The organism is Kingella bonacorsii (assembly GCF_016623605.1).
GTDB classification, from domain to species: Bacteria; Pseudomonadota; Gammaproteobacteria; order Burkholderiales; family Neisseriaceae; genus Kingella_B; species Kingella_B oralis.
Genome location: NZ_JAEHNZ010000002.1, coordinates 112,971 through 168,828 on the forward strand (window position 1 = coordinate 112,971; position 55,858 = coordinate 168,828).

At 53.2% G+C, this 55,858-nt stretch carries 56 protein-coding genes, 2 tRNA genes and 4 pseudogenes (2 of these 62 only partly in view); 26 read left to right on the plus strand and 36 right to left on the minus strand.

Going from position 1 to position 55,858, the window contains the following annotated elements; translation table 11 throughout:
- Positions 1–1,823, minus strand: partial view of a molecular chaperone DnaK gene (gene dnaK / locus JDW22_RS05345; protein WP_200522175.1) — the 5' portion only. It extends 100 nt beyond the left edge of the window; only the first 1,823 of its 1,923 coding nucleotides appear in the window; it begins with the start codon at positions 1,821–1,823; the stop codon falls past the left edge of the window.
- A 232-nt stretch (positions 1,824–2,055) separates the two neighbouring features.
- Here dnaK and tpiA point away from each other — a divergent pair, with 232 nt between their 5' ends.
- From tpiA to JDW22_RS05375, 6 genes and pseudogenes are all read left to right on the plus strand, one after another.
- Positions 2,056–2,832: a triose-phosphate isomerase gene (tpiA, locus tag JDW22_RS05350; protein ID WP_003793376.1), complete on the plus strand. Its 777-nt coding sequence runs from the start codon at positions 2,056–2,058 to the stop codon at positions 2,830–2,832.
- 5 nt (positions 2,833–2,837) lie between these two features.
- Positions 2,838–3,188: pseudogene (gene secG, locus JDW22_RS13655) on the plus strand (preprotein translocase subunit SecG); the annotation flags it as partial.
- 241 nt (positions 3,189–3,429) lie between these two features.
- Positions 3,430–3,515, plus strand: a tRNA-Leu gene (locus JDW22_RS05360).
- An 81-nt stretch (positions 3,516–3,596) separates the two neighbouring features.
- Positions 3,597–3,956 (plus strand): hypothetical protein, encoded by a 360-nt coding sequence (locus JDW22_RS05365; RefSeq protein ID WP_200522186.1) that lies wholly within the window; start codon positions 3,597–3,599, stop codon positions 3,954–3,956.
- Between the two features lie 5 nt (positions 3,957–3,961).
- Entirely contained in the window at positions 3,962–4,429 is a 468-nt protein-coding gene (locus JDW22_RS05370; protein ID WP_200522188.1) for a protein YgfX, read from the plus strand.
- 46 nt (positions 4,430–4,475) lie between these two features.
- On the plus strand, positions 4,476–4,907 hold the full coding sequence (locus JDW22_RS05375) for a DUF523 domain-containing protein (RefSeq protein WP_200522190.1): 432 nt from the start codon (positions 4,476–4,478) through the stop codon (positions 4,905–4,907).
- A gap of 151 nt (positions 4,908–5,058) precedes the next feature.
- Here the strand turns inward: JDW22_RS05375 and JDW22_RS05380 are convergent, their stop codons facing one another.
- Complete coding sequence (locus JDW22_RS05380) at positions 5,059–6,465, minus strand: DEAD/DEAH box helicase (protein ID WP_200522192.1); 1,407 nt, start codon at positions 6,463–6,465, stop codon at positions 5,059–5,061.
- A 312-nt stretch (positions 6,466–6,777) separates the two neighbouring features.
- On the opposite strand from JDW22_RS05380, the gene JDW22_RS05385 reads away from it, so the two are divergent.
- On the plus strand, positions 6,778–8,508 hold the full coding sequence (locus JDW22_RS05385) for a multidrug ABC transporter permease/ATP-binding protein (RefSeq protein WP_200522194.1): 1,731 nt from the start codon (positions 6,778–6,780) through the stop codon (positions 8,506–8,508).
- A 103-nt stretch (positions 8,509–8,611) separates the two neighbouring features.
- On the opposite strand, the gene JDW22_RS05390 is transcribed toward JDW22_RS05385, so the two are convergent.
- From JDW22_RS05390 to JDW22_RS05405, 4 genes are all read right to left on the minus strand, one after another.
- Positions 8,612–9,178 carry a DUF2867 domain-containing protein gene (locus JDW22_RS05390; protein ID WP_003793358.1) on the minus strand — a complete coding sequence of 189 codons (567 nt, stop codon included), beginning with the start codon at positions 9,176–9,178 and terminating at the stop codon, positions 8,612–8,614.
- A gap of 61 nt (positions 9,179–9,239) precedes the next feature.
- A complete protein-coding gene (locus JDW22_RS05395) occupies positions 9,240–9,965 on the minus strand; it encodes a lytic transglycosylase domain-containing protein (RefSeq protein WP_200522196.1) in 726 nt (241 codons plus the stop codon).
- 74 nt (positions 9,966–10,039) lie between these two features.
- Positions 10,040–10,918 (minus strand): SAM-dependent methyltransferase TehB, encoded by an 879-nt coding sequence (tehB, locus tag JDW22_RS05400; protein WP_200522198.1) that lies wholly within the window; start codon positions 10,916–10,918, stop codon positions 10,040–10,042.
- Positions 10,919–11,038: 120 nt separating this feature from the next.
- The gene (locus JDW22_RS05405) at positions 11,039–11,947 is read right to left on the minus strand and encodes a lysine exporter LysO family protein (protein ID WP_200522200.1); all 909 of its coding nucleotides are present in this window, start codon (positions 11,945–11,947) and stop codon (positions 11,039–11,041) included.
- Between the two features lie 97 nt (positions 11,948–12,044).
- Between JDW22_RS05405 and JDW22_RS05410 the strand changes: the two genes are divergently transcribed.
- Positions 12,045–12,120 (plus strand) — tRNA-Ile (locus tag JDW22_RS05410).
- A gap of 65 nt (positions 12,121–12,185) precedes the next feature.
- Here the strand turns inward: JDW22_RS05410 and JDW22_RS13880 are convergent.
- The 6 genes and pseudogenes from JDW22_RS13880 to JDW22_RS05435 form a co-directional block, all read right to left on the minus strand.
- Positions 12,186–13,166 (minus strand): annotated as a pseudogene (locus JDW22_RS13880) (tyrosine-type recombinase/integrase); the annotation flags it as partial.
- Positions 13,076–13,411: a helix-turn-helix domain-containing protein gene (locus JDW22_RS13515; protein ID WP_207748819.1), complete on the minus strand. Its 336-nt coding sequence runs from the start codon at positions 13,409–13,411 to the stop codon at positions 13,076–13,078. The pseudogene JDW22_RS13880 and the gene JDW22_RS13515, both read right to left, overlap by 91 nt.
- Positions 13,412–13,424: 13 nt before the next feature.
- Positions 13,425–13,919, minus strand: a complete 495-nt coding sequence (locus tag JDW22_RS05420) for a hypothetical protein (protein ID WP_200522202.1) — start codon at positions 13,917–13,919, stop codon at positions 13,425–13,427.
- Positions 13,916–14,701 (minus strand): nucleotide-binding protein, encoded by a 786-nt coding sequence (locus tag JDW22_RS05425; protein WP_200522204.1) that lies wholly within the window; start codon positions 14,699–14,701, stop codon positions 13,916–13,918. The genes JDW22_RS05420 and JDW22_RS05425 overlap by 4 nt, the downstream gene beginning before the upstream one ends.
- 193 nt (positions 14,702–14,894) lie before the next feature.
- Complete coding sequence (locus JDW22_RS05430) at positions 14,895–15,137, minus strand: hypothetical protein (protein WP_003793652.1); 243 nt, start codon at positions 15,135–15,137, stop codon at positions 14,895–14,897.
- Positions 15,138–15,162: 25 nt separating this feature from the next.
- On the minus strand, positions 15,163–15,747 hold the full coding sequence (locus JDW22_RS05435) for a TrbM/KikA/MpfK family conjugal transfer protein (RefSeq protein WP_200522205.1): 585 nt from the start codon (positions 15,745–15,747) through the stop codon (positions 15,163–15,165).
- 1,221 nt (positions 15,748–16,968) lie between these two features.
- On the opposite strand from JDW22_RS05435, the gene JDW22_RS05440 reads away from it, so the two are divergent.
- The 3 genes from JDW22_RS05440 to JDW22_RS05445 are packed head-to-tail and all read left to right on the plus strand — an operon-like array spanning position 16,969 to position 17,668.
- Entirely contained in the window at positions 16,969–17,118 is a 150-nt protein-coding gene (locus tag JDW22_RS05440) for a type II toxin-antitoxin system RelE family toxin (protein ID WP_200522206.1), read from the plus strand.
- 5 nt (positions 17,119–17,123) lie between these two features.
- Positions 17,124–17,252 carry a type II toxin-antitoxin system RelE family toxin gene (locus JDW22_RS14155; RefSeq protein ID WP_353889257.1) on the plus strand — a complete coding sequence of 43 codons (129 nt, stop codon included), beginning with the start codon at positions 17,124–17,126 and terminating at the stop codon, positions 17,250–17,252.
- Between the two features lie 47 nt (positions 17,253–17,299).
- Positions 17,300–17,668 carry a helix-turn-helix domain-containing protein gene (locus tag JDW22_RS05445; RefSeq protein ID WP_003799034.1) on the plus strand — a complete coding sequence of 123 codons (369 nt, stop codon included), beginning with the start codon at positions 17,300–17,302 and terminating at the stop codon, positions 17,666–17,668.
- A gap of 47 nt (positions 17,669–17,715) precedes the next feature.
- Here JDW22_RS05445 and JDW22_RS14090 read toward each other — a convergent pair whose 3' ends face one another.
- Positions 17,716–18,360 carry a helix-turn-helix domain-containing protein gene (locus JDW22_RS14090; protein ID WP_200522207.1) on the minus strand — a complete coding sequence of 215 codons (645 nt, stop codon included), beginning with the start codon at positions 18,358–18,360 and terminating at the stop codon, positions 17,716–17,718.
- A gap of 116 nt (positions 18,361–18,476) precedes the next feature.
- On the opposite strand from JDW22_RS14090, the gene JDW22_RS05455 reads away from it, so the two are divergent.
- From JDW22_RS05455 to JDW22_RS14215, 7 genes are all read left to right on the plus strand, one after another.
- The gene (locus JDW22_RS05455; protein ID WP_003799030.1) at positions 18,477–18,686 is read left to right on the plus strand and encodes a Cro/CI family transcriptional regulator; all 210 of its coding nucleotides are present in this window, start codon (positions 18,477–18,479) and stop codon (positions 18,684–18,686) included.
- Between the two features lie 121 nt (positions 18,687–18,807).
- Complete coding sequence (locus JDW22_RS05460; RefSeq protein ID WP_200522208.1) at positions 18,808–19,140, plus strand: hypothetical protein; 333 nt, start codon at positions 18,808–18,810, stop codon at positions 19,138–19,140.
- Entirely contained in the window at positions 19,137–19,397 is a 261-nt protein-coding gene (locus tag JDW22_RS05465; protein ID WP_200522209.1) for a hypothetical protein, read from the plus strand. The genes JDW22_RS05460 and JDW22_RS05465 overlap by 4 nt, the downstream gene beginning before the upstream one ends.
- Positions 19,394–19,975 carry a hypothetical protein gene (locus tag JDW22_RS05470; RefSeq protein WP_235964923.1) on the plus strand — a complete coding sequence of 194 codons (582 nt, stop codon included), beginning with the start codon at positions 19,394–19,396 and terminating at the stop codon, positions 19,973–19,975. The genes JDW22_RS05465 and JDW22_RS05470 overlap by 4 nt, the downstream gene beginning before the upstream one ends.
- Positions 19,968–20,159: a hypothetical protein gene (locus JDW22_RS13665; RefSeq protein ID WP_235964926.1), complete on the plus strand. Its 192-nt coding sequence runs from the start codon at positions 19,968–19,970 to the stop codon at positions 20,157–20,159. Before JDW22_RS05470 ends, JDW22_RS13665 begins: the two co-directional genes overlap by 8 nt.
- 146 nt (positions 20,160–20,305) lie before the next feature.
- The gene (locus JDW22_RS14210) at positions 20,306–21,013 is read left to right on the plus strand and encodes an IS256 family transposase, variant Zn-binding type (RefSeq protein ID WP_456237527.1); all 708 of its coding nucleotides are present in this window, start codon (positions 20,306–20,308) and stop codon (positions 21,011–21,013) included.
- Positions 20,991–21,158 (plus strand): hypothetical protein, encoded by a 168-nt coding sequence (locus tag JDW22_RS14215; RefSeq protein ID WP_456237525.1) that lies wholly within the window; start codon positions 20,991–20,993, stop codon positions 21,156–21,158. The genes JDW22_RS14210 and JDW22_RS14215 overlap by 23 nt, the downstream gene beginning before the upstream one ends.
- Before the next feature lie 100 nt (positions 21,159–21,258).
- Here the strand turns inward: JDW22_RS14215 and JDW22_RS05485 are convergent, their stop codons facing one another.
- The 4 genes and pseudogenes from JDW22_RS05485 to JDW22_RS05500 form a co-directional block, all read right to left on the minus strand.
- Complete coding sequence (locus JDW22_RS05485) at positions 21,259–21,789, minus strand: OmpA family protein (RefSeq protein WP_200522210.1); 531 nt, start codon at positions 21,787–21,789, stop codon at positions 21,259–21,261.
- An 87-nt stretch (positions 21,790–21,876) separates the two neighbouring features.
- Positions 21,877–22,191 (minus strand): annotated as a pseudogene (locus tag JDW22_RS05490) (transposase); the annotation flags it as partial.
- Positions 22,192–22,325: 134 nt separating this feature from the next.
- On the minus strand, positions 22,326–22,862 hold the full coding sequence (locus tag JDW22_RS05495; protein ID WP_003799013.1) for an OmpA family protein: 537 nt from the start codon (positions 22,860–22,862) through the stop codon (positions 22,326–22,328).
- A 53-nt stretch (positions 22,863–22,915) separates the two neighbouring features.
- Positions 22,916–27,457: an autotransporter outer membrane beta-barrel domain-containing protein gene (locus JDW22_RS05500; RefSeq protein WP_200522212.1), complete on the minus strand. Its 4,542-nt coding sequence runs from the start codon at positions 27,455–27,457 to the stop codon at positions 22,916–22,918.
- Positions 27,458–27,794: 337 nt separating this feature from the next.
- Here JDW22_RS05500 and coaBC point away from each other — a divergent pair.
- A pseudogene (coaBC, locus tag JDW22_RS05505) lies at positions 27,795–28,982 on the plus strand (bifunctional phosphopantothenoylcysteine decarboxylase/phosphopantothenate--cysteine ligase CoaBC).
- A 171-nt stretch (positions 28,983–29,153) separates the two neighbouring features.
- A complete protein-coding gene (locus JDW22_RS05515; protein WP_456237527.1) occupies positions 29,154–29,861 on the plus strand; it encodes an IS256 family transposase, variant Zn-binding type in 708 nt (235 codons plus the stop codon).
- Positions 29,862–29,922: 61 nt separating this feature from the next.
- Here the strand turns inward: JDW22_RS05515 and JDW22_RS13680 are convergent, their stop codons facing one another.
- Entirely contained in the window at positions 29,923–30,246 is a 324-nt protein-coding gene (locus JDW22_RS13680; protein WP_235964945.1) for a lysozyme family protein, read from the minus strand.
- A gap of 286 nt (positions 30,247–30,532) precedes the next feature.
- On the opposite strand from JDW22_RS13680, the gene JDW22_RS05525 reads away from it, so the two are divergent.
- Positions 30,533–31,126: a phosphatase domain-containing protein gene (locus JDW22_RS05525; RefSeq protein ID WP_235964952.1), complete on the plus strand. Its 594-nt coding sequence runs from the start codon at positions 30,533–30,535 to the stop codon at positions 31,124–31,126.
- A gap of 97 nt (positions 31,127–31,223) precedes the next feature.
- Here JDW22_RS05525 and JDW22_RS05530 read toward each other — a convergent pair whose 3' ends face one another.
- From JDW22_RS05530 to JDW22_RS05580, 11 genes are all read right to left on the minus strand, one after another.
- Positions 31,224–31,415 (minus strand): hypothetical protein, encoded by a 192-nt coding sequence (locus JDW22_RS05530; RefSeq protein ID WP_200522214.1) that lies wholly within the window; start codon positions 31,413–31,415, stop codon positions 31,224–31,226.
- A 16-nt stretch (positions 31,416–31,431) separates the two neighbouring features.
- Entirely contained in the window at positions 31,432–32,361 is a 930-nt protein-coding gene (gene truB, locus JDW22_RS05535) for a tRNA pseudouridine(55) synthase TruB (protein WP_200522727.1), read from the minus strand.
- Positions 32,362–32,674: 313 nt separating this feature from the next.
- Positions 32,675–33,658, minus strand: coding sequence for an FAD:protein FMN transferase (locus JDW22_RS05540; protein ID WP_200522216.1), 984 nt, complete (start codon positions 33,656–33,658; stop codon positions 32,675–32,677).
- Positions 33,659–33,729: 71 nt separating this feature from the next.
- Positions 33,730–34,302, minus strand: a complete 573-nt coding sequence (locus tag JDW22_RS05545; protein WP_200522218.1) for a nitrous oxide reductase accessory protein NosL — start codon at positions 34,300–34,302, stop codon at positions 33,730–33,732.
- A gap of 48 nt (positions 34,303–34,350) precedes the next feature.
- Positions 34,351–34,611, minus strand: coding sequence for a hypothetical protein (locus JDW22_RS05550; RefSeq protein WP_200522220.1), 261 nt, complete (start codon positions 34,609–34,611; stop codon positions 34,351–34,353).
- Between the two features lie 28 nt (positions 34,612–34,639).
- A complete protein-coding gene (locus JDW22_RS05555) occupies positions 34,640–35,470 on the minus strand; it encodes an ABC transporter permease (RefSeq protein WP_200522222.1) in 831 nt (276 codons plus the stop codon).
- Positions 35,471–35,545: 75 nt separating this feature from the next.
- Entirely contained in the window at positions 35,546–36,451 is a 906-nt protein-coding gene (locus JDW22_RS05560; RefSeq protein WP_200522224.1) for an ABC transporter ATP-binding protein, read from the minus strand.
- Between the two features lie 21 nt (positions 36,452–36,472).
- On the minus strand, positions 36,473–36,760 hold the full coding sequence (locus tag JDW22_RS05565; RefSeq protein ID WP_200522227.1) for a chorismate mutase: 288 nt from the start codon (positions 36,758–36,760) through the stop codon (positions 36,473–36,475).
- 130 nt (positions 36,761–36,890) lie between these two features.
- A complete protein-coding gene (locus JDW22_RS05570; RefSeq protein ID WP_200522229.1) occupies positions 36,891–38,186 on the minus strand; it encodes a nitrous oxide reductase family maturation protein NosD in 1,296 nt (431 codons plus the stop codon).
- Positions 38,187–38,567: 381 nt separating this feature from the next.
- Positions 38,568–40,715, minus strand: coding sequence for a TAT-dependent nitrous-oxide reductase (nosZ, locus tag JDW22_RS05575; RefSeq protein ID WP_200522231.1), 2,148 nt, complete (start codon positions 40,713–40,715; stop codon positions 38,568–38,570).
- A gap of 110 nt (positions 40,716–40,825) precedes the next feature.
- On the minus strand, positions 40,826–43,159 hold the full coding sequence (locus tag JDW22_RS05580; RefSeq protein WP_407929580.1) for a 4Fe-4S binding protein: 2,334 nt from the start codon (positions 43,157–43,159) through the stop codon (positions 40,826–40,828).
- 338 nt (positions 43,160–43,497) lie between these two features.
- Here JDW22_RS05580 and JDW22_RS05585 point away from each other — a divergent pair, with 338 nt between their 5' ends.
- Positions 43,498–44,376, plus strand: coding sequence for a YoaK family protein (locus JDW22_RS05585; RefSeq protein ID WP_200522233.1), 879 nt, complete (start codon positions 43,498–43,500; stop codon positions 44,374–44,376).
- Between the two features lie 365 nt (positions 44,377–44,741).
- On the opposite strand, the gene ppsA is transcribed toward JDW22_RS05585, so the two are convergent.
- The 7 genes from ppsA to adhP all read right to left on the minus strand — a co-directional run bounded on the left by ppsA (position 44,742) and on the right by adhP (position 53,201).
- A complete protein-coding gene (ppsA, locus tag JDW22_RS05590) occupies positions 44,742–47,138 on the minus strand; it encodes a phosphoenolpyruvate synthase (protein ID WP_003798967.1) in 2,397 nt (798 codons plus the stop codon).
- Positions 47,139–47,557: 419 nt separating this feature from the next.
- A complete protein-coding gene (locus JDW22_RS05595; RefSeq protein ID WP_040559180.1) occupies positions 47,558–47,911 on the minus strand; it encodes a hypothetical protein in 354 nt (117 codons plus the stop codon).
- Between the two features lie 111 nt (positions 47,912–48,022).
- Positions 48,023–50,428 (minus strand): DNA topoisomerase (ATP-hydrolyzing) subunit B, encoded by a 2,406-nt coding sequence (gene gyrB / locus JDW22_RS05600; RefSeq protein WP_200522235.1) that lies wholly within the window; start codon positions 50,426–50,428, stop codon positions 48,023–48,025.
- Between the two features lie 48 nt (positions 50,429–50,476).
- Complete coding sequence (locus JDW22_RS05605; RefSeq protein ID WP_200522237.1) at positions 50,477–50,860, minus strand: MAPEG family protein; 384 nt, start codon at positions 50,858–50,860, stop codon at positions 50,477–50,479.
- Positions 50,861–50,994: 134 nt separating this feature from the next.
- Positions 50,995–51,507 (minus strand): pantetheine-phosphate adenylyltransferase, encoded by a 513-nt coding sequence (coaD, locus tag JDW22_RS05610; RefSeq protein ID WP_003798960.1) that lies wholly within the window; start codon positions 51,505–51,507, stop codon positions 50,995–50,997.
- Position 51,508: 1 nt separating this feature from the next.
- Positions 51,509–52,021 (minus strand): DUF1543 domain-containing protein, encoded by a 513-nt coding sequence (locus tag JDW22_RS05615; protein ID WP_200522729.1) that lies wholly within the window; start codon positions 52,019–52,021, stop codon positions 51,509–51,511.
- A 118-nt stretch (positions 52,022–52,139) separates the two neighbouring features.
- Positions 52,140–53,201 carry an alcohol dehydrogenase AdhP gene (gene adhP, locus JDW22_RS05620; RefSeq protein WP_289004088.1) on the minus strand — a complete coding sequence of 354 codons (1,062 nt, stop codon included), beginning with the start codon at positions 53,199–53,201 and terminating at the stop codon, positions 52,140–52,142.
- Between the two features lie 300 nt (positions 53,202–53,501).
- Here adhP and JDW22_RS05625 point away from each other — a divergent pair, with 300 nt between their 5' ends.
- The 4 genes from JDW22_RS05625 to ubiE form a co-directional block, all read left to right on the plus strand.
- Positions 53,502–53,909, plus strand: coding sequence for a gamma-butyrobetaine hydroxylase-like domain-containing protein (locus JDW22_RS05625; RefSeq protein WP_200522241.1), 408 nt, complete (start codon positions 53,502–53,504; stop codon positions 53,907–53,909).
- A gap of 105 nt (positions 53,910–54,014) precedes the next feature.
- Positions 54,015–54,677 carry a rhomboid family intramembrane serine protease gene (locus JDW22_RS05630; protein ID WP_200522243.1) on the plus strand — a complete coding sequence of 221 codons (663 nt, stop codon included), beginning with the start codon at positions 54,015–54,017 and terminating at the stop codon, positions 54,675–54,677.
- Between the two features lie 2 nt (positions 54,678–54,679).
- Positions 54,680–55,273, plus strand: a complete 594-nt coding sequence (locus JDW22_RS05635; RefSeq protein ID WP_200522245.1) for a hypothetical protein — start codon at positions 54,680–54,682, stop codon at positions 55,271–55,273.
- 94 nt (positions 55,274–55,367) lie between these two features.
- Positions 55,368–55,858: the 5' portion of a bifunctional demethylmenaquinone methyltransferase/2-methoxy-6-polyprenyl-1,4-benzoquinol methylase UbiE gene (gene ubiE, locus JDW22_RS05640; protein WP_200522247.1), read on the plus strand. Its footprint extends 247 nt past the window's final position; 491 of the gene's 738 nt are visible here — the first part of the coding sequence; it begins with the start codon at positions 55,368–55,370; the stop codon falls past the right edge of the window.

The following is a 55,858-nucleotide window of genomic DNA, read 5'->3' on the forward strand; positions in this document are numbered from 1 at the left end:
TGCGCTTGGGCATACACAATCTCGCCTAATTTTTGGCTCGCTTTGCCCAATTCTTCGGCTTTCGCGTCAATATCCGCTTTGTCGTCGCCTTTCACCGCTTCTTCGGCCGCTTTCACCGCCGCTTCAATTTTCTCTTTTTCCGCAGCGTCCAGCTTATCGCCGTGTTCTTCCAACGATTTTTTCACAGAATGGATTAACGCTTCTGCTTGGTTGCGGCTTTGCACCAACTCGTGCAGTTTTTTGTCTTCTTCCGCATTCGCTTCCGCATCTTTCACCATGCGTTCGATTTCTTCCTCGCTCAAACCGGAAGAACCTTGGATGGTGATGTTTGCCGCTTTGCCGGTGCCTTTGTCTTTGGCGGAAACGTGCAGGATGCCGTTCGCGTCAATGTCAAAAGTAACTTCGATTTGCGGCATGCCGCGTGGCGCAGGCGCGATGTCGCCCAAGTTAAACTGCCCCAGCGATTTGTTGGCGGAAGCGCGCTCGCGCTCGCCTTGCAACACATGAATGGTTACCGCAGGCTGGTTGTCTTCCGCTGTGGAGAACACTTGCGACGCTTTGGTGGGGATGGTGGTGTTTTTATTGATGAGCTTGGTCATCACACCGCCCATGGTTTCAATCCCCAGCGACAACGGCGTAACGTCCAGCAACAGCACATCGCTGCGCCCGCCGCTCAACACCTCGCCTTGAATCGCCGCGCCCACGGCAACCGCTTCATCAGGGTTCACGTCTTTGCGCGGCTCTTTGCCGAAGAAGTCTTTAACCGCTTCCTGCACTTTGGGCATACGGCTTTGACCGCCCACCAAAATCACATCGTCAATATCGCTTGCGCTCAAACCGGCATCTTTCAACGCGGTGCGGCAAGGCTCGATGGAACGCTGAATCAAATCTTCCACCAGGCTTTCAAATTTGGCGCGGGTAATTTTCATCGCCAAGTGTTTTGGACCGGCGGCATCCATGGTGATGTACGGCAGGTTGATTTCGGTTTGTTGCCCGCTGGACAATTCGATTTTGGCTTTTTCCGCCGCTTCTTTTAAGCGTTGCAATGCCATCACATCGTTTTTCAAATCAATGCCTTGCTCTTTTTTGAACTCGGCGATGATGTAGTCGATAATGCGTTGGTCAAAGTCTTCGCCACCCAAGAAAGTATCGCCGTTGGTGGCCAATACTTCAAACTGTTTGTCGCCGTCGATGTTGGCGATTTCAATGATGGAAATATCAAATGTGCCGCCGCCCAAGTCGTACACGGCGATTTTGCGGTCTTTGCTGTCGCCTTTGTCCATGCCAAACGCCAATGCGGCGGCAGTCGGCTCGTTGATGATGCGTTTCACGTCCAAACCCGCGATGCGGCCCGCATCTTTGGTGGCTTGGCGTTGGCTGTCGTTAAAATAAGCCGGCACGGTAATCACCGCTTCGGTTACTTTTTCGCCCAAATAGGCTTCGGCTGCCTCTTTCATTTTACGCAGCACTTCGGCGGAAACTTGCGGGGGCGACAGCTCTTTGCTTTGCGCTTCCACCCATGCGTCGCCATTTTTGGCTTTAACGATTTTGAACGGCATGGATTCGATGTCGCGCTGCACTTCTTTGTCTTCGTATTTATGACCAATCAGGCGTTTTACCGCGTAAATGGTGTTTTTGGCGTTGGTTACGGCTTGGCGTTTGGCGGGCGCGCCCACCAAGATTTCGCCGCCGTCCAAATAAGCGATGATGGATGGCGTGGTGCGCGCGCCTTCTGCATTTTCAATCACTTTGGTTGTGCCGCCTTCGGAAATAGCGACGCATGAGTTGGTTGTGCCTAAATCAATACCAATGACTTTTGCCATAATGTTTTGCTCCTTATGCAATAAAAAAATGGTGCGCGGCATTTCAGGCAGCCTGAAAAGATTGCCGCGCCTTGATGGCTTGCTAGATAGGGGGCATTTTTCAGTTTTCAAGAGTGGCGCGGCAAAATTTTCAGGCTGCCTGCTTCGCGCAACAAAGGCAGCCTGAAAACGGCAAATTGCGCTACAATTCCCGCAGCCAACACTTTCAGGCTGCCTCAACAAAGGAAAAATCATGGAACAAGAAATCAACATCTGGCAACAAAAATGGGTTATCGGCAACTGGAAAATGAACGGGCAGCTCCACAACAACAACAACCTCGTTCACAAACTGCGCCAACTGCCCGCCGCGTCTAACGTCTGCATCGGCATCACCCCGCCCACCGTTTACCTATTGCAAGTGCACAACGCCGTGCAAATCGTGCTAGACAACAAAATCCACGTTTGCGCCCAAGACGTGAGCCGCTTCCCCGACAAAGGCGCATACACAGGCGAAGTGTCCGCCGAAATGATGCGCGATGTAGGCGTGGACATTGTGCTCATCGGACACTCCGAACGCAGCCTCTATTTCAACGAAAAAAACGACGTGCAACGCCTGAAAATAGAAAACGTATTAAACGTGGGTCTGCTGCCGCTGCTTTGCGTGGGAGAAAGCCTGAAAGAGCGCGAAGACGGGCGCGAAAAAGAAGCCGTCGCCTACCAACTCTCCGTGTTCAAAGGGCTTAAAACCCAAAATTTCGCCGTTGCCTACGAACCCGTATGGGCGATTGGCACGGGAAAAGTCGCAACAAAAGAACAAATTGCCGATATGCACGCATTTATTTACAACGAAATCTTGTCATTGTGTGGCAACGATGCTAATATCCGCGTTCTTTATGGCGGCAGCGTAAACGATACCAATGCCGCCGAAATTTTTAGCGTTCCCCACGTTGACGGCGCACTTGTTGGTGGCGCATCGCTCAAATACGATGCCTTTACTGCCATCATCCAAGCCGCACAAAACACACAATAAACCCAATGGCAGCCTTTAAAACACTTATCCTTGTTATCAACATTTTCTCGTCTATCAGCGTTGTTTGCCTTGTTCTGATGCAACAAGGCAAAGGCGCAGATGCAGGCGCAGGTTTTGGTGGTTCAGGCAGTGCACAAGGCGTATTTGGTTCAGCAGGCAACGCAAACTTTCTCAGCCGCATGACGGCTTTGTTTGCAACCATCTTTTTCGTATCCAGCTTGGCTTTGAGCTATGTTCACAGCGGCAACCGCAATAAGGGCATTGATTTCAGCAACGTGCAACAAACTGCGTCTGTTGCCGCATCTGCTCCCGCTGGTTCTGTCTCGGTTGCATCACAGCCTGCATTGCCACAACAAACCGCTCCCGCTGCTGCATCAGCAAGCGCAACATCTGCCAGCCAGACCGTTCCGGAAAATGCAACGGTTGCGCCCGTAGTCGCCAGTGCAGAAAACGCCAGCGAGCCTGCCAAACAAGCCAGCGAACCCGCTGTTAAAAAAGAAAACAGCAAAAAAGCCGAACCGGCTAAAAACAAAAACAACGCCGGCAAAAACAAACATGCCAAACCCGCTGGCAAGCAAAACAAAAAGTAAACTTTACGCCGACATGGTGAAATTGGTAGACACGCTATCTTGAGGGGGTAGTGAGCCTAGCTCGTGCGAGTTCAAGTCTCGCTGTCGGCACCAAATCCAAAAGCAGCTATTTTTAGCTGCTTTTCCTTTATCTGTTTTCAGGCTGCCTCATGCCGCTCTTTTTAAGGATTATTTATGTATTTCGTGGACCGCAGCGCGGTGGTGCTCAAACCCACCGAACATTTCCTCGCATGGCTAAACAACACGCAAGAGGATATGCCCGATTTAACCCTTGCCCAGCTGCGGGCTAATTGCAGCGTGTTTTTGATTCCCGTGTTTGAAGAACCCGAAGAAGCGGTGGCGTATTTTGACGAGCGCTATTTGGGCATTTTCAAAGCCGAGCTGGCGGGCTGGACGTTAGACGAATCCACCTATCCGAAAAACTTGGATTTGGAAACGTTTTGGCAGTTTTTTGAGCTGGAAGTGCACGATTCGGTGCTGGATTTGGAAGAGGCGGAGCTGCAAATCACGCCCGTGTTTGACAACATGGCGTAGCGGCGATGCAGGCGTTTCGCGCGGATTTTGTTCCCTCCCGCATCCAGCGCGGCTTGGCTTTGGGCTATGCCGCGCTGTTGGTTGGGGCGGTGTGCGCTTACTTTTCCGGCAGCCTGAAATGGGGGTTGCTGGTGGCGGTTGTGGCGTGCTGCGCGTGGGCGTGGCGCAAACCGCGTTACGCTGTGCACCGCTTGGCGGTGGACAATCAGGGCTTTGCGGCGGTGTTTATCGGCGATGAAGCCTTTGCCGCGCAGCCGATTTCAGACTGCCTTGCCACGCGCTGGGTGTGTTTTATCCATTGGCAGACGATGGATGCGGCGTTTTGGCAATGCGTGTTTTACGATGCAACGGATGCGGCAACGTTTCGCCAGCTGCGGCTGTGGCTGGAATATGGTCAGCCCACGCGGGCGCAGATTAAGCGGCGCACGGGCGTGGAGCTGGGTGTGCGCAAACGGCGCAAGGGGATTTTTTGATGGCGCAAGCCAAGGCAGCCTGAAACGCCATTCAACGGAGCGAAATATGAAAGACGAACAGCCTTGCATACTGGTGAGCGCGTGCATTTTGGGCGAAAACTGCAAATTCAACGGCAAGAACAATTACAGCGCACGCGCGGCGGCGTATTTAGCGGGGAAGAAAGTGTTGCCGATTTGCCCTGAAGTACTGGCGGGCTTGCCCACGCCGCGCGAACCTGCGGAACTCATCAACGGCAGGGTAACGGAATGTTCGGGGCGCGATGTGCACGAGATTTATCAGCACGGGGTGGCGCAAGCCATTGCGGCGATTGGACAACGCAAGATTAGCCATGCGGTGTTGCAATCGCGCAGCCCAACTTGCGGTGTGAATTGTGTGTACGATGGCTCGTTTACGGGGAAGCTGGTGGCGGGCAGCGGGCTGTTTGCACAGCGGCTGCGCGAGTTGGGGATTGAGGTAGTGGATGTGGAGGATGTGTAGTATGGGCAATAGAAGGCAGCCTGAAAACGAGCGAAGCGAGTTTCAGGCTGCCTTTATTTGGGAACAAATAGCAATCAGCGTAAGGTGTGGTTATGCAATGTTTAACAACGGTACGTGGCAAGCCACACACCCTACTTGTGTTGTTTTGAAACTACGCTTCCACGCCAAAATTGCGTTGCAACAACGCGCAAGTGCGCCGTTCTCTGCCACGACGGCGGCTGCTGGTGCGCGGTGGGATTTTGCTGGCATCCACAGTGGGGATTTCTTGGTGGCGGCCGCTGCGTTCGTTGCGGGATGAGGTGCGGCGGTCGTTTTTGTCGCCGCGTTCTTGCGGCTCGCGGTCGCTGCGGCGCGATGAGGCGCGCGGGCTGTTTTCGTTTTTCAGGCTGCCTTCCGCCTGCGCTTGCTCCCAGCGCGGTTCAAAGCCTTCAATGCGCGAAATCGGCAATTCGTTGCCGGTTAGGGCTTTGATGGCTTCGTACATTTTTTGCTCGGTCTCGTCCATCAGCGAAATGGCGACGCCGTCCGCGCCCGCGCGTCCTGTGCGCCCGATGCGGTGCACATAATCTTCAGCTTGGGTGGGCAGTTCGTAGTTCACCACAAAGGGCAGCTCGGCGATGTCTAAGCCCCGCGCGGCAACGTCTGTTGCCACCAACACGCGCAACTCGCCCGATTTGAACTGGTTGAGCACGTCCAGCCGCGTTTGCTGCGATTTGTCGCCGTGGATGGCGTTGGCAGACAGCCCGCGGCGCACCAAATCGCGCGCCACTTGGTCGGCAGACTGTTTGGTTTTGCAGAACACGATGACTTGGTTCATGTTCAAATCCACAATCAGCCGCTCCAACAGCTCGCGTTTGCGGTGGCTGTCTATGGAGATGACGTGTTCTTCCACGTTGGCGTTAGTGGTGTTTTGCGCGGCGACTTCCACAATTTGCGGCGCGTTCATAAAGTCTTGCGCCAGCTTGCGGATGTCGGGGGCGAAGGTGGCGGAAAACAGCAGTGTTTGACGCGGCTTGGGCAGCATTTGCATGATGGTGCGGATGTCGTCGATAAAGCCCATGTCCAGCATGCGGTCGGCTTCGTCCAGCACCACGATTTCCACTTTGCCCAAATTGATGTTTTTTTGTTTAACGTGGTCAAGCAGCCGCCCCACGGTGGCGATGACGATTTCGCAGCCTGCGCGCAAATCGGCGGTTTGCTTGTTCATGTTTACGCCGCCAAACAGCACGGTGTGGCGCAGGGGCATATTTTTGATGTAGTTTTGCGTGTTTTGGTCGATTTGGTCGGCGAGCTCGCGCGTGGGCGTGAGCACCAGCATCCGCACGGGGTGCATAGCGGGCGATGCGCTGGCGTTGGCGTAGCGTTTCAGGCGTTCCAGACTGGGCAGCATAAAGGCGGCGGTTTTGCCTGTGCCTGTTTGCGCGGCGGCGAGTAGGTCGTGCCCTGCTAGGGCTTTGGGGATGGCGGCGGCTTGGATGGGGGTGGGGGTTTGGTAGTTTTGTTCGGCTAGGGCGGTGCAGATTTCGTGTCCTAAGCCCAGTTCGGTGAATGCGGTCATGGCGGTTCTTTCTTGAATGTGGATTTTCAGGCTGCCTGCCGGTTTGTTGGATTAAAAGGCAGCCTGAAAGCAAAGTGCGTTGCTTCCTGTAAACAGGAACCTTGCGCAATATTCGTCATTTTATATAAAAACAATCTGTTACTGGATTTCCCCCGGATTCCCACCTGCGCGGGAATGACAATGGCGGGATAGATTTGGGGGTTTGAAAAGATTTCAGCCTGAAAAATCAGGCGGCATTTTATCAAACATTCACTGCTTGCTGTTTGCGCGCTTTTCTATTGTGTTGCCCCATTGTTCGTTTTCAGGCTGCCTTTGCCCGCCCAATTAGGGCAGCCTGAAAACGCTTTTTCCACTAAAATCCGCTCTCCCCAATCTGAAACCGCGCCCGTCGCCATGGATTTGCTCAAACTCATCTACACCCAACACCGCCGCCCGTTTTTGCAGATGCTCGCGCTCACCACCCTGTCGGGCGCGCTGGGCATCGGCATTTTGTCGTATATCAACCGCTATCTGCTGCAAGGCAACGGCGGCGGGCTGCTGCCCTTTTTGCTGCTGGTCGCGTTTTACTTTATCGCCGCCAACTACGCCCAAATCCACCTTGCCAAAATCGGGCAAAACTTCGTGTGCCAGATGCAAACCCAGCTCGTCAAACGCATCATGGATTCGCACGAAGAACAAATCCAGCTGATTGGCAAGCCCAAAATCCTCGCCAGCCTCGGCAGCGACATCCGCAGCCTGTCGTTTGCGTTTACACGGCTGCCCGAGCTGGTGCAAGGCGCATTGTTTGTTCTCGCCTGCTGCGCCTATATGCTCGCGCTGTCGCCCAAACTGTTCGCCGTTACCCTGCTGATGATGCTGCTGATGATAGCGGGCACCCATTTTGTCGTACAACGCCACTTCGCCAGCTTCCGCCAAATGCGCCACAGCGAAGACGAAATCCAACGCCACTACGAAACCAGCCTCAACGGCCACAAAGAACTCACCCTCAACCGCTACCGCGCCGAACGCTTCTACCAGCAAGAATTTCTGCCCGCCGCCGCCGAACGCCGCGACACCCACATCCGCGCCGATGCTTACCACGCCCTCGCCCTCAACTGGGGCAACAGCATCATGCTCGCCACCGTCGGCATCATCTACTACCTTGCCAGCTACCACCACTGGGCAAGCAACACCGATGCCGCCGCCCTCACCATGACCCTACTGTTCATGCGCGCCCCGCTTGCCTCCGCCGTTAGCGCATTCCCCCTGCTCGCCCAAAGCAAAGTCGCCCTGCAAGCCCTTGCCGATTTAGGGCTCGCCGACTACGCCACTCCCTTCCACAGCGATTTCAGGCTGCCTGAAAACTGGCGCACCATCCGCCTGGAAAACATCACCTACGCCTACCCGCAGCAAGGCGGGCAAACCTTCGCCCTGCAACCCATCAACCTCACCATCCATCGCGGCGAAACCCTGTTCCTGATTGGCGGCAACGGCTCAGGCAAATCCACCCTCTCCATGCTGCTTGCCGGGCTGTACACCCCCGCATCAGGCAAAATCTTCGTGGACGACACCGAAATCACCGCTGAAAACCGCCCCGCCTACCGCCAACTGTTTGCCAGCGTGTTCACCGATTTCCACATTTTTGAACAACTGGTGGACGGCATCGGCGAAGATGCCGCCCAAGCCCAAATCAACCAATGGCTCGCCCATTTGCAGCTAGACGAAAAAGTCAAAATAGAACAAAATCGAATCCTCAACAGCAAACTCTCGCAAGGGCAGAAAAAACGGCTCGGGCTGCTCGCCGCCGCGCTGGAAAACCGCAGCATCATCATCCTAGACGAATGGGCTGCCGACCAAGACCCCCAATTTCGCCGCATTTTCTACGAACAACTGCTGCCGCTGTTAAAGCAAAGCGGCAGCACCATCTTCGCCATCAGCCACGACGACAAATACTTCCACCACGCCGAGCGGGTTATCTCCATGAAGCAAGGCGTGTTAAGCGAATTGGACAGCGAAACGGCAAGAGCGGTGGCGGATGAGCACAGCCGCGCGGGGCAAACGTAGCAATTGACCGCCCTACCCTGCGCTAGGCACGGCGCGATAAAAGGCAGCCTGAAAACGAGAAATCCCGTTCTCAGGCTGCCTCAATGTTTACGCGATGCAAGCATCACAACCCCGCCAACGGGTCGTCAAATTTCTTTTCGGCTTTGGGTTTGGGCGGATGCTGTTTTTGGTAGCCTTTAATGTTGGCGAGCATTTGCTTCATAACGATGCCGTAAAACACGTTCATAAAGAATATTTGGAAATGCCCTGTTTTGCTGTATGCCTGCCCCGACAGGGTAACATCCAGCTGGGTGGGCGGCGCGCCGGCGGCGGGGCAGGTGATGTCCAGCGACAGCATAACGGCGCGGTCGTCGTTTTCCGTCATCAGCACCAGTTGGCTGTTGTTTACGCCGACTACTTGGAAAAAATCCACAAAATCGTCGGCTTTGGGCGCGCGGTCGGGGTTTTTTTCCGCAAAACCTCTGATTGCTTCGGCTTTGAGCAGACGGGCGACGGCGTTGCGGGCGCGCAGTGCGAGGGCGAATATTTTGGGCGTTTCGGAGGTGAGCGCAACGTAGGCTTCCCATGCGGTGGTGCCGCTGAGCACTTTGCCGTGGGTGCTGTCGATGCAGTCGCATTCCACTTGCGGGGCGATGAGTTGGGCTTGGCTGGGGATATGGACTTGTGCCATGGGAACTCCTTTTCGGGGTGGTGGTCGGATGGGTTTTCAAGCTGCCTTTGGGGCAGCGCGCTTATACGGCGGTGCCTGAGGCGTTGGCGGCGGGTTGGCTGGGGGTTTGCGGCGGCGGTTCGCTGCCTTGCCATTGCCAGTTGCGCTGATATGCGCCGAGCACGGCGTTGGGGTATTTCAGGCTGCCTAAGCTGCCGTTGTAGCGGGCGAGCATGCGCACGAGGTTGCCGTTTTCTAGGTTGCCGTAGTGGCGCAGGATGGTGCAGCCGTAGCGCAGGTTGGTGCGCACGTCAAACAGGTTGTGGCTTTCGTTGCCGATGTAGCGTTGCCAAAAGGGCATCACTTGCATCAGCCCTTTTGCGCCCACGTTGCTGATGGCGTATTGGCGAAAGCGGCTTTCCACTTCGATTAGCCCGAGGATGATTTGCGGGTCTAGCGCAGCGCGGCTGGCTTCGTATTGAATCATCACCAGCAGGCGGCGGCGGTAAAGCTCGCTGTCGATAAAGCGGGCGAGGCGGGCGGACATTTCGTTGAGCCAGCGTTGCCCTTCGGCGGGGCGGTCAAACACGAGGCGCGGCGGGCTGGCGTTTTCAACGGATTGGCGCATGATGCTGGCGACGTCGTCGGACAGGGTTTCTTCGCGTTGCGCGCCTGCGTGCAAAAGGGCGGGGGTAGCGAGGGCGGCGGTGGTGAGCAAAAAGCGGCGGCGGGTTAGGGGATGATTTTCGGGGTTGGGGGTTGGGGTTGGTTTGCTGGTTTCAGGCTGCCTTTGGGGCGTGCGCGTCATACTGTTTACAACCATATTGAACAACAATCAGGCAGCCTGAAACGGGAAAAACCGCTTTTCAGGCTGCCTCAGCCTCACGGCTTTCTTGCCAACATATTCACAAATTTAAACTGTACGGGGTTGCCGTGGGCATCTTTGGCGTGCATCGCGCCGAGTTCTTCGCGGTAGTCAAGCAGTTCCCAGCCTGCGTAGTAGCCGCGCAATTCGTTTTCTTGGAAGGTGAACGAAAACGGCATCGGGCAGGGGTAATCGGGCGTGTCCATCGCGCAGACGATGAGGTTGTAGCCGCCGCTTTGGGTGTGCGCTTGCATATCGGCGATGATGGCGGGCACGCGGTCGTGTTCTAGGAACATAAAGGTTACGGTGGAGACGATAAAGCCGTAGTCCTCTTGCAGCGCGGCTTGGTTGAGGTCGTATAGCTCGGTGCGGACGGGGATGCGCTCTTCGGCGGCGATTTGGGCGATGTTCGCCAGCCCATTGGGGTTGGTGTCCACGGCGGTTACGTCAAAGCCTTGCAAGGCGAGATACAGCGCGTTGCGCCCCTGCCCTGCGCCCATGTCCAGCGTTTTGCAGGGGGCAACATGATGCTGCTCCACGGCGCGGATGACTTTGCTGTGGGTGGCGGTTAGGCCGTAGCGCAGGGAGATGTAATGCGCGGCGGTGGTGTGGTAATCCAGTTGCACGCGCACGTCGTCGCTGGCTTGGGCGAGTTGGTATTCGCTATCGGGCGCAAGCTGCACGCTGGGTTGCTCGGTGCACAGCTCATGTTCGGCGATGATGTCGTTTTGCGCGGATAGCTCGCGGATTTTCAGGCTGCCTGTGTGCAGCGTGTAGCGCGCCCATGTGTGTTCGGGCACGCGCTGCCCTGCAAACAGTTCGGCGGGCAGGGTGGATTTGTTCCATTCGGCGGAGGCGTAAGCGATAAGTGAGTCGGTTGTGTGTGTTGGAGACATGATGGGAGGCGATGTGAACGTTTGTTTAGAAGAGTGAATTATATAGGTTTTTTGCTTGGCTGAGAAAGGGGCGGGTGTGGTTTTCAGGCTGCCTTATCGCATTCAAGGCAGCCTGAAAGACTACCTCATCGCCGAAAACACCACCATCAAAATCGGCGCGGCAAGGTTCACGATAAACCCAAAACTAATCGCCACGGGCACCGCCGCCAAGCCGCCCGACTGCTGGATAACGGGCAGGGAGAAATCCAAGCTAGTTGCCCCGCCCACGCCCACCGCCGCGCTGGGAAACCGCCGCATAATCATCGGGATAAACAGCAGCGCAAACAATTCGCGCAGCAAATCGTTCAGCAGGGCAACGCTGCCCCACTGCGCCCCATACGCGCTGGTAATGACAATGCCCGAAAGCGAATACCAGCCATAGCCCGACGACATCGCCAAGCCCTGCGCCAACGATATTTCAGGCTGCATCCACGCAAAGAGGCAGCCTGAAACTGCGCAAGAAAGCATAAACACCAGCGCCGTTTGCCAACCGCGCCGATTGAGCAACACTTGGCGCAGCGCAATGCCCGCCCCGCGCAACTGCATTCCCACCACAAAAATCAACAGCATCAGCGCGCCCGTTGCTGCAAAATCAGGCGGCAGCAGCGCAGGCGGCAATAGCTTGCCGATAGCCACCCCCAGCACCACCATCGCCACCTGCTTGATACCGCCCGTCATGTCCACGTGATGCGTGCCATGCGCCGCCTGCGCGCGCTGTTGCCACGGAAACACGCCATCAAACGCGCACAGCATGGCAAGATTGCACACCATCAGCAGCGTAAACAGCAACGCCACGCGCAAGGCGATGTCGTTCAACAGCGACCACAGCCCGCCCACCTGCGCCAAGCCGATACCGATAAGCAGCAAAATCACATACACCAGCCACACCAGCATGCGGTCCAGCATTTTCAGATACGGCTTGGGCAGGCGGATGGCAAAGCCGACAAACATGGGCGTGAGTACCAGCACAAGCGTTTTGATGCTTTCCATATCCCTTCCTTGCGCAAAAGGGAGCAATTATACTGCTTTGCGCCGCCAGCTTGTCGGCAGCCTGAAAACCCCCTATAATCCGCGTTTTTTCTAACTCGGGTTGGTAGCTCAGGGGTTAGAGCAGGGGACTCATAATCCCTTGGTCGTGGGTTCGAACCCCACCCGACCCACCAGATTTTTCAAAGCCTAAACAATCGTTTAGGCTTTTTTCTTTGGCTGACGGATTATTTTCGTGTGCCCAATTTGTGTCTTTTGTGTCTTGGGTAAAAGCCAAATCATCCAGCAAAGCTGCGTGGCGATGCAGATGCTCAGGGGCAAGGTGGGCATACCGTTGCACCATTTCTATGCTTTCCCATCCGCCCATTTCTTGCAGAACATTGAGCGGAACGCCTTTTTGCACCAACCAGCTAGCCCATGTATGCCGCAGGTCGTGCCAACGAAAATCGCTGATGCCTGCGGCAGCTAGGGCGTTGCGCCAAATGCGCGAACTGATACTGTGTAACCGCCGTCCTTTGCTATGGGTGAACACATATTCTTTGTGTTTGCCCATTTGTTTTTGGATAACATTAAGGGCAGTTTGATTGAGCGCAATGCCTATCGCCCTGCCCGATTTGCTTTCACTGGCATCAACCCATGCTACGCCGCGTTGCAAGTCTAGCTGTTGCCAGCGCAGATTGATAACGTTGCTTTGCCGTAATCCTGTGGCAAGACTAAATGTTGCCATGTCTGCCATGTATTCGGGCAACGCAGCGATGAGCCTTTCGGCTTCGGCAGGCGTGAGCCAGCGGATGCGGCGTTTGGGTTCGCGGTATAGGGTAATTTTGGGGGCTTTGTCTATCCATAGCCATTCGTTTGCTGCTTTGTTCAGAATGGCGCGTACCAAAGCCAAATAGCGGTTTTTGGTGGCGTTGGCTTTGCCCTGCATGGTTTTTGCGATACTGTGCATCACCAAATCGCGCGTTAGGTTGTGCAGATAGATACCTTTAAACATGGAAAGTCCGCGCAACCGGCAAATATCGCTTTGGATGCTTTTCTTTTCCTGTTTTTCATGCAGCCAGCGCAAGGCGGCTTCTTCCCATAATCTCGGTGGTTTTTGGTCTAGCTTTTCTTGCTGCCATAAATCGTGTTTCAATTTATCGTGCAGCCTTTGTGCTTCCTGTTTGTTTTGCGTGCCAGTAGATTGTCTAATTCTGCTGCCGCTCGGTGCCCGAATGTCAATGTACCAGACACCGCTTTTTCGTTGATAGATGGGCATTGTTGTCTACTCCTGCTGCGAGCCAATGCCTGCACGGTTTCATTCTCGTTGCTGGCAATCAGTGCGTCAAGATGGATTTTGCGGATGCAATAGCTACGCCCGATTTTGGCGGCAACGAGTTTGCCGCTGCGTATCATTTCGCGCACCGTTTCGGGGTGGCATTTGAGATAGGCAGCGGCTTGGGCGACGTTGTAGGTTTCGCTATTCACTTACGCTTCCTTTCTATCGGCTCACTACGATTACAATCGTCAGCAAAACGCTTTGTACAACAAAACCCAGTAGCAAAAGCGTTTTCAGGCTGCCTGAAAACCGTGTCCAGTGTTGCTGGATATGCTGCTGGGTTTGTTGTTGCAAACGTTGGCTGATTTGGCTGTACAACTTGACTTCGTTTGCTTGCTGTGTCTTGGCGTTGCTGGCAAGAATCTCTTTAATAATTTCCGCTTTGAGCTCTTGCAACTCTTCGCTGGCTTCAATAATCGGCGTGGCGGTTTCGGTTAGGGCAGCCTGAAAATGGGCTATATCGTGTTGGAACTGTGCGATTTGCTGCTTTTGGATGTTTTCCATTACGGTCGCAAACATGGCTTGCATGATTAACATATCGCGGATGGATACATCATGCGGTTCAACTTTCAACCCTGCGCGGTGATAAACCGCCGTGCTGATTTCATCGGCATTCAAGAGTTTCAGCTTCGTGTTAGGTTTTGCATCTGCATTCATGCTGGCTTATCCGCTTCGGGCAAAGTGTGTTTCTTGTGCCACGCTTGGCTGGCAAGAAAAGGCACTCGGTCTAACTCCGCCCAAATGATGTTGCGAAACTCTGCTAAACGGGTGCGCGTCCAACGTCCAAAATCAGCACTTTTAGCAACTTCATGGAACGTAACATTGTGTTCTGTCATTTGTTTAATATCATCGCCATAGGTATCTGCATTCATTACTGGAATGCGAACAATGCCTGCAATTTTGTTGCGGTAGGCATTGCAAATTTCAAACTCTTCAAACGGTTTACCTTGTTCTTGAATCTCACCATGTAAATGTTCGTTGAGCCAAACGATAACTTGCGCATCAATGCTGCTTAACACCCGCGCCAACCCCTTAATACATTCGTTTTTCGCTTGCCCGCCATTAAGCGGAACGTGCATCACCATGCGCACGTTTTCATTGATTAACATCGCATCCACATTCGCTTCGGCGATATAGGTCATCAACGGGTCAAAAGTAGATGTGCCTGTATCAATCACAGCAATGCCCTTATCATCAATTAAAGTGTCTAACAAACCGTCAAATTTTTTGATGTTAATCACAGGGCGGTCATCCGCTTTAATATTGATGTATTTAGCCTTTAATGCTTGGTATCCTGCAAAAATTGGATTATCAGGGTCGGTGTCAAAGCAAAAAAGTTTGTCTTCCGCATGGTCTTGCAAATATTGCGCCAACAACATAGCTACAAAGGATTTACCTACGCCACCTTTGGATTGGGTAACAAAATGCACTTCTTTCATTTCAAAAAAACCTTTCTCAGTTCAAAGTTCATATTCACAACAAAAAAACTACTTTGAGCTCGAAAATGGTTTTTGCATTGCAAACAACAGCATTCAGGCAGCCTGAAAGCAAAAAAAGCCGCCAACGATATGCCCATCGTGGCGGCGTAAAGCGCTACGGAAGAAGAAACAAACCGCAGCAGGAGTTAAATCTTTATCTTTTCTTACTAGCGAATCGCACAAACTGCACCACAACAGCAAGAATCCCCACAACTCCACAACCCATCAGCAACTTTACCAAAGTTACTTTGGTATCTATGGATATATCAAAGCAAATAACGAGTGCAGAACCTATTACTGCAGCCAACAAAATAGCTGCTGCATTTGAATAAAATTCGCGCAAGGTTTGCTTATAGTGGTGTATATCGCATGATATTTTCTCTTCAGTAGTTTTCATGTATTCGCCTTTTCTTAGTGTTACTTTACTGCCCTACATCCACCCATTTGCCCCCTTGTTTCGGGTCGCCCACATATTTCACGGTGTCGCTTACGCGCGTCCATTCGTGGTTGTGATAGGCGGAGCAGTAGGATGGTTTGGCATTGAGCACCACCACTTTTTGCACATCTTGGCACTCTTGCACGGGTTTGCGATTGCCCCTGCTGCCCATAACGCTTTTATTGGCAACCGGTTTGCACTCGCGCACGGTAATGGTGCGACGCATCACACGATTTAACTCTTGGGCATCGCATCGCCCTGCACCATTTGCCAAGGCGCGATTTAACTCTTTAATGCCCTTCTCGCCAGATGTGGGGCAAAGGTTCAAAAAGTTCTCCCGCGCTTGAATTGTTTTGTGCGGTTTCTTGTGATGAATGCTGAAATAGCGTTGCAAAGACGGATTGCACTCGCTGGGGCGAGTGCCACTGGATAAGCACAAAATGGCTTCGCAGGCGAGTTTAGTGTCGCCTGTGAGCAAATCAGGCTGGGTTGCGGGGTTGGCGGGCGCAGCGGATGCTATGCCGGGTGCGAGCAGCGCGGCGGTTAATAGAATGGCGAGTTTGGATTTCATAAAAATCTCCTAGTTGAGAAAAAGGAAAGGCAGCCTGAAATCGATGTATTGATTTTCAGACCGCCTGAAAGGGGGTATCGCTGCCACAATGTTTTTCGGTTTTCCACGACCGCACACAATGTTTTGGCTTTCCACTGCCGTTGGGGTGGCTTTGATACCCGTTGAAAACATAAAAGTAGTTTGAAAAACCAAAATTCTCAAACTACCCAAGAAAGGCGAGCATCTAACCGTCCGTGTTAAGATTAAGTTTCCTAATCTCAAACCTTTTCACACAACAGAAAGATGCCCATGGAAAATGGATGAATATCCATCACCCAAGCCATAATAAGACCATGAATACGAGTTCTAAAATAAAATGAGCAACTAAAAAGAGAATAATGATTTCTGCGACCATATTTAGCCAAGTGCTATTAAGAGCCAGCAATACAGCCGACTTAATATTAAATCTCTTCAATCTCATCCATGTATCCCCTCAAACATTCCCACACCCAAACCAGCTTCAACCAGCCCAAACAGGTTTGGGTGTGAAAACCACTCAAAAACGATTTTCAGGCTGCCACTAAAACTCAAAAACCCAAAAGTAGCCTGAAACCGTTTGCTATGAAAAACAAATCCCCAGCCGAGCGCAAAACACGCCACGGCAAAGGGTGCGCAGGCTATGCCCGAAGGCAGGGAAACTGCGTTAGGGCGCGTCCGTAGATTTGCCCCACATCGCGGATACGCCGCGATTAAAAGATACGTCCAACTGCCGCCTGTTCACGGACGCACTCGCGCTACCCGTATGCACGGCATTCTGATTAAGGCGGATTGGATGCCGCCTGCAACCTTTGATACGCATTTCACCGATAAGCCACACAAGATTAGCCGCGTTTCATAGCGAAAAAATTTCTGCCGAGCCACAAAAAGAAGCCGCGCAAAAAGACGAAAGGAGCGCGCCAATCTTGATAAAGACCAAGCATCGGGTGGTTGATACGTTTGCCGAATTGTTAAAGAACTGGGGTACTGCTTTGATATGTGAAATTTTAAGATAACTTAAATAATAGCGCAAGTATTATTTTAAGATTTCTTAAATTTAATTTTACGGTGTTGTTTTTACGCGATTTCGGGCAAAGGGAAATAGGCAGATGGCAAATTTTCTTATATTGAAATAAGAAAATGCTTGACCGCATAAGATTATTATCTTATGATTTATGCTGTGATTAACAATGTAGAAAGGCAGTTATGGAGAACAATGTTGTTTGGCATCCAAGAGCAACGCGCCAATTTTTAAAAATAGATAGGCGCTACCGCGCGGCAATAGAAGCAAAAGTCGCCATGTTGAAAGATTTTCCCTTTCCTGATGGCTTTTATTTAGACGTAAAGCAGACGTAAAGCATTTGAGCGGCAAGCAGTATCGGATAAGACACGGCGATTACCGTATATTCTTTGAAGTAATAGATGGTGAGCCGAAAATCATCAATATTATGCAAGTGAAACGGCGCACCACAACAAACTACAAGCATTAACCAATCAGCAGGGCGCAAGCCCTGCCTTAACAAAGGAAGCCTAAAATATGAACGTACAATACATTCACGACAAACACGGCGAAACTCAATTTGTAATTTTGCCTATTGATGAATACCGCCGTTTAATTGACGATAATAGCGATGAAAAATGGGAAGACATCCCTAGTAAGGCGACTGAGTTTGACGATGTAACCATTCCCCATGATATTGTAAAAATCATGAGCGAAAAAGAAGTTAGCGCAATCGCAGCATGGCGCATCTATCGTGGTTTAACCCAAGCGCAAGCCGCAGAAAAAGCAGGTATCAGCCAAGCTGCGCTCTCTCAAATTGAGAAAGTGGGAACAAGACCACAAGCAAAAACACGCGAGCAATTCGCTGCTATTTATGATTGCTTACCCAATCAACTTGCACTTTAAGCGCAATTAAAAGGCAGCCTGAAAATGTTTTCAGGCTGCCTTTTTACTTACCGTTTACGCCGATAAATCCGATGCTCAATCATTGTGCCAATTATCTCAATTTCATGATTACTAGACGACAACGAAGCATAATCATCATTTAGAGAGATAAGCGAAAACGACTGTTCATTTCCCAAATCCAACTCATTAGCTTTGAATTTTCTGAACAACGTCGTTTCCCCACTTCTAGCTAAAACAAATTCCCCTGGTAAAGGGCGAACTTTGGGGTCTATTACAATTAAATCACCCACTAGAAAATCAGGGGTCATGGAGTCATCAATAATATTGAATGCAACCGCAAATTCGGAATGATTAATTTCAGACATAATGTACTCGGTTTCTGTATGGTTAATAATCCGAGTACTATCCCAATTTTTTAAATCATCGTAGCGAAAAACAGGTATTTTCGTAACATTTTCAATCTTATGCGGGGTTATATTTTCTCCTTCTCCACGCAGCAACCAGACAAAATCACATTTAAAAATTTGCGATAAATCATACAAATTTTCTGCGTTTGGTTTAGTGATGTCAGTTTCCCATTGTGAAATTGCTGCGTGCGAAACCCCCTGAACTTTTTTTGCTAAATCGGCTTGCGTTAAGTGCAGTTCTTTTCTTTTTTGCTTAATTCGTTGTCCTATTGTTGTTGCTTGCACTGTGTTAACCCCATTCTAAATTTGCAAGCGGCGATAGTAACCAATGTTGATTTAAGTTTCCTTTATGTGTAAAATTTAAGAATATTTAAATTTTATGAATTTCAAAAGTAGCTACCATGTTGAAATCTGATGTTAAAAAATACTACGGCTCATTTGTAAAAGCCGCACAAGCACTAGGCGTTAGCCCATCTGCGATTTCGCAATGGGGCGATGTTATTCCCGAAAAACAAGCCTACCGCTTGGAAAATCTCACACGGGGAAAATTATCTGTTGATTTGTCTTTATATAGTAAAGACAGCGATATTTCCGCCTCTGCTACGGAATAATCATGCCCACCCCCTACCCCAACCGCCACGCTCCACGCCACCGCCCCAGCCACCCTGCGGGCGCGTTTCGCTGCTTATTCGCAACGGGTACGAGTGTAGCACGCTTAAAGGGGGGGCGCTGATGGATATGCCCTTTAACCTGCTCACGCAAAACCTTGAACAGTCGTTCCGCATTGTGTATGACGACTATCAAGCGTTGCTCGGCAAAAAACACTACGCCCGCGATTTGCTCTCGTTGTTGCACCGGTGGACGGATTGGGCGAGCGGGCAGCCTGAAAGCGAACAAGTTGAGCGTGATGGTTGGATACGCCTTACCGCCAAGGATTTAGCGGCGAACTTAGGCTTTTCTCGCCGCAATTACGAACAAGCGCGCGCCGATTTGAAAGAAATGGGCATTGTAGAATGCCACCGCGAGCGCAAGGTGCATGGCAAACTGGCAAGGCATTCGCCATGAATCTCATCTCCTTGGGCTCATCTTGCCCGCATCATTTGCGCTGTTCTGTTGCGCATCTTGTTACAAAACCTATTTTGAGCGTTACGAAACTTGGCTTTTCTGTGATGAAACCGCATTACGAAATCCAAAAATTTGTTACGAAACTTGTTACGAAACCTCTGTTTTTCCGCCCTACCCTATTCAAAGCGTTACGAAACCGTTACGAAACCCCGCAAAATCCCATGTTTCGTAACAAAAAAGTGGAGGGCGTAACATGAACACGATGGATTTATTGCCCGCCATCATCGCATTAGGCAGTATGAGCGGATTGTTGTATTTGGGCATTCGCAATCTGCAAAAAGACCAATCGCGCCAAGAAGTGCATTACTGGCAGCGTGAGTGCATGGAATTGGAATACGAAAATCAGTTTTTGCATGAATTGAGTAATCGGCTCATCCCCCGATTGGTGAGTAGATTAGGTGCGCCGTTTCAAGATTATTTGATTGAGCGCGAGATACTGGGGCAATTACCCGCCGAGCCTAACGAGCCAAACGAAATGCGCCAACCGATGCAGGTTTTCTTTGGCGGCAGTGGCAAAGGGATAGACATTACCGCCAGCAATTTTGCGGCAGAGACTTGGGATGATGAAGCGGATGAATACGAAGCTCGCTACGAAGTGAACGATGATGCCGACACCGCATACAGCGAACCTCCACCCATTCGCCCATACGCGCGCCCACAACGCCACAGACGCACTACTCGCCCTTTCCCTAGCCCCAACCCCTGCCTTTGCCTACGATGCTCGTTGGCAATCGCCCATACGCTCCAATCGGCGTATTCCCCTAACCATGTTTAGGCAGCCTGAAAACGATGATGTGATTGAAGCAGAATACACCGAAGTTTTGCCGAGCTTGCCAAACCATAGCCAAAGGCAGCCTGAAACGCCCAAACCGCCCGTCGCACGCAAAGGTGGCAGACCCAAGAAATACGCCAGCGCGGCGGAACGGCAAGCAGCATACCGCGCGAGAATGGCAGCCTGAAATTTCGGCATAAGTAACAAATTTACTGCTAAAACCCGCTGCAAGCCTTATGCTGCAAGGCTTTAAGTGGAGTCAAAGGTTTTGAACACAAAAAATGCTTTTTCTGCGGCTCAAAACAGGTCAAAAAGAACGGACAGCATCAGGGCATCCAACAGTACAAATGTCAATGCTGCAATAAGTATTTCAACGGCGGCAGACGGATAAACCCGCAAGCACTATGGCAAGCCTACACCGCAGGCAAACAAACCGCTGCACAGCTTGCCACCGCCTACGGATGCAGCCGCCAAACCATCCTGCGCCATCTCAAAAAAGCCGCGCCCAAAGCGCAGTTTGCCGCGCCCCAATGCGCCAACGTCGTGATGGACACCACCTACTTCGGACACCGTTTCGGCATCATGGTTTTGTTCGACAGCATCAGCGGCAAAGCGCTTTCTGTTACCGAAGTCAAAAACGAAACCAACGCCCTTTACGCCGAAGCCATCGGCAGCCTGAAAGCCAAAGGCATTGAAATACAAAGCATCGTCTGCGACGGCCGTAAGGGTTTGCTGCAACTGTTCCCCGATATCCCCGTACAACTTTGCCATTTCCACCAAGTCAAAACCGTCGGCCGCTACCTGACGCGCAACCCGCAAACGGCAGCAGGCAAAGAGCTGTGGCACTTGGCACGGACGTTGAAAAACAGCCGCAGAGCCGACTTTGAAATCAGCCTGAAAGCATGGTTCGAACAGCACAAAGACTTCTTCAACGAACGCACAAAGAACCCCCGAAACGGGCAAATCCCACTACACCCACCCAAGACTACGCAGCGCATATTTCAGCCTGAAACGGAACATGGGCAACCTATTTGTGTTTGAAGAGCATCCCGATCTGAACATCCCAAACACCACCAATCTGCTTGATGGTGCATTTGCCGGGTTAAAGCGGCATTTGGCGTGTCATCACGGCATGAGTAAAGCCAACAAAATAAAGTTTATTAAGGATTCTTTTTCTGAAAAATAAATTTTCAGCAGTAAATTTGTTACTTATGCCGAAATTTCAGCTTCGCGGCAATTCCGCTCTGCTGAGTTTCAGGTAGCCTCAATTCCAACCGGCTTAACTACTATTGTGCCGCTGTGCCGGAAATATCCACGGTAACGCGGCGGTCGGGCTGCAAGCAGGCTTTCAGAGCCGCAGTAGCACGGGTACCGGTACACGCAGTGGTAACTGGCTGGCTTTCGCCGGCGCTGGCCACGCTGATGGGGGCTTGTACGCCTTTGCCCTGCAAATAGTTTTTCACTGTTTGGGCACGCTGTAGGCCGAGGTTGTAGTTGTATTGCTCGCTGCCGAGGCTGTCGGTGTGGCCGGTAAGGGCGATGCTGTCGATATGGACTTGACGGCTAACGAGATTTTCGGCCAAGCGGTCGAGGGTGGCTTTACCTTCAGGCAACATATCGGCGGCATCCGATTGGTTGAAGCGGAACAGGGCATCAGCCGAGAGGTTAATGCGCTCAACTTGCGGCGCTGCCACAACGGGTTGCGCAACAGGCGCTTCTTCGGCACACCAGCGGTGGTGCACGTCGCGGGCGGCGGCTTGGCTGCTCAAACCGGCGGCCAAGGCTGTGAGGAGGAGGGTTTTTGTAATCTGATTCATTGTATTCAATCCTTGTTGGGGCTACCTGAAAACTATTCGTTCAAATATTTTCAGGTAGCCTTTGCTGCATCAAACGCTTACTTCCAGGCATAAGGTGCTGTAATCGGGGATGCTCAGTTCGTCAAAACGGCAAAACAGGTTGAAATCGATGCGGGTGATGAGGCTGTGTTCGAGTTCGGGATCGGAGAGGCTGTGCCATTGTCCGAGCAGGACGGCTTTGAACATGGACAACAGGGGATAGGCGGGGCGGCCGCGGTGGTCTCTAAGGTAACGGGTTCTTTGACGATTCAGGTACTGTTCGATCGGTTGCCAATCAATCACCTGATCCAACTTCAATAGTGGGAAGCGGTCGATGTGTTTGGCAATCATGGCTTGTGCGGTTTGCTGGAAGAAGGTGCTCATGAGAAATCCCCTAAATGTCTTGGTGGGAATTTAGGGGATTTTGGGGAATTTTGCAAAGGTCTCAGGCTGCTTTTAAATTCCAATAAAAATCCCTTGGCTCAAGCAAAAGCAAACCAAGGGATTTGAGCGCGCGATTATTGCGCAACAGAGGTTGTGCCAGTGATTTCCACCACTACGCGGCGGTCAGGTTGCAGGCAGGCTTTCAAAGCCGCCGTTGCACGGGTGCCATGGCAGTCGGTGGTAACCGGTTGCGTTTCACCGGCGCTGCGGGTGCTGATAGGGTCTTGCACGCCTTTTTCCTGCAAGTAGGCTTTCACGGTTTCTGCACGTTTCAAGCCCAAGTTGTAGTTGTATTGCTCGCTGCCCAAGCGGTCGGTATGGCCCACCAGGGCAATGCTGTCGATGTGCGCTTGGCGGCTGACCAGACGGGCGGCCAGGTCGTCCAATGTTGCGCGGCCTTGCGGCAGCAGGTCTTTCACAGACGAGCGGTTGAATTGGAACAAGGCATCGGCGGCCAGATTGATACGCTCAACTTGAGGTGCTGGTGCAGGCGCCACCATAACGGGAGCCGCAGGTTCTTCAGGCGCACACCATTTGTGAATGTAATCTTTGGCCAATGCGGGAGTGCTTAAGCAAGCTGCCAGGGCAGCAAATAAAAATGTTTTTTTCATTGATGGTTTCCTTTGGGCAGGCTGCCTTAAATCAGGCAGCCTGCACGGTGGGGTTATTTCCAAGTGTATTTGAAGCCGACTGTGCCACGGTAACCGTCGCGTTTTGCACCGCCCAGGTTACGTTCGTAGCGCGCATCGCCGTACAGGTAGGCATTTTTGCCCAGCGGCAGTTGTGCGCCCAAGCCCAGTTCGCCCCACGTAGTGTTGCGTTTCTCGCTGACAGAGTCCGCACCGATGTGGATATTGCGCGGTTTGATGAAATCATTCCACACATTGGCAACGGCATAGAACGTGTTGGTGCGCAGGTTGCTGTTTGGTGCATTGTAGGCCAAACGTGCACCCAAGCGACCGCGCAGACCGTGTTGGCCGTTTTGTTCTACTTGGCGGATACCGTCGTTGAAGTTTTTCAGGCCCACATATTGGTACATCAATTGCGCTTGCGGCTCAATCATCCAGCCGCCCTCGTTTTCGGCGCGCTCACCCAAGGCAAACGGACGACCAACTTCGGCAGACAGGCCTGCACCCCAACCGTTTTGTTTCACGGAAACGGAATCACGGGCTTTATAGTTGTTGCGCAGCCAGCTTACTTGGCCGACCAAATCTAGATAGCTGCCGTTTTGTGCGTAGTAAGTGTTGCTCACGCCCAAAGATACGGCATCGGTTTTGCCTTCGCCGGTGAATTTATCGTCCACCACAACGCCGCCGACAGCACGGTAGCGGTCGAAGAAGTCGGTTGTCGCATGGGTATATGCCGCAAACACGCCAGTCAGGTTATGACCGCCTTTATCGTTACGGCGGATGGCAAAGTCATGACCGATTTGTACGCCGCCCATTTTGGTTTCAAAGTTGAAACGCTCTTTACCATCGCTGTTCAGACCGCGACCCAGCAGGCGCGCCCAAGTTTGACCTTTGGCCTGGTCGCCGCAGGTTGCACACTCATCCCAAGCCATGATTTGGTTTTCGCCACGGCGTTCGTGCAATGTAGCAGACAACGTGTTGTAACCGATTTCTTGGTTCACTTGCGGCATCAGCGTATATGCTGATACACCGGGTGCGAAAATATAGTGTCCTGGAGCTGGAGCAGGTGCCGGAGCTGGAGCAGGTGCTGGAGCAGGTGCAGGTGCCGGAGTAGCATACAGCGTCCATGCGTACACATTTTTACCGCCTGCAGTGCTCTTCAACACCAATTGGGCTTGGCCGGCATTGGTGGTGTCGGCAGTACCTGTAAAGACAGCGTTGCCATCCGGTTGGCCAACTTGCTGACCAGCGGCATTGGCTGCAGGCTGCTCTACGGTTACCACATCAGAAGAGAACTGCTGTGCAGTGGTTTTCGTGATGTTACCGATAATGCCGTTTGGCGTGCTGACAACAGTTTTACCGCTGGCCGTACCTTTAATAATCAGGTGGTCGGAGTCTTTATCCGCATCGCTGTTCCACAGGGTGTTCACCACCAATTTACCGTTATTGCCGGCGTAGTCACCGTTTACGGTGATGGTTTTGTAGTTGCCCACAGCAGCTATAGTCGGTGTAGCAAAGGCTACGGTGCCGGCGTTATCCAGGCTGGTTACAGTGGAATTGCCGGTATTGTTCCAAGTGGTACCGTTAGCCAGCTCCACGGAAGAAGTACCTGCTGCCAGCGACATAACACCATTCAACACCGCGCCATTAGTGGCAACGAGTGAGTTGGTGCCGGCAACTGAGTTAAATACATTGGTAGTACCGGTTACCGTGCCACCATTAACGTTGATGGTGTTGTTGCCAGCATTGGCTCGCAAAGCATCACCATTGGCTTTCACCGTTGCGTTGTTCAGGTTGGCTGTACCGTTATTCAGCGTTTGTACGGCAACGCTGTTGGCGCCCTGCAGATCAAGGTTGCCTGAATAGTCCACTGTACCGCTGTTTTGCGCGGCATAGCCGGTTACACCAGCTGCGTTGGTAGTGGTGTTCAGTTCAGAAACCAGTTTGGTTTTGTTATTAGGTGAACTACCAGCAACTGCTTGGTTGTTCAAACCGTGGTTTTTACCATCTGCCACACCAATAGTTGCATTGGTGGCAGTGTCAGCAACATTAGCCGTGCCTTTTAAACTAGCTGCGGCACCGCCGGATACCAAGGCCACCTTAGAGCCGCTGCCGGTCAGGTTATAAGTACCATTATTCACATTAACAGCAGAAGCTTTACCTGCTGCATCAGCGCCATCACTAGCCAAAATCACCGCATCTTTGCCAGATGCAGTAACGGTGAGATCAGTTGCATTAACGGTACCACCGGCATCTGCACGGAACATAGTGGAGTTCTCGGTAGTGATGTCGGTACTGTTGGCCAAGGCAGCTACGTTAACAACAGCATTGCCACCATTGATGTGGTAAGCAATTTGGTTTTTCGCATTGGTGGAGTTGTCGAATACGGCTTTCATGCCCGAATTGACGGTCATGGTTGAATTGCCGCGTGCGTGCGCACCGATAACGTTGTCACCTTTCAAGGTCAATGTGCCGTCTGCAACCACATCGGCTTTGCCAGTACCTTGGCCATCAGCATAAATACCGTAATTGCGGGTCACCAGGTTGGCAGATGCCTCTTCTACCGTAATTTTGCTGGTAGCGGTATTAGTGATTTTTGCTGTGCGTCCTGCCTCGGCTACCACGTTTTCGCCAACTGCATTAGTGCCAATTACATTGATGGTGCCAGCATTGGTAATTTGAGCTGCACCGGAGTTTTGTGCTTGAATACCCACGTTTTGTTTTGGTTGCGCACCACCAACACCGCTTGCCTTACCCTCGATATTGATGACACTGTCTGTGCCCAAGTTAACCACGGTTGACGCATCACTGTTGCTGGCTACGCGGATAGCGGTAGCACCTTGAGTTTGCTCTCCGAGGGTAATCTTACCGTTATGATTAACAGTGGCATTGCTGCCATTCACCAAAATACCTACTTGGTCGGTAGCATTGCCGATCAGCTTAGTCGGTGCGTTTTTGTCGTATTGTGCTGCGCGGCCGATAAAGATTTGGCTGTCTTTCTCACTATTAAATGTACCGCCTTGTTCTACACGTACGCCGGTAATACCGCTGTTTGGCGAACTGTTTACGGCTACATTGATAATACCGCCGGCTTTATTGGTTGCCGTGGCATTATTATTTACGCGAAGTGCGTAGTTGTTATGCGAATAGCCCTGATAGGTATAGCCAGCAAGGTTAATGATGCCATTATTTTCGAAGTTGCCGCTATTGGTTGCATTAATAGTGGTAGACAAAGAGTAGTAGTCATTTTTATTTGTCTGTCTGGCCTGGGTTGTGTCGTAATTATCAGATGCAAAGAAACCACCGGAAATTACACCGTTGTTAATTGCTGTACTGCCTGCATCACGTACGGTCAGACTGTTGAAACGGCCGGACAGTTGCGCACCTTCCTCAATCACTGCTTTACCACCGTTTTCTGCCAGCATGCCGCCACCGTTACTTGACTCTAAACCAGGGCTTACGTCAATTTGCCCACCATTTTTGATGGTAGCAGTGGAACCCGCACCAGTTGCGGCCAACACCCAGCGCTCACCAATCGGCAGAGTAGAATCTGGATGGATAGCAATGGGGTTATTTTGACGGAAAACTTTTGTTTCGGTAGCAGCAGCCTCATTGAAATAGCGATCGTATGCTGCCTGTTGGGTTTCGCCGGCATTGGCAAAACCAGGCGTACCAACGGCAGGAATCAAGACATCTCTATTATAGTTAGCCAAATCCTCCACCGTATTCAGCGTATGGCTCACCCCCCTAAAGGTAACGGTTTTCGGCTTAAACAAAACTTGGCTAATCGCCATCTCTTGGGAAGCTACACGGGTTTCTTCAAAATAAATGCGGTTTTTAGATACCCATTCTGCCGACCCACCGCCTTCGGCCTGCACCAACCGAGAGTTTTTTAAAGCAATCAGTGTTTTTACAGTGTTCGGAGTAGTAATCTCATCTACCATAGCAGCAGCCGGATCACCTAAGCTGGCAATAATTTTGCTGCCGTTGCCATTAGCGGTACCCAAGCGCATATCAACGTATATATCATTACCCGTTGATACAGTACTTTGAATATCTGCTGCAGATATAGATTTAACGTTGTTGTAAACGTTTACGGTTTGGTTACTATTGGTTGCTGGGTCTGTTACATTGACTGTGCGGCCTTTTTGGTTGGCAAGCAGGCGCTCGCGCTGATTCAGTTCCGCAAGAATGGCGGGCTCTGTAAACAGTTCGCTTAATTTTCCACTTCTGATAGAGCGGTCATTATTATTACCGGTAATGTTGTTGATATCGGGTGATGTTAAGGTAACAGTATCACCACCGGTTACCAAAGCCTGACCGACTTTATTGTCGTTTGCGGCTGCAGTATAAACACCCATATCACAGCTACCACCGCTGGCTACAGTACTGCCATTGCCACAGGTAGAAGCCGCAGCGGGCAAAGCAGATACACCAAGACCGATCACTGCGACAGAAGCCAGCAGTTTGGCGGCAGAATTATTGGAAGACTTCTTCCGGCTAGCGCGCTCCAATTCCGAGCACACCACCCAGGTGCCGCGCTCTTCAGAGTACACGATATTATAAATTTTATTCATTAAATTAACTCCTTAAGTGCAAATACGCTGACACATCTGAACTAATTTCAAATGCCCACATACGATTCCGCAAAATGAAATCGGCGGATTGTAACATATGCAAACAAGAGAACTAACGAAAACTTACCGCCAATAACAGCAATTGATGGATAAAAGACACAAAACAGCAATACAACACATCTCATTGAACCGATTACTCTAAATAAGCATCGTTTCTCTATTATCGATACACAGCAACTGGTTTCAGGTAGCCTTTCCCCGTCTGAAGGCTACCTGAAACACCCCACCCATCCCTGTGTTACCATAGCGCCCATCTTTTCACATCACGCCATACACCATGCCCACCAAACACATCCTGCTCGGCATCAGCGGCGGCATTGCTGCCTATAAATCCTGCGAACTTGTGCGCCTGCTCAGGAAATAGGGGCACACCGTAAACGTGGCCATGAGCTGTGCTGCTGCCGGCTTCGTCTCCCCGCAAACCTTCCAAGCCCTGAGCGGGCACACCGTGTGGACGGACGATACTGCCGATTCCGCCGACGGCATGGCGCACATCCACCTCAGTCGCGAGGCCGATGTGTTCCTGATCACTCCCGCCAGCGCCAACACTCTGGCCAAAATCGCCCACGGCATGGCCGACAACCTGCTCTCCACCCTGGCCGCCGCCCGCGCCTGCCCGCTGGCCGTTGCCCCCGCCATGAACGTGGAAATGTGGCGCAACCCGGCCAACCTGCGCAACATCGCCCAACTGCAGGCCGACGGCATCACCGTGTTCGGCCCCGCCAACGGCAGCCAGGCCTGCGGTGAAACCGGCGAAGGCCGCATGCTCGAAGCCGCTGAATTGGCCGAACTGCTGCCAGACTTGTGGACCCCCAAACTGCTTGCCGACAAACGCGTATTGCTCACGGCCGGCGCCACCTTTGAAGCCATCGACCCCGTGCGCGGCATCACCAACTTGTCCAGCGGCCGCATGGGCGTGGCGCTAGCGCAGGCCTGCCGTGCTGCCGGGGCGGAAGTGGTGCTGGTGGCCGGGCAGCTTCAGGTAGCCCCGCCTACAGGCATAGCCGTACACCATGCCCACAGCGCCCGTGAAATGCACGAAGCCGTGATGAGGGAAGTAGATAACTGCGATGTGTTTATCAACGTAGCCGCCGTGGCCGACTACCACGTGGCCAACCGCAGCGCCGAAAAGCTGAAAAAAGACGGTAGCGGCACGCCGCCCGTTATCGAATTGGCCGAAAACCCCGACATTCTCGCCACCGTGGCACGGCTGCCCAACACGCCCTTCTGCGTGGGTTTTGCCGCCGAAAGCCATAACGTGCTCGAGCACACCCGAGCCAAACGGCTGCGCAAAGGCGTGCCGCTGATCGTGGCCAACCATGCCATCAGCGCCATGGGCAGCGGCAACAACCAAGTAACGCTCATCAGCGATTCAGCCGAAACCGCGCTGCCGGAAATGGGCAAACGCGACACCGCCGATGCCATCGTGGCCGAAATCGCCCGGCTGCTGGAAAAGGCTACCTGAAGCCCTGTCCTATGGCTGTAGCGCGTTTTTCGGCATAAGTAACAAATTTACTGCTAAAACCCGCTGCAAGCCTTATGCTGCAAGGCTTTAAGTGGAGTCAAAGGTTTTGAACACAAAAAATGCTTTTTCTGCGGCTCAAAACAGGTCAAAAAGAACGGACAGCATCAGGGCATCCAACAGTACAAATGTCAATGCTGCAATAAGTATTTCAACGGCGGCAGACGGATAAACCCGCAAGCACTATGGCAAGCCTACACCGCAGGCAAACAAACCGCTGCACAGCTTGCCACCGCCTACGGATGCAGCCGCCAAACCATCCTGCGCCATCTCAAAAAAGCCGCGCCCAAAGCGCAGTTTGCCGCGCCCCAATGCGCCAACGTCGTGATGGACACCACCTACTTCGGACACCGTTTCGGCATCATGGTTTTGTTCGACAGCATCAGCGGCAAAGCGCTTTCTGTTACCGAAGTCAAAAACGAAACCAACGCCCTTTACGCCGAAGCCATCGGCAGCCTGAAAGCCAAAGGCATTGAAATACAAAGCATCGTCTGCGACGGCCGTAAGGGTTTGCTGCAACTGTTCCCCGATATCCCCGTACAACTTTGCCATTTCCACCAAGTCAAAACCGTCGGCCGCTACCTGACGCGCAACCCGCAAACGGCAGCAGGCAAAGAGCTGTGGCACTTGGCACGGACGTTGAAAAACAGCCGCAGAGCCGACTTTGAAATCAGCCTGAAAGCATGGTTCGAACAGCACAAAGACTTCTTCAACGAACGCACAAAGAACCCCCGAAACGGGCAAATCCCACTACACCCACCCAAGACTACGCAGCGCATATTTCAGCCTGAAACGGAACATGGGCAACCTATTTGTGTTTGAAGAGCATCCCGATCTGAACATCCCAAACACCACCAATCTGCTTGATGGTGCATTTGCCGGGTTAAAGCGGCATTTGGCGTGTCATCACGGCATGAGTAAAGCCAACAAAATAAAGTTTATTAAGGATTCTTTTTCTGAAAAATAAATTTTCAGCAGTAAATTTGTTACTTATGCCGCCAATTACAAAAGGGTTAAACTTGCTCTCCACCCGCGCCACCGCTTGCAAGGTATCGGGATGTACCGTGCTGCCGCATTGCTCGGCTAGCTGGTTAAACGAAACCCGCTGCGATGAGGCAGCGGGTTTGAGTGAGCGGGGTGTTTGAGCAGCCATCGTTTGAAAAGGCAAAGCGGTTGCCAGCAAAAGGGCAATGTTTTTTTTAAACATAATGAATCCTCGCAAAAAACAAAAACGAAAAAATCCACAAAAATCCGTGTAGATGTTTGCGTTTTGGCTCTTTTGCGCGTGTGTCCAATTTGTGCCTGAATGTGGCTGAATGTGGCTGAATTAGACTGTATTGTGCAGGTATTGACTCTTTAATAATCAATTAGTTATAATTAAAAGACGCGTCTCATAATCCCTTGGTCGTGGGTTCGAACCCCACCCGACCCACCAGATTTCAATCGCGTGAATGCCTGTTCACGCGATTTTTTGTAACCTGATACACAACACCATGCGCCGATTATTGCTTGCCTGTTTATTATTGCCCGCGCTTGCCGTTGCCGCGCCGCAACCGCCTGCCGCTTCTCTATCCCCCTCGCCGAAAGCCGCCATGCAGCTCATCAAACAAGATGCCAATTTGTATCGCGTGGACAGCAAACTGTACCGCAGCGAACAGCTTAACCGCGACGACCTCGCCACCATCCGTCAGCTGGGCATCCGCAGCGTGGTGAATCTGCGCTATTTTGGCCGCCATAAAAACCAAAAGATTTTTGCCGGCCATCCCGATATCGCGCTGATTAACCGCCCCTTGCTCACTTGGCGCGTGCAGCCGCGCGACATTGCCCGCGTGTTGCGGACGATTGAGCAACAGCAGCAACAGGGCGCGGTGCTGGTGCATTGCTACCACGGCGCGGACCGCACGGGCACGATTGTGGCGATGTACCGCATTGTGTATCACGGGCTGCCGATTGCCGATGCGCTGGCGGAAATGAAGCACGAACGCTTTGGCTACCACAGCATTTGGCGGAATTTGGAGCGGCTGTTTACCGAAGAGAACGTGGCGCAGGTTAAGGCGGAGCTGGCGCGGTTGCGCAGGGGCGAGTAAAGCATGAAAGGCAGCCTGAAAAACGGATTTCAGGCTGCCTTGATGCTGCGGCGGACGGTTGATGCTGGGCGGGCATGGATGCCCGACAAACACCGACCTATTTCAATACGCCACCACTAAAAATGTCGGGCATCCATGCCCGACCTGCAACACCCCCCAAGGCTTTTGCCAAGGTTTCAGAATAGCAAAAGGCAGCCTGAAAACGCTTGTATCCCGTTTTCAGGCTGCCTTTTATCGTGATGACAGGCGCGGCGGTTTCATCATCCGTTCGGCGCGGCGCGACCCCCATCGCGCCCTGCCCTGCCCTATTCCGCCGCTGGGGCAGTGTTCATCAGCCGTATGGCTTTCAGGCTGCCGTAATGGCTGAAATACGCCACCAGCCCGATAAACACGCCGTTTTCGTCGTAGGCGCGAAGCGGCGTGTTGCTTTTCAGGCTGCCGTTGGGAGTGTACGGCGCGGTTTGCCCGAAGCGCAGTTTGCGGGCGGCTTCGTTGTCTACGTTAATGCGCGGCAGGTGGCGCACAAGGGCGTCGCAGGGCAAGAGCAGGGCATCGCGCTCGGCTTCGGACAGCGCAGCAAGCGCGTCCAGCGTGTGGGTTTGGGCGATATCAAAGCCTGCGGTGGCGGTGCGGCGCAGGGCGGTGAGGTGGGCGTAGGTGCCGAGCTGCTTGGCGATGTCTTCGGCGAGGGTGCGGATGTAGGTGCCTTTGCTGCACTGCACGGCGATGGTGGCGTGCGGCGGGGCAAAATCTTGGACGGTGATTTGGCGGATGGTGATGTCGCGCGGTTTGCGCTCGATGGTGATGCCTTGGCGGGCGTATTCGTAGAGCGGTTTGCCGTTGTGTTTGAGCGCGGAAAACATGGGGGGGACTTGGCGTATATTGCCGGTGAGCGCAGTGCAGGCAGCCTGAAATTCGCTCAGGCTGATGTCGCTGCGCCCTGTGGCGATGATGTCGCCTTCGGCATCGCCCGTGGTGCTGGCTTCGCCGAGTTTAAGCGTGGCGGTGTAGGCTTTGTCGGCATCCAAAAGGTATTGGGCGAATTTGGTGGCTTCGCCAAAGCAGACGGGCAGCACGCCGGTGGCAAGGGGGTCCAGCACGCCGGTGTGCCCTGCTTTTTCGGCGCGGTAGAGGCGGCGGGCTTGTTGCAGGGCGGTGTTGCTGGATAAGTGAAGCGGTTTGTCTAGCAGGAGCACGCCGCTGACGGGGCGTTTGCTGGGTTTGGCAGGGGTCATGTTTTCGGGCGGGGGATAGATAGGCAGCCTGAAACCTAAAATGGAGCGGCGACGGCTTGTCGCCAAATGGTTATCCAACAGGGCTTTATGGGTTGGCAACATCGGCGAGCCACCGACGCTCCACAGATTGCAGGTTTTGCAAAGGTTTCAGCCTGAAACGGGGGATTTCAGGCTGCGTTTGGGATTGGCGTTTAGGCGGAAGTTTTGTAACGGCGCGGCAACCGGTCTGTCGCTCATGCTGCGTTGAACAGGGCTGCCGTGCTGTTGGCCGGATGTCGGCGAGCCGGTGCGCCATGTGTGTTTTCAGGCTGCCTTAGCCGTATTCTTTCACCGTGCCATCCAGCGCAATCGCCCATGCTTTGATGTCGGAGCGTTGTTTGACGGCGTTTCGGATAACGGATTCGCTGCTCACGGCAAAGGCGGTGGACAGGGCATCGGCAAGGGCGGCTTGGTCGGCGCGCACGCTGATGCTTTGGTAGCGGGGGCTGCTGCCGCCTGTTTTGGGGTTGAACAGGTGGGTGAACTTGCCATCGGGGTCAAAATAGGTGCCGTAGCCGCCTGATGTGGCGAGGGCTTGGTTATCCAGCGGGATTTGGAAGCGCGTGCCGTTGGGGTCTTTGGGGTCGCGCACGCTGACGCGTTCGGGATGCCGGTGTTGGGGGTCTAAGTGGTGCAGTTCGCCCAAATCCACCAAGGCGTGCGCCAGCCCTGCTTTTTCCAGCAGGGTGGTGATGCGGTCAGTGATGTAGCCTTGGGCGATGCCGTTGAGGGTGATGCCCATTTTGGGTCGGGTGAAGCGGACTTCGCGGCTGCTGAATTGAACGTGTTGGAAGCCGATGTGTTGCACGGCTTGGGCAAGATGGGGCGGCGGGGTTTGGCTGTTGGGGTGGCGGCTGAACCAATCGGCATAGAGATGCCACAGGGTTTGCACGGTGGGGTCAAACGCGCCTTGGGTGAGCCGGTGCACATAGCGGCTTTGGCTTAACACGGCGAGCAGGTCGGGCGAGGGGTTTTTCAGGCTGCCTGTGCGGTTGAGCTGTTGGATTTGGCTGTCGTCGCGGTAGAGGCTGAATACTTTTTCCAAGCGGGCGACTTCGTCTAGGCTGCGTTTAATCAGGCTTTGGGCGACGGCGGGGTCGGGATGGTAAAGGCGCAGTTCCGCGCCAGAGCCGAGCGCGACACCTTGCCATAGGGTTGGTTTGACGGCGGGGGCGGCGGTTTGGGCATGGGCGAAGGGGAGCAGTGCGCCGGCGGTGGTGGCGGCGGTGATGCGGATAAAGCGGCGGCGGGTGAGCATGGTGGTGTCCTTTGTTTTTGGGGGGAGGGGTTTTCAGGCTGCATCAGGCGGTTGCGGCAGCCTGAAAATGCTTAATGGCTGGCGGCTGCATCGGACGCGCTGGCGGGCTGCGGCGGCACGCCGACAACGGGGTTGGCGTATACGAAGCTGTCGGGCACGTCGTCAAACGAAACGATGCGCCCGCCGTTTTTGGCAACGAAGGCTTGGGCTTTTGCCATGTCGGAAAAGGGGATGGCATCTTGCGTGCCCATGCCACCGATGTAGCGGCTTTCAATCACATAATGGGCGGTGCGGGCGTCTATCCATTTGGCGTTGGTGGTGAGCGGTTTTTCCCAGTCGGCATCGGTGGCGTCGCTCATGTCGGTTACATAGATGGCGGCGATGTCTTTGGGTTCGCCCGGGTGGCGCACGAAGTTGAAAATTTGGGTTACGGTGGAGAACCACAGCGCTTCATCCGGCTTGCTTTCCAGGAAGATTTGCGCTTTGGGCCCGTTGTGCTCGGGCAGGTTCATGGTGCAGTAGTAGCCCTTGGCGGCATCGCTGATGACTTGCGGCTGGGGTTTGTTGGCGGCGGTGTTGCCGTTTTCGCCGCCGCACGCGGCAAGGGCGGTGGCCAGCAAAAGGGTGGCGATGAGTTTTTTCATGGTGGTTTCCTTGTGTGTGAATGGAGTTTTCAGGCTGCCTTGGGCGGGTTATTTGAAGTCTTCCCAGTCTTCGGGGCGGTATGGGGTGGAATAGCAGATGATGCCGATGTAGCCGTTGCACAGCAGGATGATGAAGCTGCCGATGCCGAAAATCCAGCTGTCCAAAAAGTCTAAAAACGCGATGCGGTCGGAAAGCTCAATCAGCAGCATGGTCATCAGCTCAACGTACCATGCGGGGCGAGTCATGTGCCAATAATATCGCCACCGTTCGCGCTCTTCTTGCCACCATTGTCGGATGGTTTGCCACATAACGGGTTTCCTTTTTTCAGGCTGCCTGCTAAATCTGCCTACGGCTAAACAGCCAAGCCGCCAGCGCAAAGGGCACAACTATCCAGCCAAGTTGCGCGGCAACCAGCAGGGTTTTGGTTAAGCCGATTTGCCCGCTGATGCCCGCCATGCCTGAATACATGGCGGTGTTTTCAAAGCCTGTGAGGTTGAGCAGGCGATAGATGTCGGTGGGGTTAAACAGCAGCACGTTTTCCAGCAGCTTGGCGGTGATGCGGTGTTTGCTGTCGGCAACAAGAATGCCGAGCAACGCCATGTCAAAAATCACCACGAAAAACAGCCACACGCCGATTGCCAGCCCCGCCGCCGTGCCGCGTTCTTTCACTTTCGCGCTAATCAGATAGCCCAGCGACAAAAACGCCGCGCCGAGCAAAATGCTGGCGGCAATCAGCAGGAAAAACGGCTTCCATGCGGCAGCCTGAAAACCGCCGAACTGCCATTGCAGGATTAAGCCCGCCGCGCCATAGCCGATTAGCGTGGCGATGGCGAGCAGCGCGGTGTGCCCGATAAATTTGCCCACCAAAATCTGCCAGCGCGAAATGGGATAGCTCAACAGCAGCGCCATCGTGCCGCGTTCAATTTCGCCAATCAGCGCGTCATACGACATCAGCATGGCAATCAGCGGCACGAGGAAAATAGACAGGCTAGACAGGCTCACCACGGTTACGGTGAGCGGATCTACTTTCACGCTGCCTGTGGGCGTGCTGCCCATAAAGCCCAGCGCAAGGGCGAGGGCAAACATCAAAATGGTGGCGGCGAGCACCCAGCGGTTGCGCAGGTTATCGCGGATTTCTTTTTGGGCAATGATGAGGGTGGGAGACATGGTTTTCCTTTGCGGATTTTTGTTGTGCGTGCTTATCCGTTTTCAGGCTGCCTTGGGGCTGCGCCTGCTCGTCCGTTACACGTCTTCTCGTTTTAAAAACTCGGCATACACTTCGTCCAGCGTGGGCGTGTGGATGTCAATGGCGGTGATGTTGTCCAAGCTGCCCAGCTCTTGGATGCGCGCAGCTTTTTCGTTGGCTTGGCATTCGCTGATGTAGCGATGAGGGCAGCCTGAAACGCTGTACCAATGCGGCGGCAGTGTAGTTTCGCGGGCAAGGGTTACATCAATGCTCACAGGCAAACCGCTTTGCACTTGCAATTCGCGCATATTGCCATCCGCCAGCTTCCTGCCATTTTTCATCACCACCACGCGATCGGCATGCCCATCCAGCTCAGCAAGGGCGTGGGTGCACAGCAGCACGGTCGCGCCTTGCGTTTTCAGCTCGTGCACAATTTGGTAAAACAATTGGCGCGAAGCGGGGTCTAGCCCTGTGGTGGGTTCGTCAAACAGCAGCACTTGCGGCGCACCCAGCAAGGCTTGGGCAAGCGCCAGCCGCTGCCGCATCCCTTTGGAATACGCACCCACGCGCTTATGCGCCGATTGGGCAATGCCCACGCGTTCCAGCAAGGCGTGATTGCCTTTGGTGTCCACGCCTTTGAGCTTGGCGTAAAAATCCATGGTTTCTTTGCCTGTTAAACTCGGATGCAGGGCAACGATTTCGGGCAAATAGCCGATTTTGCGGCGAATTTCGGTGGCGCGGCTGCCCGATACGTTTTCGCCAAATAGGGTTACGCTGCCTTGGGTGGGGTGGATTAAGCCGAGTATCAGCTTCATCATGGTGGATTTGCCCGCGCCGTTGTGCCCCGCCAAGCCAACGCATTCGCCGGCTTGCAGGGTCAAATCCACGTGATTGACGGCTTTCTGTTCGCCGTATTGTTTGGTTACTTGGGACAGGGACAGATGGATAGTGGGGGTGGTCATGGACTTTCTCAAAGTTGGTTTTCAGGCTGCCTGATTGGCTTCGGTTTCCAGACGGATAAAGGCGGCAATCATCGCCTGCCACACGGCTTCGGCCACTTCGGGTGACAGCCCTGCGGCGGCTGCCTGCCCACGGCGTGCGGCGATGACTTGGGCGACGCGTTCGGGTGCGGCAACGGCCTGTCTGTTGCCGCGCGGTTTGAGCCTGCCCGCCTGTTCCACCAGCGTTTGCCGCTTGGCGAGCAGGGTGATGAGTTCGGCATCCAAGCTGTCTATGGCTTGGCGGACTTCGTTTAGGGTTTCGGGGCGCATGGGTGTCTTTCGGATTGTGGTTTTCAGTAAGGGAGGGCGGGCTATTTATTGCACACGCGTTTTTCAGGCTGCCTTCGGGGGGCACGTTGGGAATCGGGTGATGCGGTTTCAGGCTGCCTGAAACGGCGCATTATCCCGTTTTCTGTGCGCCTGCTTTCAATTCGCGCAGGCGTTTGAGCGTTTCGGTTTCGGGCATCACCATCAGCGGACGGCTATCGGTCATCCCCCCCGGCATAATGGCGGGGAACTCTTTTTGCGCCCATTTTACAATGCTCACCGCAGGGCTGTTCATCAGCAGGCGGGCAGATGGCGCGCGCCATAGGATTTGATCGGTGATGTTGTTGGGCTTGTATGCCGTGTCGGCGATGCCGTCGCCGTCTAGGTCAAACGCGCTGTTGTCGCTCCAATAATTGCCTTTGCCGCCGTCTGCCCAGTCCATAAAGCGCGTGCCAACGTATTTAATCTGGATGTGGTTGTTTACAAACGCATTTTCGCGGATGGTGTTGCCTTCTGCAGCGCCTGAAAAATGGATGCCTATTTCGCAGCCTTCAAAATGGTTGCGGGTGAATTGGTTGTTGTTGGCGTTGTAGAGATACACGCATTTGGGCGATTTTTCTACGGCGTTGCCATCAATAATGGAATCGTTGGCATAGTTGAGCATGATGCCTTGGTCTATGTTGTTGTAGGACACGTTGTCGCGCAGCTTGATGTTGGTGGAAAACATGATGGCATAGCCAATTTTGCTGTTGGATACGATGTTGCCTTCAATTTGGCTGTCGTTGGTGTACATATAATGCACACCGTAGCGCAGGTCGTGGAAATGGTTGTGGCTAAACGTGTTGAAATTGCTGGCGTTGGAAAAAATGCCGTCGCGCCCGTGTGAGATGTCGTTGTAAATCACTTTGGAATTGGGCGCGTTCCACACGGTTACACCGTTGCCGCGTTCGTTTTCACGCAGCTCTTGGTTGCCGATGATGGTGTTGCGCTCGACAACGGCGTTGGGCGCGCCCCAAAGATACACGCCCACCGAGTTATCCAAAATGTTGTTTTCCACGATGTGGGCGGCATCGGCGGATTTGTCCAGAAAAATGCCCGCGTCCATATTGGGCAGGCTGATGCCCGATTTGGTTACGGTGAGGTGCTTGATGGTTACATGGGGCGCGGCAACGGTAATGGTGCGCCCCGTGCGGTCGCCTTGGATAACGGCATCGCGCTTGTCGCCGCCTTCCAGCGTGAGCGGCTTGTTGATGATGATTTTGCCCGCGTATCCGCCTGCGGCCAGGCGCAGGGTGTCGCCCGCTTGGGCTTGGTCAATCGCGGTTTGCAAATCCGCGCCCGCGCTCACGGGGATAACGGCGGCTTGGGCGGATGCCGCCAGCCAAGGCACGGATAAAGCAAGGGCGAGAAAAAGGGGGGAGGTTTTCATGTTTGCGTGCGTTTTCAGGCTGCCCTGAAAAGAAGTTGTTTTAATGGGTAGGCAGCCTGCGAAGCGAAGCGGCGCTGCAAAGCCCAAACCGGAAGGCTTGCCCTGTTTTCAGGCTGCCTCAGGCGAGCATTGCCGCCCTGCCCTGTCGGCTTGGCGTTTGCCCGAACAAACCGCCTACCCATTAAAACTGTGCGGAAGCAAACACGTTTTCAGGCTGCCTGAAACCATGTTTAGCGTGTTTATGTTGATTAAAACGAGGCACAACGCCCCCGTATCACGGCAATTTTAATCAATGGTGCAAATCGGTTTCCCTATGCGGGAAAATAGCCCATTCGGCCATCAAAATCTGATAGCCGAATGAGCCACAATCACATCAAGCGATTATTTTGCCGCAGAAGCAGCAGAAGCTTCGGCGGGTTTAGAAGCATCGGCAGGTTTAGATGCAGATGCTGCTGGGGCAGAAGCGGCTGCGGCAGGCGCGCCCTCTGGGTGGAAGATGTTTACAGGCGTGCTGTTTTGCATCAAACGCTCATCGCCCAAGAAGGCTTCGCCTTTTTTGTGTACAACCATGCGACCAGACATTTCCATGTGCAAGGCGTGGCAGAACCATTGGCAGTAGTACCAGTAAACGCCCACGCGGTTGGCGGTAAAGGTAACCGAAGCGGTGGCTTGCGGGCTGATTTCCATCGCAATGCCGTGTTCTTCCAAGGTGAAACCGTGGGTTAAGTCTTCAATGGTTTCCATGTTGGTTACATACACGGTAACTTCGTCGCCTTCATGCACTTCAAATGCAGGCAGGCTGTACGCAGGCGCAATCGCCGTCATATACACGCGCACTTTGTTGCCATCGCGGATAACGTTTTTAGCTTTTTCCAATTCCACGCCATCTTTTTTGGCTTGCTCAACTGCGTCTTCCCACATCCAAGGGTCTTTGCGATCCCAAGTTTTGTTGGGGTTCAGCTTGCTGGTCGCCACCAACATCAAATCGTGTGGCTCGGCAAAAGTTGGATTATCGTGCACCAACTTCATTTCATCGCCGGAGATGTCAATCAATTGGTCGCACTCGGGTTTCAAAGGGCCCACGTTCAAGAAACGGTCTTTTGAGAACTTGTTCAAAGACACCAGCCATTTGCCATCGGCTTCTTTGGTTTCGCCCATGGTGGTGTGGTTATGACCAGGTTGGTAGTGAACATCCAGTTTTTGCACGATGTAATCGTCTTTATCGCTTTTTTCTGCGTAAGCCGCAATCGCTTTGTCGATGTTCCATTTCACCATTTGGCTGTCGATGAACAAGGTGGTGTAGGCATTGCCGCGGCCGTCAAACGCGGTATGCAGCGGGCCAAGACCCAATTTAGGCTCGGCTACCACCACGTCGCGCTCTTTGATTTTGCCTGCGAACAAGTCGTCCAGCTTGCGCACATCCAACACGGTTACGGTTGGCGACAATTTGCCGTTGAGCATGATGTAGTTGCCATCAGGCGATGCGTTACAGCCGTGTGGCGAGTTGGGCACAGGGATGTAGCGAGTGTATTTGCTTTTCGCTTGGAAGCGACCATCCAACACTTTCACGCCGTTGATTTCTTTGAAATCGCCCGCTTCAATGCCTGCTTCAATCGCTTTCAAGTCAAACACCACACACCAGTCTTGCTCGTTGGCAGAGGCTTCGGTTACGGTGCCGCCTTTTTCAGAGTTATAGCAGGTGGCAAAAGAGTATTTACCTTGGTAGTCGGCATCGCCGTTATCCAAGTTACCATCCACCATCACTTGCCATGCGATTTCCATGGTTTCGCCGTTTAATGCGGTGTAGATTGCCCAGTAGTTTTTAGCAGGGTCATCCAGCATTGTGCCGTTGTTGGGCACGGGCACGATGTGTTCGCCGTTGGCAAAAACGTAGCCTGTTTTGGGATAACGTTGTGGGCGCAAGCCGTGGATGCCTGATGCGTTGGGAATTTCGGTGATTTTGTCGGTTTTCATCACATCGCAACGGATACGGCAAACGCGGTTGTTGGCTTTATCGTTGGCATACACATAGCGACCGTCATAAGTGCCATCGGTGAACGACATATGTGGGTGGTGCAAGTCGCCATTGGGGTAGCAAGGCAGATTGGATTTTTTCAAAAACTCGCGTGTGCCTTCGGTTAAGTTAGCATTCAAGATTTTGCGGCTTTCGTTGGTGCGACCCCAGCCTGTGGCGCTGTCCATGTTGAACACGGGTACGCGCATCAACTCGCGCATAGAAGGCACGCCGATAATCCGCATTTCGCCTGATTGACCGCCTGATAGGAAGCCGTAGTATTGGTCTAACTCGCCTGGGCCAACGTGGTAGTTCAAACCGCCCTCGGCAGAAGCAGTTGATGCGGCAACAGAAGCAGCAGGCGCAGCGTTAGAAGCACCTGCGTGTGCAGCAGAAGCAGGCGCGTTACCGCCGCTTTGCGCGCCACCAGAACAAGCTGCCAAGCCCATCAAGCCCACGCCTGATGCAGCAGCAGTACCTAAGAATTTACGGCGACTGAGTTTGTTGTCTGACATAGTGATAACTCCTATAAAGAGTGTTTGGTTAAATAAAAACAGGAGAGAGATGCCTGTTGTAGGTTTTCAGGCTGCCTATTGGGTTGCTGCATCAAAGGCAGCCTGAAAACCTAATCCGCTTTTTTCGGATTCTTCACAAATTGCACAACCTGCTCTTGCGGCTCGCTTGGGGCTTGCTGTGCTGCCAATTCCGCTTTGGCCGCGGCTTGTTTGGCTTTTTTCTTGTTGGTCGCCACCACTTGCGGGCAACGTGTTTGGTGGTTATACATCACTTGGCAATGCAAGCATTGGATACACTCGTTCGGGTTGATGTCGCCTTCGGGCGCAATCGCCTGCACGGGGCATTCGTGATTGCAAATCTGGCAAGGATTGCCGCACATCGAATAACGGCGCAACCAGTTAAAAATTTGCAATTTGGCGGGAATCGCCATCGCCGCGCCCAGCGGGCAAAGATAGCGGCAGAAAAAGCGTTCGATAAACAGACTGGCAACCACCAACGCCACGGCAAAAATCACGAAATACCACTCGCGCACAAAATGCAAAATGATGGCGGTTTTAAAAGGCTCCACTTCGGCAAATTTTTCAGCAGTGCCCAATTCGTATAACGATATGCCAAAAAGCACCATAAAGATAACATATTTTAACGCAGTTAGGCGGGTATGGATGCCGAACGGGACTAAATATTGTTTTACTCCAAACTTTTTCGCAATCGCGCAGGCGATTTCTTGCAACGCGCCAAACGGGCAGAGCCAGCCGCAAAACGCGCCGCGCCCCCAAAGCAGCATGCCGATGGCGGTGGCACTCCATAGTGTGAAGATAAAGGGATCCATTAAGAAATAATCCCAGCTAAATCCTGTGATTAAGGATGATGTGAACGTCATCACGTTTACAACAGATAGCTGCGCGTGCAAATACCAGCCCACATACACCAGCGTTACCGTCAAATACGCCAAACGGAAACGATTGAAGAATTTTTCGTGTCTGACCAGCGTGTCTTGGAAAAAGAACACCGCGCTCAAAATCAGCAGCATTACGGCGATGGCGGCAACGTGGAAGCGTTTTTCCCACCACAGGCGTTTCCAAATCATGCGCTGCGGATTGTCTTCCGCGCCGGCATCGGCGGTGGCGATGTCGCCCGCAGGCGCGCTTGCGTTGGCAACGACGGCGTTGCCCGCAGGCGCAGAGGCAGCCTGAACAGGCGCAGGCGTATCAATCACCACAGGCTCGCCGTTGGGGTCGTCCACGGTGAACGCTTTGGGCAGCAAGTAGTTCAAATCAACGGTTACAAACGCTTTGTTTTGCACGCTGATTTCGCGTTGCACCACCAGTTGCAAATGCCACGGCTCGGCTGCGTCCAGTTTTTCGTTTTCGGGAATCACAAACAGCGACACTTCTTTAAACTCGGGCGCGCCTGCGGCTTCCAGTTTCAGCAAGCGAGTGTGTTGCGCGTCGGTAAAGCGGAAGCCGTTATCGTTTTGCACCAGCTCAATGCGGTCAAAAATACCGCCGCGCACATAACCCGAGCCTTTCCATGAATACACGCCCTCGCCCGCCACGATAATCGCGGCTTGGTCGGGTTTCAGGCTGCCTTTGAGCCGCTCGTAGCCTTGTTCGCCCAACAGGCTTTTGCCGATGGAGGGCTGCGACACCACGGCGGTGTATAAATTGATAAACGTGTCTTCGGGATTGCCCGGTTCCGGTTTTTCGGCGGCGGCGGGGTTGTTTTGCTCCAACATTTTGTTGGCTTCGCCGATGCTGATGTGCAACTTGGCAACCGCGCCTTGGTCTAACAGTTGCTGCCACGACAACACGTCTTGCTTATCCATATTGGGCAAACGGTGCGGACGGGTTTGCACGGCGGTGTTGGCTGCGGCTGCGGTTTTGCCGCCCTGTTTGGCCAATTCGGCGGTGATAATCCGCGCAGAACGCACGATGCTGTCGCCAATCACCACCACGGTAACGGTTGCGCCTGTTACGATGGGCGAGGGCGTTGCGCCCGCTTGCGGCGGGTTTTTGGTGGGATTCATGCCGATGTAGCCGTCGATGAAAGTGTCCACTTTGGAGCGCGGGATGCCAATCAGCAAAATCGGCTCGTGGTGTTCCAGCATTTTCGCGCCCTTGATGGTGCCTTCGTTATCCAGCGCCACAATGGTGTCAATCGGTTTGCTGGAATAGCCGCGCGTGCTGACCACGTCTGTTGTGATGTACACCACGCCCACTTCTTTGTCGCCTTCATACACTTTTGCCATCATCGGCTTGCCTTCGGGCGCGCCAAAACGTGTGGCATTGGGGAAAACATCGGCAGGTTTGACTTTGTTGATTAAATCGGGCAAACGCTCGGCTTGCGCGGGCGCGGCCAAAATCAGCAGCGTACACGCGGCGAGCAGAAAGAATATGATTTTCTGATAGAAATGGTGTGCGATTGAGACCATTGGGCGAGACATATTGGTTTGTCCTATTTTGGTGGTTTGTTGTGTTTAGAAACATCCACATTTTAGAAGCCTTTACTGCCTTTTCGTTTGACATAAATCAAGTGAACAAATCTTTATAAACGTTATGAATTTGTGTGGTTATGTTAAGAATAGGTAAAACGGTTAAACTTGTTTAGTTCTTTTTGTTTACGGGTTTAAAGGCAGCCTGAAAACGGATTGAGCCGTGCCATGCTTGCCATAAGCGCGCGCCATTTTCAGGCTGCCTTACGGTGCGCAAGCAATCAACGCGCCCTAGAAAAAGCGCATAAACTTGTTATACTTGCACGCTTTTTAACGCCCCCTATTCCACCATGCCGCACTCCAAACGCGCCCAACGGCGCATCATCAATCACCATCCCTTTTGGCAAGCCGATAAGCCTTATCTGCACGACCACACCATCACCGACGCGCGTTTTCGCCGTTTGGGCTACATGATGGCGTTTTCGGCGGGCGCGATTAACGCGGGCGGCTTTTTTGCGGTGGCAAGCTACACTTCGCACGTTTCGGGCTTGCTTTCGCGCGTGGCAGACAGCATGGTGTTGTTTGAATGGCATACGGCGTTGGCGGCGCTGATGGGCGCGGTGTGTTTTTTGTGCGGCAGCATCACGGCAAATCTGACCATTCTTTGGGGCAAACGCCATCGCTTTCGCAGCTGCTATGGCTTGCCGTTGTGGATTGAGGCGATTTTGCTGCTGCTGTTTGCGGTGTTTGGCTTTGCGCTATCCAGCGTGGGCGCGGTGATGTTGCCGCCCACGTTTTTGCTGCTTTGCTACATTATGGGGATTCATAATTCGGTGATGAGCGTGTTGTCGGGCAGTCTGATTCGAGCGACGCACATGACGGGTTCAACCACAGATTTGGGCATTGAAATTGCCAAGGCGTTGTATTACAGCAAAAAAAGCCACCCGAAGCTGCCCGATGTGAAGGTGAACCGCCCCAAGATGTATCTGCTGATGGGGATGATTAGCTGCTTTATCATAGGCGGCGTGGTTGGCGCTTACGGCTATCGCAAGGTGGGCTATTATTTTACTTTGCCTGTGGCGCTGCTGCTGTTTCTGCTGGGCGCGGGGTCGGTGGGCTATGATGTGAAGATTCGGACGAAATTGTGGCTGATTCGGAAGATTAGGCAGCGGGAACAGCAGCGACGGCTGGCGGAACGGCAAAAGGCGGAAAGCCAAACGAAGGATTGAGCATGGGCTGAGGCAGCCTGCGTAGCGCAGCGGAGTTGCGAAGCCAAAATGGGTTTAAGCATTGTGCTTTGTGAGAACTGGTTTTCAGGCTGCCCTTTGTAGCATAAAGCGTTTTCAGGCTGCCTCAGGCTTAACACGATTGAGACAGTCTGAAAACCAAAATGAAACAACAACGGTTTGTCGCCAAGCCGCTTGTTCAATAAGGCTTTACAGGCTGGCGAAATATCGGCGAGCCATCAACACTCTATAACAAACATAGTTTTCAGGCTGCCTCTGCTTATCCGCATCAAGGCAGCCTGAAAAAAACCAAAAAAGGGCAGATACACAATCTGCCCTTGCTTACGGCTGTTTACCATTTCAGCCCATTATTTCTTCGGCTGGCATTCCCGCGCCAAATACAACCATGTTTCCACCACGGTATCAGGGTTCAGCGACAAGGTTTCAATGCCCTCGTCCACCAGCCACTTAGCAAAGTCGGGATGGTCGGATGGGCCTTGCCCGCAGATGCCGATGTATTTGTTCAAGCGCAAGCAAGTGGAAATAGCAAGGTGCAGCATCACTTTTACCGCGGCGTTGCGCTCGTCAAACGTGCTGGCAATCGGCCCACCGCTGTCGCGGTCCACACCCAAGGTGAGCTGGGTCATGTCGTTTGAGCCGATGGAGAAGCCGTCAAAGTATTCAAGGAATTGCTCGGCAAGCAGCGCGTTGCTGGGCACTTCGCACATCATAATCAAGCGCAAGCCGTTTTTGCCGCGTTCCAAGCCGTTTTCTTTGAGCACTTCCAACACCGCTTCCGCTTCGGCAAGCGTGCGCACAAAGGGAATCATCACTTCCACATTGGTCAGCCCCATCACATCGCGCACATATTTCACCGCGCGGCATTCCAGCGCAAAGCAAGGTTTGAAGTCGTCCGACACATAACGCGCCGCACCACGGAAGCCCAGCATGGGGTTTTCTTCGTGTGGCTCATATTGCGCGCCGCCGAGCAAGCCTGCGTATTCGTTGGATTTGAAATCAGACATCCGCACGATGACTTTTTTCGGATAAGCCGATGCCGCCAGCGTGGCGATGCCTTCGGCGAGTTTGTCCACATAAAAATCAACGGGCGATGCGTAGCCTGCAATGCGGTCGGTGATTTCAGCTTGCAATTCAGGCGTTTGTTTATCAAATTGCAACAGCGCGTGTGGGTGGATGCCGATTTGGCGGTTAATCACAAACTCCATCCGCGCCAAACCAATGCCCTCGCTAGGCAAGTTGGCAAACGAGAATGCCATTTCGGGGTTGCCCACGTTCATCATAATTTTGGCGGGCGATTTGGGCATTTGGTCCAGCGAAACTTCATCCACTTCCACTTCCAGTAAGCCCGCGTAAATATAGCCTGTGTCGCCTTCGGCGCAAGACACGGTTACTTCCGCGCCATCGGTTAAACGGCTGGTGGCATCGCCGCAACCCACCACCGCAGGAATGCCCAGTTCACGCGCAATAATCGCCGCGTGACAAGTGCGCCCGCCGCGGTTGGTAACAATAGCAGCGGCGCGTTTCATCACAGGTTCCCAATCGGGGTCGGTCATGTCGGTAACCAAAATATCGCCTGCTTGCACTTTGTCCATCTCGCTCACGCTTTTCACCACGCGCACCACGCCTTTGCCCACTTTTTGCCCAATCGCGCGACCTTCCACCAACACATTGCGCTCGCCTTTGATGGAGTAACGGCGCAACACATTGCCAGCGGCTTTTTCTTGCGATTTCACGGTTTCGGGGCGAGCTTGCAAGATATAGAGCTTGCCATCCACGCCATCGCGACCCCATTCAATATCCATCGCTCTGCCGTAGTGTTCTTCAATGGTGAGCGCGTATTGGGCGAGTTCGGCGATTTCTTCAGGGCTGAGCGAGAAGCGTTTGCGGTCGGCTTCGGGCACATCTACCGTTTGCACCGACTTGCCCGCCTGCACGCTGTCGGTAAACACCATTTTGATGAGTTTTGAACCCAAGGTTTTGCGCAAAATGGCGGGTTTGCCTTTTTTGAGCGTGGGTTTGTGCACATAAAATTCATCGGGGTTCACCGCGCCTTGCACCACGGTTTCGCCCAAGCCGTAAGATGAAGTGATGAACACCACATCTTCAAAGCCGCTTTCGGTGTCAATGGAGAACATCACGCCTGATGCGCCTGTGTCGGAGCGTACCATGCGTTGCACGCCAGCCGAAAGCGCAACGGCATCGTGGTCAAAGCCTTTGTGCACGCGATAAGAGATGGCGCGGTCGTTGTAAAGCGATGCAAACACATGGTGCATCGCTTCTTTTACATTATCCAAACCATTGATGTTTAGGAAAGTTTCTTGTTGCCCCGCAAACGACGCATCGGGCAAATCTTCGGCGGTGGCCGATGAGCGCACGGCAACGGAAATTTGGTCGCTGCCCGCATCGGCAACCATTTTTGCCCACGCCGCTTCCACTTCGGCATTCAATTGCTCAGGGAAAGGCGTGTCCAAAATCCACTGCCGAATTTGCGCGCCCACGCGTGCCAACTCGGTTACATCATCCACGTTCAACGCGGCAAGTGCGGCGGAAATGCGTTCGTGCAGCCCATCGTGTGCTAAAAAGGCGCGGTAGGCTTCGGCGGTGGTAGCAAAGCCGCCCGGCACACGCACGCCTTTTTCGGCAAGTTGCGAAATCATTTCGCCCAATGATGCGTTTTTGCCGCCCACGCGTTCCACATCGGTCATGCGTAGGTTTTCAAGCCAGATAACGTAGTTTTCAGCCATTTTTCAGAGTCCTTTCCGAGACTGGGTTAGTGGAAAAAATTGAAGCGAACGTTAATTCGCGTAAACATAATAGCACACATCAATTTGAATTTTGTGGCGCGGCGGTGATTTTGGTGGAAATTTTTGTAATCGCTTGTAATTAACGCAGATTGTTTTTGTTTAACAGATAAGGCAGCCTGAAAATTGCTTTTATTGGGCAATTTTTTCTAATTCTGGTTTTCAGGCTGCCTATTTTTGATATTTTATGGGATAAAGTTGCGCGAATTGAGGTAAATCAAACAAAGTGGATTTTGTTTTTGCGGGCAAGAAATTTTGGATTGGGTGGTGATAATGGTGATTTTGATTACACACAGTTACAAATGATTGCAAACGCAAAGGCAGCCTGAAAACGAAAAATACGTTTTCAGGCTGCCTTAATTTTAAATCATGTAAAACATATACAATATCATCCACATCACCACCACCGCCCAAGCCAAATCCAGCACCACTGCCAATATAAATAGCCAAACCTTGGTGGCTACTTTTGTTTTATGTACCAGCATCATCAGCACCGCGATGATGTGCCATAAAATCATCGCGCCCGTAAACATAAACAGTTGGTTCCCCGTCCCAAACAGCGTTCCATTAAGCATAACGGGCGGCACAATAGCCACGAGAAACCACCAAATGCCAGCGGGGATGCCCCATTTAATCAGCGATGGCAAAGGCTGATATTCTGGCTCGGTGGTGGTTTCATCGGCTTCGGCGGTTGTTTTATCTGGCTCGTCTGTCATATTCATTCCTTTTTTGGGTTGTTTAAGGCAGCCTGAAAACGAGTAAAGCGAGTTTCAGCGAAGCTAAACCAAAAAAACCATTTTCAGGCTGCCTATTACTACAAAAACCGCCTACGCATCAATATTCTGCGCCACCAGCGCATTCGCTTCAATAAATGCTCTGCGCGGCTCAACCTCGTCGCCCATCAGTGTAACAAACGTTTCATCGGCGGCAATCGCGTCTTCAATGCGCACTTTCAGCAAGCGGCGCACTTCGGGGTTCATGGTGGTTTCCCAAAGCTGCTCGGGGTTCATCTCGCCCAAGCCTTTGTAGCGTTGCATGGTTAAGCCTTTTTGCGCGGTGGCAAGCAGACTGTCTAGCGCGGCTTCAAAGCTGGCAACGTGTTGCGCTTCGGCATCGCCTTTGTGCAAGGCTGCGCCTTCACTGCCGATTAAGCCGCGTTGCTGTTCAGCGGTTTTCAGCAGCACTTGATAGGCTTTGCTGTCCACAAATTTCTGGTCTAAATACGACACCATCACATTGCCATGCAGCTGGCGCGTGATTTTGATGAAATGCCCGCCGTCTTGCCCTGCGATGTGTTCCAACGCGATTTCTGGGTTTTTCAGGCTGCCTAAAAGGGCGGCAATGGCGTGTTGCGCGGCTGGTTCGCTGGATAAATCAATCGGTTCAATGTCTATCAGTGCGCGCAGCACAGCGGCATCAATCACGCGGCTTTCTTCGGCAATGGTGTTGCGCGCGCGCAAGAATTGCTTGGCGAGTTTGGTTAATTCCGCGCCTTCCAGCGTGCGGCTGCCTGCCACGATTTTGGCGTTGTCCACCGCCAACCCAAGCAAAAATTCGTCTTTTTCCATTTCGTCTTTCAGATAACGCTCTTGCTTACCGTGTTTGGCTTTATACAGCGGCGGCTGGGCGATATACACATAGCCGCGCTCAATCAATTCGGGCATTTGGCGATAGAAGAAAGTGAGCAGCAACGTGCGAATGTGTGCGCCGTCCACGTCGGCATCGGTCATGATGATGATGCGGTGGTAGCGCAATTTTTCTAGGTTAAATTCTTCTTTGCCGATGCTGGTGCCCAGCGCAGTAATCAGCGTGGCGACTTCTTGGCTGGCGAGCATACGCTCAAAGCGGGCGCGTTCCACGTTCAAAATCTTGCCTTTGAGCGGCAAAATGGCTTGGAATTTGCGGTCGCGTCCTTGCTTGGCTGAACCGCCTGCCGAATCGCCCTCCACCAAATAAAGCTCGGACAGCGCGGGATCTTTTTCTTGGCAATCGGCGAGTTTACCCGGTAAGCCCAAGCCGTCCATCACGCCTTTGCGGCGCGTGAGTTCGCGGGCTTTGCGAGCGGCTTCGCGGGCGCGGGCGGCTTCCACAATCTTGCCGCAGATGATTTTGGCATCGTTCGGGTTTTCTTCTAAGAAGTTTTTCAACGCTTCGCCCAACACTTCGTTTACCACGGGCGAAATTTCACTGGAAACCAGTTTGTCTTTGGTTTGCGATGAGAATTTGGGGTCGGGCAGTTTCACGGATAACACGCAGGTCAAACCTTCGCGCATATCGTCGCCCGAGGTATCCACTTTGGCTTTTTTGGCGATGTCGTTATCGGCGATGTATTGGTTGATGGTGCGCGTCATGGCTTGGCGCAGCGCGGTCAGGTGCGTGCCGCCGTCGCGTTGCGGGATGTTGTTGGTGAAGCATTGCACGGATTCTTGGTAGCTTTCGTTCCATTGCATCGCGCATTCCACCGTCATGCCGTCTTTTTCGCCCAGCGCGTAGAAAATCTTGCTGTGCAAGGGTTTTTTGCTGCCGGTGATGTATTGCACAAAGCCTTGCACGCCGCCTGATTCGGCGAAGTCTTCGTGTTTGCCGTCTCGTTTGTCAAACAGCTCGATGCGCACGCCGTTGTTCAAAAACGAGAGTTCGCGGATACGCTTGGCGAGCGTTTCAAATTTGTATTCCACCGTGCCAAAGGTGTCTTCGCTGGCGAGAAATTGCACGCGCGTGCCGTGGCGATTTTCAGGCTGCGCTGCGCCGATGACTTTGAGCGGTTCTACGGTTTCGCCGCGCTTGAATTCGACAAAATGCTCTTTGCCTTCGCGCCAAATAGTGAGTTTGAGCCAATCAGACAGCGCGTTGACTACGCTCACGCCCACACCGTGCAGGCCGCCTGAGACTTTGTAGCTGTTGTTATCAAATTTTCCGCCTGCGTGAAGGATGGTCATGATGACTTCGGCGGCGGAACGACCTTCTTTGGGGTGTATGCCGGTGGGAATGCCACGCCCGTTGTCTTCGATGGTGATGGATTCGTCGGCATTGATGGCAACGGTGATGCGGTCGCAATAGCCAGCAAGGGCTTCGTCGATGGCGTTATCCAGCACTTCAAACACCATGTGGTGCAAGCCTGAGCCGTCTTGGGTGTCGCCGATGTACATACCTGGGCGTTTGCGGACGGCTTCTAAGCCTTCTAGGACTTGGATACTGGCTGCGCCGTATTCTTGATTGGTTGGTTGGGTCATGGTTTTGGTCTTTTTAAAATGGATAGAATGGGGTTTCAGGCTGCCTAATCAAAAGGCGGCGATAAACAGCGCAATCACGCAAATCATGCCCACGCCCCAAATGGCGGAACGCGCGGTGGCTTTGTCTTGCGCGTATGCCCAAATATAGGCAACGCGGGAGAGCAGAAACAGGGTTGCCCAAAAGTTGATTGTGCCTTGCGCGGCTTCGCCTGTGGCGTGGGCGATGATGATGGCGGCGGCGTAAAGCGGCAGCATTTCGTAGCCGTTTTGTTGCGCGGCGTTGAGTCGTGCGGCTTTGCCTGTGGCGCGGGCGAGGATTTCGCGCGGGTTGTGGTTTTCGGCGGCGTGCATATTGGCGGCTTTTTTGGCAGCGGCGGCGCAGAATAGATTGAACAAGGCGAAAAGCAGAATGCTGAAATAGGCGAACGTCATGGGATTTCCTTGTTTGCCCTTTCAGGCTGCCTGAAAGGGGCGGGGCGCGTTGGCGTAAACGCGCGATTATACCATAGCCTTGCGGGATACATTTTCAGGCTGCCTTACACTGTTTACATAAGGCAGCCTGAAAATCATTTATCGGCGTTGTCGGCAAGGATTTTGTGGTACACGCTGGGCGGAACGTAGCGTTTTACAATCTCGCGCCAGCCTTTTGGCCCGACTAACCCTTTAACCATAGTGGACGAAATCTCGGCAATTTCGCGCGGCGGCATCAGAAACACGGTTTTGATGGCTGGCTGCAAATCAGCGTTGATGTGGCGCATGGCGCGCTCGTATTCATAATCGCCAGCGGAGCGGATGCCGCGCACGATAAACGCCGCGCCGACGTCGTGGGCGTAGTTCACCAAAAATTGATATTCATACGATGCCACGCGCACGTTAGGATAGGGCTTTGCCATGTCTTGCAAAAAGGCGATGCGCTCGGCAACGGTGTAGCTGCTTTTTTTATCAGGGTTGATGCCGATGGCAACAATCAGCTCGTCAAAAAGCTGTTGGGCTTCGGCTATCATCCATAGGTGCCCGTTGGTGGGCGGGTCGAAACTGCCTGCGTACACGGCGCGGCGAAGGGTGGATTGGGTATTCATATCAAATGGGTTGGTAGCCTTGAAAGCCGATGGGGGCGGGTTTGCCTTGCGGGTTGGGCGTGAGCGTGATGTGCCAATCGGGCAAGCGTTCGTTGAGCAGCAACACGTTGTCCACGTCTTTCAGGTTGTCTTTATGCTGCGCGTGGTGATGGGGAAGCAGGGCGGCAAGGGCTTTTTGTTTGGCTTCGGCAGCGGTTTCGGCAACAAACAAGCCGAACTCGTGCGCTTCGGGCAAGGCTTCGGGGCAATAACCGCCCACGTTCACAAAATAGAGTTTCAGGCTGCCTGAAACGGAGGTGGCGGCTTTGGGGGCGACTTGGATATCGTAGCCGTCTGCCCAGTTAATGACTTGCCAGCCGTCGATGTGGATTTTGTCGGCATCGCCAAACCACGCGGCTTTGAGCGCGGGGATGGCTTCTTGCCATGTGTCGCAAACGGCAAACTGCACATCGTGGACTTCGATGTTGGATTGCCCTGCGCTGCCGCCGAGATAAAAAAGATGGAGTTGAGGCATGGTGGTTTCCTTGTGGAACGAGCCGCGCATAATAAAGGCAGCCTGAAAAACGGTAAATACCATTTTCAGGCTGCCTCTCTTTTTCAGGCTGCCTATCTATGTTTACAAGGCGAGCAAATTAGTGCCCACCGCCGCCGCAAGCACCGCAGCAGCCGGAACCGCCTTGTTTCATGTCAATCACCATACGGCCTGTAATCTTGCCGTGGTGCATTTCGTCAAAGATGGCAGGCGCTTCATCCAGCGTGCGCAGTTGCACTTTGGGCACAACCAAGCCTTCCGCGCCGAATTGGAACGCTTCTTCCAAGTCTTTGCGCGTGCCCACCAGCGAACCGACCACTTCAATGCCGTCCAACACCACGCGCGGGATAGACAAATCCATGCTTTCAGGCGGCAAGCCAATCGCCACCACGCGGCCGCCCGCGCGAACGCAGTCCACAGCCGAGTTAAACGCCGCTTTGGATACAGCGGTTACCACCGCCGCGTGTGCGCCGCCATTGGTGTGTTTTTTGATGAATTCGGCCGCGTCTTCTTTGTTGGGGTTCACCACCAAATCCGCGCCGCTTTCTTTGGCAAACGCCAATTTTTCATCGTTCACATCCACCGCAATCACGTGCGCGCCGAATACTTTCTTCGCATATTGCACGCCCAAGTTGCCCAAGCCACCTGCGCCGTAAACCGCAATCCATTGACCGGGGCGGACGCCGGCCACTTTAATGCCTTTGTATGTGGTAACGCCCGCGCAAGTGATGCTGGATGCTTGGGCAGGGTCTAAGCCCTCGGGTACTTTCACGGCGTAATCGGCATCCACAATGCAATGCGTCGCCATGCCGCCGTCGGCAGTGTAGCCTGCGTTCAACACGCTGCGGCACAAAGTTTCGCGCCCTGTGTTGCAGTATTCGCACGAGCCGCAGCTTTGGAACAACCACGCAATGCTCACGCGGTCGCCCACTTTCAACGCTTTCACGCCATCGGCAACTTCTTTCACAATGCCGATGCCTTCGTGTCCCAACACCACGCCCGTTTTATCGCCATAATCGCCTGCGGCAACGTGCAAATCGGTGTGGCACACGCCACAATATTCCACTTCAACCAATGCTTCGTTGTAACGCAAAGGGCGGATTTCTTTTTCTGTTACTTCCACGCCGTGTTTTGCATTGGGGTTCACTACTGCTGCTTTCATTTTAGCCATGATTTTTCTCCGTATTTGGAAATGGTTTAACAATGGGTTTTTGAAAATGGCGCAAACCGCGCGCCAACGTGAACTGCGGCATCAGTATGCGCTTTTGTTTTAAGAAATGTCAAGATTTGTAATGTAAAAAATCCTTTGTAATCAAATGGATATATATGTTATAGTGTAACTGGTTGCACTCGTAGCTTGGCTACACGTTTTCAGGCTGCATCGTACCCTAGCGATTAAGCAGCCTGAAAAACTTTCTGTTAAAATTCGCTTCCTTAACACCACATCAAAACGGAACGCGCCATGCAAGTGCCACAAGAAATCCGCATCAACAAAACACGCGACACGCTCACCCTTGTTTACCCCAACCACGCACACGTCCTGCCTGCCGAATTTTTGCGCGTGTATTCCCCCAGCGCGGAAGTGCGCGGGCACGGCGTTGGGCAGGAAACGCTGCAAACGGGCAAACGCGGCGTGTTGATTACCGATTTGGAAGCCGTGGGCAACTACGCGCTCAAAATCACCTTTTCCGACGGACACGACAGCGGCTTATACGACTGGGCATATTTGCACAACCTCGGCAGCCAGCAAGCAGAATTATGGCAGCAATATCTTGCCCTGCTCGCCATGGAAGGCGCATCGCGCGACCCCGATTTAACCGCGCCCGCGCCGACCAAAGCCCATAGCTGCGGCGGCTGTTCGCATCATTAACCCCATTTCAGGCTGCCTTTGCGCGCCTCCGCTTTGAATATATTTATGGCAGCCTGAAACGCCATTGCCCTGTTTCAGGCTGCCCTTTGCCACCGCCCCACACACATGACAAACCTATACACCCTTATCCCCGCCCTGCTCATTATCGGCACTTGCCTGTTCAGCTACCTCGGCTTCACCAACCGCGTGATTTTTGACCGCTATCAATTCCAAGTGGGGCAAGTGCGCTACAACAAGCAATACTACCGCCTGATTACATCGGGCTTTTTGCATGCCGATTGGGGGCATTTGTTTTTTAATATGTTCACGCTGTATTTTTTCGCCCGCCCCATCATGTTTTACTATGGCGTGTTTGTATTTGTGTGGCTATACGTCGGCTCAATCGTTGCCGGCAACGCCTTTTCGCTGTGGCTGTATAAAAACCGCCCTAGCTATACCGCCATTGGCGCATCGGGCGGCGTGTCGGGCGTGTTGTTTGCCGCCATCGCGCTGGCGCCCACGCAAACCATCGGCGTGTATTTCATCCCCGTAACTGCTTGGATTTTCGCCACTTTATACTTCGCCTACTCCGTTGCCATGCTGCTCAAACCCCGCCCGTGGGACAACATCGGGCACGCCGCGCATCTGGGCGGCGCAGCATTGGGCATGGTGTTGGTTGCCACGCTCTCGCTGCCCATTTTTATGCACAACATTGTTTACATCGCCATCATGAGCCTGCCGCTGCTCTATTTGGCATACGAATTACTGATTAACAAGAAAGCCCGCTAATAATGAACCCTACCCGCCTTGCCACCCTAATCGCTTGCAGCGCCGCGCTTTGCGCCTGCGACAAAATCGCCGAAAAACTCCACCCCGCCTCCGAGCCTGCCGCCAGCCAAGCATCCGCACCCGCCGCTTCTGCGCCCAAAGCCGTGAACGTGCGCGAGGCCTTTATCAGCGCGTGTTTGAGCACTGCATCGCAGCAAGCCCCCGCCGACGATGCCACCATGCAATACTGCGGCTGCGTGTACGACGAGGGCGCGAAAGCCTATGGTGACAAAGCCCAATGGGACAGCGCGCTCGCCATTGATAAACCCGAAAATATGCCCGAAAAACTGCAAAAAACCGTTGCCAGCGTATCGGATAGCTGTTCACAAAAATTCTTTGGCGTGAGCGCGGCTTCGGCAGCTTCCGCCGCCATTGCATCCTCGCCCGCCAAAGCGGCATCGCCCGCCGCGGCATCGCAACCTGCCGCCGCCAGCACGCCCGCCCATGCCGCCGGCGCATCCGCCGTTGCCGCATCCGATGCCAGCGCGCCTGCCGCCGCAACAGGCAAACATTCGGGCGGCGGCAAACGCCGCGGGCATCATCGCCGTCGCCGCTGATTGATTGAGGCAGCCTGAAATCGTTTTTGCTGCGGTAGACCGTTTTCAGGCTGCCTTTTATACCGCGTTACCCTTATCCCCAGAAAGCCCCATCATGACCGACCAAAAAACCCATTTCGGCTATCAAACCGTAAACGAAAGCGAAAAAGCGGGCAAAGTTGCCCAAGTGTTCCATTCTGTTGCCCAAAACTACGACATCATGAACGATGTGATGTCGGGCGGTTTGCACCGCGTGTGGAAACATTTCACCATCAACACCGCGCGCGTGCCCAAAAGCGGCAAAGTGTTGGACATCGCAGGCGGAACGGGCGATTTGTCGCGCGGCTGGGCAAAACGCGTGGGCAAAGATGGCGAAGTGTGGCTCACCGACATCAATTCTTCCATGCTCACCGTGGGGCGCGACCGCCTGCTCAACGAAGGCACGATTTTGCCCGTTGCCGTGTGCGATGCCGAAAAACTGCCCTTCCCCGATAATTATTTTGACCTTGTTTCCGTGTCGTTTGGCTTGCGCAATATGACGCACAAAGACATTGCCCTTGCCGAAATGTATCGCGTGTTAAAGCCCGGCGGCACGCTGTTGGTGCT

Coding starts and splice junctions, on each gene's coding strand:
- tpiA (WP_003793376.1), top strand. CDS start 2,056: ATGGAACAAGAAATCAACATCTGGCAACAAAAATGGGTTATCGGCAAC.
- JDW22_RS05365 (WP_200522186.1), top strand. CDS start 3,597: ATGTATTTCGTGGACCGCAGCGCGGTGGTGCTCAAACCCACCGAACAT.
- JDW22_RS05370 (WP_200522188.1), top strand. CDS start 3,962: ATGCAGGCGTTTCGCGCGGATTTTGTTCCCTCCCGCATCCAGCGCGGC.
- JDW22_RS05375 (WP_200522190.1), top strand. CDS start 4,476: ATGAAAGACGAACAGCCTTGCATACTGGTGAGCGCGTGCATTTTGGGC.
- JDW22_RS05380 (WP_200522192.1), bottom strand. CDS start 6,465: ATGACCGCATTCACCGAACTGGGCTTAGGACACGAAATCTGCACCGCC.
- JDW22_RS05390 (WP_003793358.1), bottom strand. CDS start 9,178: ATGGCACAAGTCCATATCCCCAGCCAAGCCCAACTCATCGCCCCGCAA.
- JDW22_RS05395 (WP_200522196.1), bottom strand. CDS start 9,965: ATGACGCGCACGCCCCAAAGGCAGCCTGAAACCAGCAAACCAACCCCA.
- tehB (WP_200522198.1), bottom strand. CDS start 10,918: ATGTCTCCAACACACACAACCGACTCACTTATCGCTTACGCCTCCGCC.
- JDW22_RS05405 (WP_200522200.1), bottom strand. CDS start 11,947: ATGGAAAGCATCAAAACGCTTGTGCTGGTACTCACGCCCATGTTTGTC.
- JDW22_RS05420 (WP_200522202.1), bottom strand. CDS start 13,919: ATGAATGCAGATGCAAAACCTAACACGAAGCTGAAACTCTTGAATGCC.
- JDW22_RS05425 (WP_200522204.1), bottom strand. CDS start 14,701: ATGAAAGAAGTGCATTTTGTTACCCAATCCAAAGGTGGCGTAGGTAAA.
- JDW22_RS05430 (WP_003793652.1), bottom strand. CDS start 15,137: ATGAAAACTACTGAAGAGAAAATATCATGCGATATACACCACTATAAG.
- JDW22_RS05435 (WP_200522205.1), bottom strand. CDS start 15,747: ATGAAATCCAAACTCGCCATTCTATTAACCGCCGCGCTGCTCGCACCC.
- JDW22_RS05440 (WP_200522206.1), top strand. CDS start 16,969: ATGGAGAACAATGTTGTTTGGCATCCAAGAGCAACGCGCCAATTTTTA.
- JDW22_RS05445 (WP_003799034.1), top strand. CDS start 17,300: ATGAACGTACAATACATTCACGACAAACACGGCGAAACTCAATTTGTA.
- JDW22_RS05455 (WP_003799030.1), top strand. CDS start 18,477: ATGTTGAAATCTGATGTTAAAAAATACTACGGCTCATTTGTAAAAGCC.
- JDW22_RS05460 (WP_200522208.1), top strand. CDS start 18,808: ATGGATATGCCCTTTAACCTGCTCACGCAAAACCTTGAACAGTCGTTC.
- JDW22_RS05465 (WP_200522209.1), top strand. CDS start 19,137: ATGAATCTCATCTCCTTGGGCTCATCTTGCCCGCATCATTTGCGCTGT.
- JDW22_RS05470 (WP_235964923.1), top strand. CDS start 19,394: ATGAACACGATGGATTTATTGCCCGCCATCATCGCATTAGGCAGTATG.
- JDW22_RS13665 (WP_235964926.1), top strand. CDS start 19,968: ATGTTTAGGCAGCCTGAAAACGATGATGTGATTGAAGCAGAATACACC.
- JDW22_RS14215 (WP_456237525.1), top strand. CDS start 20,991: ATGGGCAACCTATTTGTGTTTGAAGAGCATCCCGATCTGAACATCCCA.
- JDW22_RS05485 (WP_200522210.1), bottom strand. CDS start 21,789: ATGAATCAGATTACAAAAACCCTCCTCCTCACAGCCTTGGCCGCCGGT.
- JDW22_RS05495 (WP_003799013.1), bottom strand. CDS start 22,862: ATGAAAAAAACATTTTTATTTGCTGCCCTGGCAGCTTGCTTAAGCACT.
- JDW22_RS05500 (WP_200522212.1), bottom strand. CDS start 27,457: ATGAATAAAATTTATAATATCGTGTACTCTGAAGAGCGCGGCACCTGG.
- JDW22_RS13680 (WP_235964945.1), bottom strand. CDS start 30,246: ATGTTTAAAAAAAACATTGCCCTTTTGCTGGCAACCGCTTTGCCTTTT.
- JDW22_RS05525 (WP_235964952.1), top strand. CDS start 30,533: ATGCGCCGATTATTGCTTGCCTGTTTATTATTGCCCGCGCTTGCCGTT.
- JDW22_RS05530 (WP_200522214.1), bottom strand. CDS start 31,415: ATGGGGGTCGCGCCGCGCCGAACGGATGATGAAACCGCCGCGCCTGTC.
- truB (WP_200522727.1), bottom strand. CDS start 32,361: ATGACCCCTGCCAAACCCAGCAAACGCCCCGTCAGCGGCGTGCTCCTG.
- JDW22_RS05540 (WP_200522216.1), bottom strand. CDS start 33,658: ATGCTCACCCGCCGCCGCTTTATCCGCATCACCGCCGCCACCACCGCC.
- JDW22_RS05545 (WP_200522218.1), bottom strand. CDS start 34,302: ATGAAAAAACTCATCGCCACCCTTTTGCTGGCCACCGCCCTTGCCGCG.
- JDW22_RS05550 (WP_200522220.1), bottom strand. CDS start 34,611: ATGTGGCAAACCATCCGACAATGGTGGCAAGAAGAGCGCGAACGGTGG.
- JDW22_RS05555 (WP_200522222.1), bottom strand. CDS start 35,470: ATGTCTCCCACCCTCATCATTGCCCAAAAAGAAATCCGCGATAACCTG.
- JDW22_RS05560 (WP_200522224.1), bottom strand. CDS start 36,451: ATGACCACCCCCACTATCCATCTGTCCCTGTCCCAAGTAACCAAACAA.
- JDW22_RS05565 (WP_200522227.1), bottom strand. CDS start 36,760: ATGCGCCCCGAAACCCTAAACGAAGTCCGCCAAGCCATAGACAGCTTG.
- JDW22_RS05570 (WP_200522229.1), bottom strand. CDS start 38,186: ATGAAAACCTCCCCCCTTTTTCTCGCCCTTGCTTTATCCGTGCCTTGG.
- nosZ (WP_200522231.1), bottom strand. CDS start 40,715: ATGTCAGACAACAAACTCAGTCGCCGTAAATTCTTAGGTACTGCTGCT.
- JDW22_RS05580 (WP_407929580.1), bottom strand. CDS start 43,159: ATGTCTCGCCCAATGGTCTCAATCGCACACCATTTCTATCAGAAAATC.
- JDW22_RS05585 (WP_200522233.1), top strand. CDS start 43,498: ATGCCGCACTCCAAACGCGCCCAACGGCGCATCATCAATCACCATCCC.
- ppsA (WP_003798967.1), bottom strand. CDS start 47,138: ATGGCTGAAAACTACGTTATCTGGCTTGAAAACCTACGCATGACCGAT.
- JDW22_RS05595 (WP_040559180.1), bottom strand. CDS start 47,911: ATGACAGACGAGCCAGATAAAACAACCGCCGAAGCCGATGAAACCACC.
- gyrB (WP_200522235.1), bottom strand. CDS start 50,428: ATGACCCAACCAACCAATCAAGAATACGGCGCAGCCAGTATCCAAGTC.
- JDW22_RS05605 (WP_200522237.1), bottom strand. CDS start 50,860: ATGACGTTCGCCTATTTCAGCATTCTGCTTTTCGCCTTGTTCAATCTA.
- coaD (WP_003798960.1), bottom strand. CDS start 51,507: ATGAATACCCAATCCACCCTTCGCCGCGCCGTGTACGCAGGCAGTTTC.
- JDW22_RS05615 (WP_200522729.1), bottom strand. CDS start 52,021: ATGCCTCAACTCCATCTTTTTTATCTCGGCGGCAGCGCAGGGCAATCC.
- adhP (WP_289004088.1), bottom strand. CDS start 53,201: ATGAAAGCAGCAGTAGTGAACCCCAATGCAAAACACGGCGTGGAAGTA.
- JDW22_RS05625 (WP_200522241.1), top strand. CDS start 53,502: ATGCAAGTGCCACAAGAAATCCGCATCAACAAAACACGCGACACGCTC.
- JDW22_RS05630 (WP_200522243.1), top strand. CDS start 54,015: ATGACAAACCTATACACCCTTATCCCCGCCCTGCTCATTATCGGCACT.
- JDW22_RS05635 (WP_200522245.1), top strand. CDS start 54,680: ATGAACCCTACCCGCCTTGCCACCCTAATCGCTTGCAGCGCCGCGCTT.